Source organism: Bradyrhizobium sp. Kon69 (assembly GCF_055807515.1).
Map to the genome: position 1 here is coordinate 1 of NZ_JBVVOS010000021.1, position 54,079 is coordinate 54,079.

The window sequence follows — 54,079 nt, forward strand, 5'->3', positions numbered from 1 at the left end:
CGTTATCGGGGTCGCCGCCAAAGCCGGCGATGTTGGCCTTGACCCAGCGCAGCGCCATCAGTTGATCCTGCAGGCCGTAATTGCCTGAGGGCGCCTCCATGTCGAGGTCGGGATGGGCGAAAAAGCCGAGGATGCCGAGGCGATAGTTGAAGTTGACGACGACGACACCTTTCGCTGCTAGCGCGTTGCCATCGGTTGCAGGATTCGCCAAGGAGCCGAACTGAAAGCCGCCGCCGTGAATCCACACCATCACGGGCCGCGTCTCGTCCGCGTGCTTCGCCGCGGTCCAGACGTTAAGATAGAGGCAATCCTCGTCGCGCGGTCCCGGCCGCTGGTCGTTTTCGAGCGCCGACAGACACCCCGCGCCGAACACGAGCGCATCGCGCACGCCATCCCAGGGCGCCGGCGGCTGCGGTGCGCACCAACGCAGAGGCCCGACCGGCGATGCTGCGTAGGGAATGCCTTTGAACGCGATCACGCCGCTTGCATCGCGCGGGCCGCCACGCACGAAGCCTGCTTGCGTGCGGACCACGCGTTGCAGCTTGGCTGCTGTCGTACTGGCGAAACCGTGCATGGTCGTTTCTCCTGATCGCAGAGCGTGCCCGGCCGCGGCCGGGCAGGTTCAGACAGCAGCCTATCGACATTCCTCTCCGCTCGATTTAGATATTCTGCCAATCGATTGCTAAAAACCGGCAAGCATGCGGCAGCCGCTCCGTTTTCCATGGCCTGATCTCGATGTGGATGATGTCTCCGCGCCTGTGATCGCGGTGCGCGTCGACGTGATCGGAACCAAGGGCGAAGTGCCCGACCACAGGCACCGCAAGGGGCAACTTGTCTTTGCGCTGGGCGGCGCCGTGACGTGCCGCGTTCCCACCGGTCTGTGGATGGTGCCGCCGCATTGCGCGGTGTGGATTCCCGGGCGCATGCAGCACAGCAACCTCGCGACAGAAAATGCCCGGCTGTTCTTCATCTATATCGAGCCCGACCGCGTGGACCTGCCGGATCGTTGCTGCACGCTCTCGATCTCCCCACTGCTGCGTGAAGTGATCGTCGAGCTAGCCGATCAGATCGCGGATGACGAGGCGCGGGGGGACCTTCTGGCGAGCGTCCTTCTGCGCGAGCTTCCCCGCATGCCGGTTCATCAGCTTCATCTGCCGCTCTCGCCCGAGCCGCGTTTGAAGAAAATTGCTGCAGCGCTGGCAAAAGACCCCTCCGATCGCAGAACGCTGGCCGAATGGGCCGATCGCGTCGCCCTGAGCGAGAGCAGCCTCGCGCGTCTTGTCGTCAGGGAGACGGGCTTGAGCTTCGGGCGCTGGCGCCAGCAATTGCACCTGATCGTCGCCTTGCGGGAGCTGACCTCCGGCGCCAGCGTCCAGCAGGTGTCCGCCGATCTCGGCTACGACTCCGTCGCGGCCTTCATCACCATGTTCAAGAAGGCGCTCGGGAAACCGCCGGGCAAATATCTGAGCGGCATCTCCTCATAATATAAGAGTTGACTTATATTAGCTTCGGCCGATATTCATCCTGGCACGAAACGACAGGGAGCAAGCGCTATGGAGATCGACGTCGTCAGGGTATTGGGGCTGGTTACGCGCTCGGTGAAGAATTTCGAGAAGGACGGGAAAGCGGCCAGTGCGGTGACGCTGACGCGACTATACGAGACCAGCGTCGACGATCTCTGGGACGCCGTGACCAGCCCGCAACGCATTCCGCGCTGGTTTCTGCCGGTCGAGGGAGATCTCCAGCTCGGCGGAAAGTACCAGCTCAAGGGGAATGCCGGCGGGACCATCACGGCGTGTACGCCGCCGACCCATTTCGCGGCGACGTGGGAATTCGGCGGCGCGATGAGCTGGATCGATGTCAAGCTGACGGCAGAACGAAGCCAGGCGCGGCTGACGCTCGAGCACACCGCGATGATCGAGGATCATTGGAATCAGTTCGGTCCAGGGGCAGTCGGGATCGGCTGGGATCTCGCCATTGCGGGGCTGGAGCGATATGTTGCGACCGGGGCATCGGTCGACCATGAGACGGCCGAGGCATGGATGGGCTCTCCCGCGGGTAAGGAATTCATGACGAGCAGCGGCGAGTATTGGCGCGCAGCGCATGTCGCAAGCGGCGTGGATCCTGCCTCCGCGAAGCAGCGCTCCGACCGCACCATCGCCTTCTATCGCGGCGAGACGCCGCCCGACATCGCGCATCCGGGCACAGGAAGTTGATGCAAGTCTTCGATGTCCTTGCCGATCCCGTCCGCCGTCGCATCCTCGAGCTGCTTGCGCCCGGCGAGATGGCGTCCGGCGAGGTCGTCGAAGTGATCGGAGCGGAGTTCGGGATCACGCAGGCCGCCGTGTCGCAGCACCTCAAGGTGCTGCGCGAGAGCGGCTTTGCGACGGTTCGGGCGGAGGCGCAACGACGGCTCTATTCGGTCGATGCTGCGGGGCTCCAAGCGGTGGATGCATGGGTCGGTCAGTTCCGCAATTTCTGGGAGCCGAAGCTGGATGCGCTGGCGACGGAAATCGCGCGCGGCAAACGCGAGCGGCGTAACGCGCCAATGACCAAGCGGAGCGGGAAGCGGGCGTGAAGGCATCGCGGCAAAGGCAAAGTCGCCATCGCGCCGCTTCAGTGAGACACGAAAGCCGCTGCCAAGACTGCAAGCATACCAAAGCTGGCGATATTCCAGAACAGCGAGCGGACGAGCGGTATGCCGGATAGGTAAAGCGCGGTGTAGGCGATGCGTCCGCCAAGATAGGCGATCGATCCCCAATAGGTCAGCTCGTTGTGAGCGCCTGCGGCGTGAGAGATGAGGATCGCGGCGGCAAAGAACGGAAATGTCTCCATGTAGTTGCGGAAATTTCGGTTGAGACGGCCGGGGATGGGCTTGAGCGGCGGCATCTCGGTGTCGCGCGGGCTCGCAGCCCATCTGAGGCCGTACTGCAGGTTCGCGGCTTGCGCGGCGGCGACAAGCTGTACGAAGCCCCAGACGATTGCGGCGGCCAGCATCGACAGCTCGAAGCTCATCGCCATTGGCTGTCCCTCCATCTGCAAGAAATCAGCGCGATCCCGGGTGCCATTCCGGGAGTTTGGGAATCTCGGGATCGAGGTGATCCCAGGCATATCCGCGCGAGCAGAACAGCACGACGGACGGTTTGAACGTGCTGGCATCGTCAAGCGTGCCGACATAGATGCCGATGAACTCCGGCTTCTCGTCCGGCTTGTTGTAGATCGCGAGCCGCAGTTCGGACAGAACCCTTTGCGCTTGACTGCGCCGCTGTCGGCAGTGCGCGCGATTTCGCGCACCTCGCCGGTTACCGAGACTGCGCTGCGCGCGAACACGAAGATTGAGCTGTGGCCGCTGCCGGTGTCGCGCTGACAGTCACTGCACTGGCATTGGAAGCCGCGGATCGGCGCGGACGCGATAGTGTAACGAACCGCGCCGCAGGCGCAGCGACCTGAATGAATCATTCGTGTCCCTCCCGACGGGGCCGACCGTTCCAATCATATCAGGCTGGCTTGATTTCGCCACAAGCGCGATTTCACAAGTCCGATCTTCGCCGGCGCGCTCACTCGCGCGACATCTTCTCGAACTTCTTCACCAGCCGCTCCCGCTTCAGCCGCGACAGCCGCTGGATCCAGAACATGCCGTCGAGCTGGTCGATCTCGTGCTGGTGGCAGACGGCGCGCAAGGCTTCCGACTCCTCGCTGTGCATGTTGCCGTCGATATCCTGATAGCTGATCCGCACGCGGGCGTGGCGTTGCACCTCGTCATTGACGCCGGGCATCGAGACGCTGCCCTCGCGGTGCATGATAATCTCGGGTGAGGCCCACTCGATCTCCGGGTTGACGTAGGTCTGCGGGCCGTCCTTGGCGTCGAGCTCGAGCACGACGACGCGCAAGGGGACGCCGATATGCGGCGCCGTGATGCCGATGCCGGGCGCGGCGCGCATGGTCTCGAGCAGATCGTTCGCGAGCTCGCGCAGCGTTGCATCGAACGCGGTGACGGGGCGGGCCGGCATCGCGAGCCGGCGGTCGGGATAGCGGACGATCGGGCGAATGGTCATGCAGGCTCCTAGCACTCACGGATGGTTGAAGCATCCCGTTCTTCGCCCTACCAACTGGAAGGTAGCTAGAGGCCATGACCAACGTTTCCTCGACTGCCGACGACATCCTGGCCTGCGCGCGCAGCTTGATCATCGCGGGCGGCTATAACGGCTTCAGCTACGCCGACGTGGCCGAGGTTGTCGGCATCCGCAAGCCAAGCATCCACCACCATTTCGCCAGCAAGATCGACCTGGTCCGCACCCTCGTGTCGCGCTACCGCGCCGAAGCCGAGGCGGGACTGTCCGCGCTCGAGCGCAATGTCCCTGATCCGCGCGGCCAGCTCGAAAACTATGTCGCGTACTGGAAGGCGTGCATCAATGATGCGACGGCGCCGTTCTGCGTCTGCGCGCTGCTGGCCAGCGAGCTTCCGATCCTGCCGGAGGAGGTTGCGCTCGAAGTCCGCGCGCACTTCCGCTCCTTGGCTTCCTGGCTGACGGCCGTCATGGAGCGCGGCAAGCGGAAAGGGCAATTCAAACTCTCCGGCACAGCCCGGGTCGAGGCCGAAGGATTCATGGCGACCATTCACGGCGCCATGCTGTCGGCGCGTGCCTATGGCGATCCAAAGATGTTCGGTGTGATCACCACCCCGCTGCTGGACCGGCTGTCCAACAAACACTGAGACACATCAGCGAGACGATCGCGACAGCCCGCAAGCGGGCTGGAGCGAAGTCGGTTTCGCCGCGTGTGAGAAACTACCAACTAGTAGGTATAGGAGAGACTGAGATGGCGCAGTATCAACTGGATCCGGTTCATACCGACCGCGAGCGATGGCTGAAGCAATACTACTTCGTGCGGGCGGCATTCTCGGCTGCCTGGGTCGCTGCTGCGTTTGCCGCCGGGGCTTCTTCTCCAGTGATCGCCGGCGCCTTGCTCGTCCTCTATCCCGCATGGGACGCCGCAGCCAATTTCGCGGACGCGGTTCGCAGCGGTGGGCTTGCTCGAAGCCGCACGCAGGCTCTGAACGTTGTCGTCAGCCTGGCGACCGCCGTCGCGGTGCTTGTGAGCTTGCAGATGAGCATGAACCGGGTGCTCGGAATCTTCGGGGCATGGGCGATAGTGTCTGGACTGCTGCAGTTGGGAACGGCCATCCGCCGCTGGCGGAGTCTTGGCGCGCAATGGGCCATGGTGCTCAGCGGTGGCCAGTCGGCTCTCGCAGGCGGCTTCTTCATCTTTCAGGCGACGATGCCCGCAATTCCCTCGATCGCGAATGTCGCGGGATATGCCGGCGTTGGTGCGCTCTACTTCCTGGTCTCGGCGGTCTGGCTCACGGTCGGCGAGTGGCGGCGTAGCGCGGCTGCTTGAAGCCTGTTCGCGAGGGGACGAGATCAAAAGCGGCGGGATGATGCCATGATGCAGGTGTTTTGCCCGACGAGTCAAACGGCGGGTCTTCCTTCGCACTGCAAAGAGCTGCGCTGTAAGTCCTTGATCCCAAAGCGCCCGGCTACTGTGCATGGGGTTGTTTTCGCGTTTTTTGTTTTGGCAGGTCACAAAAGCGTGCCGCAAAAACTTGTGTCGACCTGTCGGCTCACCATGTTCCCATTCGTCTTCCACCCAGACAGACCTGACGGGAGACTGAAATGAACGCTTCCTCCTATCGCTGGGTGATCGTCGCCGCGGGCGGCTTGCTCGGCTGCGTCGCCATCGGCGGCATGTTTTCGCTGCCGGTGTTCCTGCAGCCGATCGCAAAGGACACCGGCTGGTCCGTGACCGGCATCTCCAGCGCGATGACGATCGGCTTTCTGGCGATGGCCTGCACCAGCATGGCCTGGGGCACGCTGACGGACCGGTTCGGGCCGCGGCTGGTCGTGCTGACGGGATCGACGGTGCTGACCGTGAGCCTGTTCGCGGCGAGCCACGCCACCTCGCTGCTGGCGTTTCAGTTCGTTTTCGGCCTTCTGGTCGGGGCGTCCTGCGCGGCGATCTTCGCGCCGATGATGGCGACCGTGACCGGCTGGTTCGACACCCATCGCAGCCTCGCGGTCTCGCTCGTGTCGGCGGGCATGGGCATGGCGCCGATGACGATGGCGCCACTCGCGGCCTGGCTCGTCTCCGGCCATGACTGGCGCACCTCGATGCAGATCGTGGCGCTGGTGGTCGGCGCCATCATGATCCCGGTCTCGTTCCTGGTGCGCCGCCCGCCGGCGCTCGCGCACGCCATGGCCGCGCCCACGGGTGAGGGCGCCGTGCAAGGTGAGATGTCGATGGGAGAGGCGCTGCGCTCGCCGCAATTCCTGATCCTGCTCGCGACCAATTTCTTCTGTTGCGCCACCCATTCCGGCCCGATCATTCACACCGTCTCCTATGCCGTGAGCTGCGGCATCCCGCTGGTCGCGGCGGTGACGATCTACAGCATCGAGGGCTTTGCCGGCCTTGGCGGACGCATCGCCTTCGGCCTGATGGGTGACCGCTTCGGCGCCAAGCGCGTGCTGGTCTCGGGCCTGCTGTTGCAGGCGTTCGGCGCGCTAGGTTATGTCTTCGCGCACCAGCTCACGACGTTCTACGCGGTCGGGGCCGTCTTCGGCTTCATCTATGCCGGCACCATGCCGCTCTACGCGGTGCTGATCCGCGAAAATTTCCCGCTCAAGATGATGGGCACCGTGATCGGCGGCACCGCCATGGCCGGCAGTCTCGGCATGGCCACGGGCCCGCTCGCCGGCGGCCTGATTTACGATGCGTTCTCGAGCTACGCCTGGCTCTATATCGCTTCCTGGGCGATGGGCCTCGGCGCCTTCCTGATGGCGATGAATTTCAAGCCGTTCCCGAAGCCGCGAGCGGAGTTGGCGCCGGCAGCAGCGTAAGCAGGTTCGTCGAGGCGCAGCGCTAGAGCTGCGCCTCGATCGCGAGCTTGTCGATGATGGACCACACGTGCCGTATTTTTCCGTCGCCAAATTGATAGAACACGTTTTCGCAGAATGACACGCGCTTGCCGTTCACATCCAGCCCCAGAAACGTTCCAGCCGGCGTGCAATCGAACTTCAATCGGGAGGCGATCTGAGGCGGATCGCAGACCAGCAGCTCGATCTTGAAATGCAGATCCGGAACTGTGCGAAAATCCTGCTCCAGCATGGCGCGATAGCCGGACAGTCCGAACGGTCGCGCATTGTGGACGACGTCATCGTGGACGAACTGTCCGAGCGCGGGCCAATCCTGCCGGTTCAGGCAGGCGATATAGTCGCGGTAGATGTCGGCGAGGTCGGATCTGGTCATGGCGTGCTCCTGCGGCTCCGGCCATAACGCGGCAACGGGAGCAAAGGCGCCGGCGCTCACAGACGTTTTTCGAAGAACAGGTCCGGGTAGGGGTCGTCATTGAAGCGGGGGATCTCGCTCCAGCCGCTTCGTCGGTAGAGCTGGCCGGCCTCCGCCAGGGCGCTGTTGGTGTCGAGCCGCAGCAGCTTGATGCCGAGCCCGCGCGCGACATCCTCGGTCATGTCCATCAGGCGCCGGCCGAGCCGCAATCCGCGCGCCGCCGGTGCGACCCAGAGACGCTTGATCTCGGCATAGCCGTGATCCGTGCCCTTCAGCCCGACGCAGCCGATCGGCAGCGTGTCCGACATCGCGACGATGAACGTGCCGCGCGGGCGGCGCATATCCTTGGCGTCGGGATCGCGCGACAGCGAGACGTCAAAGCCCTGCTCGAAGCGGCGGCCGAGCTCGCCATAATATTCGCCGAGGCAATAACGGGCCGGTTCGCTCCGCGGATCCATCTCATCCAGCGTGACGCGCTCGCGCGTCAATGCGCAAGCAATCAAATCCATCGCCGCCAGCAGCGCTTCGCGTTGCGAATGCTGGGCGAGGAAGCCCTCGGCCTGCGTGTTCGACAGCGCCTCATAGGCCGCGAACTCGCGCCGGCCCGCACGTGTCAACGTCGCCACGCGGCGGCGCGCATCGTCCTCATGCGCATTGGTCTCGACCAGCCCTTCGTCCTCGAGGCTGCGTAGCAGGCGGCTCATCAGTCCGGAATCGAGGCCGAGATAATCGCGGATCTCAGCCACGTCCGAACGTCCATGCCCAATCGCGTTGAGCACGCGCGCCGCCCCCAGTGGCCGTCCGCGCCCCAGGAATGACGTGTCGAGCGCGCCGACAGCGGACGTAACGGCGCGATTGAAGCGGCGGACGCGGGAAACAGGGTCGAGCATGATGTCTGACTTTAGTCAGGCATATCATCGATGTCAATCAGCGCGGGCTTTCGCTTCACCAGCAGCTGCGCTTCAGTCGAGATCCAGCGCCTTGCGGGATTTCCGCGTGAGTTTCGCCGCGACCATCGCGTGCGCCTGCGCCAGATAGGCCGTGAGCTCGGCGTCCGGCAGCGCATTGTTGCCGACGAGCTGCACCCATTTGGCGCGCGCCAGATACGGAGCCGGCCGCGCAAGGCCGTGCTCGATCAGCATGGCATAGGCCATGTTCGAGACCTTGAACATGTAGCCGCCCGAGCGCGCGGCAAAGCCGCCGCCGAGCGCGAACATCTTGCCGCCGACCTTGAACACCGAGGTGCCCTCCCACTGCACCACCTTGGTGACGGCGGGCAGGCGCAGGCAGCGGGTTTCGAAAGTTTTCGGAGTCATCGCCCGAGCGATAGCACAGCGCCCGCGACTTGCAACGCCGCAACGTCGGAGTGCCACTGCGTGCCGCGCCGCGTCCGGGATACGAGGGGACGACCCCACTTGTATCGTGCCGTTCGATCCCCCACACTCCTCACCACTCAATCAGTCACAGGAATAAGAACATGGCTCGCGTTCGCTGTATCACCGAGATGGGCATGGGCGTCGACGTCCATGGCAGGGACGCCACCAAGGCGGCGAAGCGTGCCGTCTCTGATGCCATCAGGCATTCGAGCCTCGGCTTCTTCCGGATGATCGACAAGACTGCGAACGACATGTTCGTGGACGTCACGATCGCGGTGCCGAATCCGGAAAGCGTCGACAAGGATGCGGTCGCGAAGGAACTGCCTTACGGCACTGTCACCGTCAACGCGGTGAAGGGCGGGCTGGAGATTCCCTCGGCCCCGGAACAGGGCAACGACCCCATCCTCATCGCCAATGCCGCCGTCATCGTCAGCTTCGAGAAGGAGTGATACGGTGTCCGACGGTGACGAGACCCTACTGGATCGCCCGATCTGGAGCGCGCTGACGACCAGCCACAAACATCTGGCCGAAGGCGGTCCGCGCGCGTTGCGCTATCCGGTGGACGTGACGCCTTTTGCCGACATGGTCGACATGTCCGAGGCGAGCTTTGCCGCGCTCCGTGATCTCCTGTCGGGCGCGCAGGTCGCAGCGCTGTTCACCCCGGAGGCCGTCGACGTTCCCGCCGGCTTCAAGGTCGTGCTTGCGGAGACCGGCGAGCAGATGATCGGCTCTCCGGCCGATAGTCCGCTTCGCGATGCCGAGATCGTTCGGCTGGGGGCGGCCGACGTTCCCGCCATGATGGCGCTGACGGAGTTGACCAAGCCCGGTCCCTTCGCGCGGCGCACCCACGAACTCGGGACGTTCCTCGGCATCCGTGCCGGCGGCGAATTGGTCGCGATGGCCGGCGAGCGCATGAAGCCGGGAAATTTCGTCGAGATGACAGCCGTCTGCGTCCACCCCGACCATCGGGGGCGAGGCTACGCGCAGGCGCTGCTGGCGGCGGTCGCGCGCCAGATCGAGGCACGCGGCGAAATTCCGTTCCTGCATGTGTTCTCGAGCAACTCATCGGCCATCGCGCTGTACCAGCGGCAGGGGATGTGGATTCGGCGCCGCCTGCACGTCACCGCGTTCATGAAGCAGGAATAAGCCGCGCCGTCCGATCAGGCTTCTCATCCGGCGAATTCACGCTATATCGATCCCGACCATCATTGGGGAAAGCACATGGACGCCAGAACGCCTGATTTTTCCGCCACGCGGACGGCAATGCAGCGTTACGTCGATCAGGAGATCATTCCGGGTGCTTCCTGGGCGGTGCTGCGGGGCCGCGAAGTCGTCGATCAGCAATGCGTCGGTTTCGCGGATCGCGAGGCGAGCACCGCGCTACGGCCCGATCACATTTTTCGCGCGTTTTCCAACACCAAGATATTCGTCACCTGCGCGATCATGCTGCTGGTCGAGGAAGGCCGCATCGGGCTCGACGACGTTGTCGAGAAATTCCTGCCGCAACTCGGCAATCGCAAGGTTCTGAAGCCCGGCGCTTTGAGCCTTGCCGACGTCGAGCCGGCGAAAAGCCCGATCACGATCCGGCAGCTTCTGACCCACACCTCCGGCCTCAGCTACGGCGTCTTCGATCCCGGTACCGTGTTGTTCAAAGCCTATAACGAGGCGCGCGTTCTCAATCCGATGACGCCGCTGACCGGCATGATCGACCAGCTCGCCGAGCTGCCGCTGTCCTTTCATCCCGGCGCGTCCTGGGAATATTCGGTGGCGACCGACGTGCTTGGGCGTGTCGTGGAGGTCGTCTCGGGCAAGCCGCTCGACGCCGTCCTCAAGGCGCGCATCTTCGAGCCGCTCGGCATGACCGACACCGGCTTCCACGTGCCGGACGCGCAGCAAGGCAGGCTGGTCGCCCTCCACAACGGCGCGGATGTGCTCGATCCCATGAAGCCCGGCCTGACCCGGGCCGACGACCTGCCTTATCCGCAGGCCTATCGGCGTCAATTCCCGCGGCTGTCGGGCGGCGGCGGACTGGTCTCGACCTTGCCCGACATGCTTGCTCTGGTCCGCGCGCTGCTCCCGGGCTCGGATGCGCTGCTGAAGCCGGAGACGCTGCGGCTGATGATGACGAACCAGCTGCCCGCCGGCGAGAACATCCGCTTCGCCAATCTCGGCCCGATCCCCGGCAAGGGTTTTGGCCTCGGCGGCGCCGTCACCTTCGCGCCGATGCCGTTCGATCCTCCGAATTCGACCGGCGAATTCCAATGGGGCGGCCTTGCCGGCACCCATTGGTGGATCTGCCCGCAGGCCAATACTGCCGGTGTGCTGATGGCGCAGCGTTACATGGGCTTCTGGAATCCGTTCTTCTTCGAATTCAAGCGTCTGGCCTATCAGGCCATCGGAGGCTGATCGCGAAAAAATTGCAGGTTGCCGCGAATCCTTTCTGGTCGTCGCGCCCTCTCTTGACGGTCGAGGCATTTTGCTTCGGCTTATGTCGGAGGATGTGATGGCATTTTACAGGAAGAACATCGGGAGCCTGCATCAGGCCGTGCGGATCGCCTTTGGCGTCGCGGTGGCCGTCGCGGCATTCGTGTACCTTACCGGCGCCGCGGCGTGGCTCGTTGCGCTCGGCGGCGGCAGCTTCGCACTGACCGGCCTCGTCGGCTATTGTCCGATGTGCGCGATGGCCGGCATCGGAAGAGGAGGCGTGTCGTGAGCGCCACTGTGATCTCGCCGGACCTGTTCGAGGCCGCGCGCCTCGGCGATCCCCAGGCGATCGCGTCTCTGCTCGAGACGGCGCAGCCGAATATCCGCCGCTATGCCCGCGCCACCTGTCGCAGCTCGGCGGATGCCGAGGATGCGACGCAGGAGGCGCTATGGATCCTGTTTCGCCACGTCGGCGCGATCCGTTCGTGGCTGGCGTTTTCGGCCTGGCTGTTCAGTGTGGTCCGCCGCGAATGCCTGCGGCTCGCCCGCAAGGCAGGACTCGCGCCGGCGATCGACGGCGGAGAGGCGGAGGCGCTGCTGCTGTCGCGTCCTGAAGCCGATTTGCGGATCGACGTCGCGGCGGCCTTCGAGGCACTACCGCCGCACTACCGCGATGTCGCGCTGATGCGCGACGTCAAGGAAATGACCATCGACGAAATCGCCGTCGCACTCGGTGCGACCCGGCAGACCGTAAAGGCACGCCTGCATCGCGCCCGCGCCCTGATGCGCGAATATCTGACGAGGTGAGCCATGACCTGTTATCAAAGCCCTGACGATCTGAAATCCATCCCGGCCTTCGTGGCGCTCGCGCCGGTCGAGGCCAACGCGTTCCTTGCGTTCAACCACGCGGTCGAGCGCAAGGACGGATTGATTCCGCCAAAATATCGCGAGCTGATCTCGCTCGCGGTCGCGCTCACCACGCAATGCGCCTATTGCCTCGATGTGCACACGGCGCAGGCGGCGAAGGCCGGTGTAACGCGCGAAGAAATCGCGGAAGCCGCGCTGATTGCGGCGGCGGTTCGCGCCGGCGGCACGCTCGGCCACGCCTTGCTGGCGCAACGCCTGTTCGAGCGGCATCGGGGCGAGGAACCGGGATAGAGGGGCGGGCGGGAGTCTGAGCCTCCCGCCCACTGTTCGCATTAGTCCTTCCACGGATCGAATTCGCCTTCGCCGGCCATGGCGACGGCGAACGGCCGCAGCGTGTGCAACACCCGGACGGTGCCGGCGTGCTGCGCGAGCACGTCGGGCAGGCGGCGATAGGCCATCGGGCTCTCGTCGAGGTCGGCACCGATCAAGGTGACTCCACGCTCGGTGAGCCAGCGGTCCATCTCCGCGCGCGAGAAGCGCCGCTTCGCTTCCCTTCGTCCGAACAGGCGGCCGGCGCCGTGCACGGTCGAGTAGAGTGAGGCCTTGGCTTCGGGGCTGTCGATGCCTTCGAGGATGACTGCGTCGTCGCCCATCGAGCCACCGACGAATCCCTTCTGGCCGGGAAACGCCGGCGTAGCGCCCTTGCGCACCACCCACAGATCCTTGCCGTCGTGGGTCTCACGCCAAGCATAGTTGTGATGGTTGTGCACGCTCTCGGTCACGCTGCCGCCGATGATCTGGCGGACGCGCTCGACGACCCACTCGCGGCCCGCATAGGCATAACGCCCGGCGAGCTGCATCGCCGCTATGTAGCGGCGGCCGAGCTCGGACTCCTCGTCGACCACGGCGGGCGGGACGTTCATGCCGTCCTTGCCGCCGGCAGCTTTGAGGTAGCGCGTCGCAGAGGTATGCCCGAAACCGCGGCTTCCGAAGTGGACGCCGATCCAGACAAAGCCTTCCTCGTCCCGCATGAGGTCGACATAGTGGTTGCCCGACCCGACCGTGCCGAGCTGCGCCACCGCTTTTTGTCGGTAGGCCTCCATGTCACTCTCGCGCCAGGCATCGCCGTCGTCGAACAGCGTGTGCTCGGCCCGTTCGGCGTTGGCGCGGCCAACTCCGAACGAGATTACCTTGGCGACATCGCGGATGATGGTAGGCACGCGGCCTGCAATGTCGTCGAAGCGCGTGTCGAGCCGTGCGGCCATGTTGCCGCAGCCAATGTCGAAGCCGACGCCGGAGATGCTGATCTGCTTCTCGTAGGCGATGACCCCGCCGACCGGCTGGGCGTAGCCAAGATGGCCGTCCGCGCAGATCACGCCGGACACGACGTTGCCGACCGCCATGCAGTTGCGCATCTGCGCGACGGTTGCTTCCTCGTGCGGGCCAAAAATCTTCAGCGGCGCATTCTGGAAACGGGCGTCCTGCGCACGGAGTTGGCCGATCGCGCTCGCGGTCGCATCGGCCTCTCGTGCCAGATGCTCCCTGCGCGCGGCGTCCTTGTACAGGCACCAGGCTGGTTGTCCTCGTCCTTCACCGACGCGCGAGTCCGGATCGACGCCGGCGGCGAGGCAGAGTTCTCGGGCGCGTTCCATGTAGGGATCAGATCGTCGCATGGTCGTGTGTCCTGCTTAACATATTGCTTTGGGCAACAAAAAACCCTCCGGAGCGTTGCTCGGGAGGGTCCGTGAGACGTGAACTTTTTGATCTCGCTGTCAGGCAAGACCTCTCCTATGAGCCGAGCGTGCGCGATCGATTGACCGAAGGTCATTCGACGGGCGGATCAGGATTGCGTAGCGGTGCGGCATTGCTCGGTTCATGATGCTTGTGACGAACGGAAATGTTCGTGAGGGCGCGGGAAATACCTCTGCAACTTGCGGCTGTCAAGTGACCCGCGCGTGGAAATTGAAAATGACGGACATATGAAGTGCCAAACTATCTCGGCCTTGACGGATTTCGCTTCGGCTGGGTCGCCGCCTGGATCGACGAGCGCGGCGATCACGGGTTCGACTATTCGCCGGGTCTCGTGCGGCTGCTTGCGCTGCCGCATGCCCGGGCGATGATCGACATGCCGATCGGCTTGAAGCCGAGCGGGTATCGCATCTGCGATTTGCGCGCGCGCGAGCTGGTCGGTCCTGCCGTGTTTCTCGGTGCGCGCCGCGACCTCTGGAAATTTTCCGACATGGCCGCAGCTAACCGTCACTACTGGGAGTGCGAGGGCAAGGGCAGGGGCGTGTCAGCGCAGCTCTGGAACATCAGGGACAAGATCAGGGACGCCGACGAGATCATGACGCCGACGCGGCAGACGACGATCGGCGAAGCGCATCCGGAATTGATTTTCTGGAAGCTCGCTGGGCGGGTCCGTCTTGCACGGAAGACATCGCCGGAGGGCCGCGAGCAGCGCATTGCACTCCTGGAGCAGCACGGCTTCGCGCGTTTGCCGAAATGGCTGAAGCAACGACACGGCACCGGCATCGGCCGCGACGACCTCATCGACGCCTGTGCCTGCGCGGTCGCGGCGCGCGACAGCACGCAGCGGTGCGGCGGGGAGGAGACCGACCCGCGGGGCTTGCGGATGGAGATCAATTATTGAGGTCGTCGGAGTGCGAGGGACCGGGAAAAAGCGGCAATTTATTTGAAGCTTGCAGGAACTGACGATGGCCGGCCCGCGTTCCTCGTGCGAACCGAACACGGAGAAGCTCGTCCGATGAGGGATGCCAGTCAGTTCGCGACCGCGATGCTTGCGCTCGTCTTCACCGGAGCACTGCTGGTCACCGGCCAGCTCTTCATCGAGCAACGCGCGCAGCGCGATGTGATGCACGCCACCAACCATTTGCTGCGGCCGTTGTGACCTGTGCGGGAAAATGATCTGACCACTCGACCTTGCGTCGTTCGTCCGCTGGCCTAGACTAGGCGGTATCTCATGAACGAAGCCGGGGTCCTGATGTCCGATCTGTCCGCCTTTCCCGTCACCAAGCGCTGGCCGGCCAAGCACCCGGAGCTGCTCCAGCTCTATTCGCTGCCGACGCCGAACGGCGTCAAGGTCTCGATCATGCTGGAAGAGATCGGGCTTCCCTACGAAGTCCATCTCGTCGATTTCGGCAAGGACGACCAGAAGACGCCGGAGTTCCTCGCGCTCAATCCGAACGGCAAGATCCCGGCGATCCTCGATCCCAATGGTCCCGGCGGCAGGCCGCTGCCGCTATTCGAATCCGGAGCGATCCTGCAATACCTCGCGGAGAAGACCGGCAAGCTGCTGCCGCAGGATGCCGCGCGCCGTTACCAGGCCATCCAGTGGCTGCATTTCCAGATGGGCGGCATCGGGCCGATGTTCGGCCAAGTCGGCTTTTTCCACAAATTCGCCGGCAAGGATTTCGAGGACAAGCGGCCGCTCGAGCGCTATGTGAGCGAGGCCAAGCGGCTGCTCGGGGTGATGGAGATGCATCTTGCCGGCCGGCAATGGTTCATGGACGACGACTACACCATCGCCGACATCTCCATGCTCGGCTGGGTGCGCAATCTCATCGGTTTCTACGGCGCCGGCGATCTCGTCGAGTTCAGCCAGTTCAAATCCGTCGCCGCCTGGCTCGAACGCGGGCTGGCGCGTCCGGCGGTCGAGCGCGGGCTCAACATTCCCAAGCGGCCGTAAGATCAGGTTAGCGCCTTGTGGGTCATGTAGAGGGCCATCAGCAGGATGACGGCGATCATGACCCGGCGCAGCACCGATTTGCTGACGCGATTGGCTGCGCGCGCACCGAGATCAGTGCCGACCCAGAGGCCGGCGAGAATGCCGATGATGGCGGGCCAGCCGACCATGAGTCCCTTGCTCCAGTAGATCCCGGCGGCCGGAATATTGGTTGGGATGACGGAGAAGACGAGGCTGACGAGCTGCGCCTGGTGCTGCGGTACCCGCAGGCCCGCCGCGAGCCCGACGGTGATCGCCAGCCCGCCGCCGATGCCCATGAAGCCGGAGGAAAATCCGGCAAGCATGCCGATGAGGAGCAGCGGCAGCCAGGGTAGCTCGTCTCGGTCGCCGGTCTTATTGTTTTCCTCCTCGCGGTCGCGGCGCAGGATCAAGAGAGCGATCAGCGCGACGAGATAAACGACGTAGGTCCATTGCAACACCGAGTCGGAGACTGCGGCCGCAGCGTAGCCGCCGCCGGCGCCGCCGAACAGAAACCCGATGCCGATCCAGACGATCCATAGCAACGGGCTGCGATTGCCGCTCTGCCAATAGCGGCGAACGCCCGCGAGTCCGGTCGGCGGAACCTGCGTGATCAGCGACGTCCCCTGGGCGACGTGTTGCTCGGCGCCGAGCAGCAGCACGCTGAAGATCACGAGACCGCCTCCGGGACTCGTGCCCATGAAGCCCGATGTCAGCCCGCCGATGAGGCCGACCCCAATGCCAGCGAGCAGGTCATGAATCCATGACATCGCTCAGTTCCTGGTCCGTCGCTTGACGTCGGCCTTCGTGGTGCGAAATCCATCGATCACGCCGGTCACGGCCGCCATGCAGGCCTCGATGTCAAAATCCTGGCCCCAGCATTTTTGCAGCACAAAACCCTGGAAGATCGCGATCAGCACGCGCGCGATCGCTTCCGCACCGAGATCGCGCTTGATGAGGCCGTCATGCTGGCCGCGCTCGACCAGCGCGACAATCAGGGCGCGCGGCATGTCGATGCCTTCTACGATGCTGGTGCGGACGCGGCGGTTGCGCAGGGCCTCGGCCCAACCGTGAATGCCGACACGGCGGCGCGCTTCGCCGGCGGGGTCGGTGAGCCATTGCGCGTACACGCCGACCAGCGCGTGAAGTCCTTCGATCGGATCGCCCGATCCTTGCGCGACCGAGTTGAGCACGGCCTCGCGCCGGTGTCGGTCGTCGGCGAGTGCCTCGATCAGATCGTCCTTGCTCTGGAAGTAGAGATAGACCGCACCGTGGCTCAGCCCCGACCGTTTGACGATGTCGGCCATCCCGGTCTGGTGAAAACCGTCCTCGGCGAAGCAGGCGAGGGCGGCTTCGAGAATCTGCTGCCGCCGGCCTTCACGTTGCTTGTCGCTGATCTTGGGTATCCGGCCATCCATAAATAACTGACAGATTAATCGTTTTAGTCGCTCTGCGGGTGAACACCTGAGAGCGCCGATCAATATAAAAAACGATCAGTCAGTCATTTTTATTACCGAAGCGGATCCCGGTCAAGCCCGACAACCCGGACCGGGAAACAGGCGGAGCGAATCGTTAAGGAGGGCCGCCGGCGGCCAGGAACCGTCCCTTGAGCGCGCGGTGCTAGAACAGCCGTCCGCCGTTCGGCACGGGCTTGCTCGGCTGCACCAGCACGACCTTGCCGCTGGCATCGGGGAAACCGAGGGTCAGCACCTCCGAGACAACAGGGCCGATCTGGCGCGGCGGGAAATTCACGACCGCAGCCACCTGTTGGCCCACCAGCCTTTCAAGCGGATGGTTTTCGGTGATCTGCGCAGAGCTCTTGCGCACGCCGATCGCGGGACCGAAGTCGATCCACAGCCGCCAGGCCGGCTTGCGCGCTTCCGGGAACGGCTTCGCATCGACGATGGTGCCGACGCGGATATCGACCGCGAGAAAAGTGTCGAAGTCGATGGTCGGCGATGCGGTCGCGGCTGGATCGTGGGTGACGTGCATGGAGTGTCCGTCCGAAGAGCTGGCATCATTCGCAATATTGTCGTGCGAACTGGAGTTGCGTACAACGCCGGAGCATTACGCTGCGACGCATGCGCGAGGACTGTCTTGCCCAACATCATCTACGGCATCAAGAACTGCGACACCATGAAGAAGGCGCGCGCCTGGCTCGACACCCACGGTGTCGCCTACGCGTTCCACGACTACAAGGCGACGGGGGTGGAGAAGGACAAGCTCAAGCAGTGGAGCGACAAGGTCGGTTGGGAGACGCTGCTCAATCGCGCCGGAACGACCTTCAAGAAGCTGCCCGATGCCGACAAGGAAGGCCTCTCCGAGAAAAAGGCGCTGGCGTTGATGCTAGCGCAACCATCAATGATCAAGCGACCGGTGTTGGAAGTCGGCGGCAAGCTGCTGGTCGGCTTCAAGCCGGACGTCTATGCCAAGGAAGTCACGACCAAGTAAGTCACGACCAAGGAAGCCGCCGCCAAATCGCGCTGACCGCTAGTTCAGCTCGATGATCTCGGTGGGAACACCGGAGCCCTGTTGGTCCGCGAACTCGACCAGCTCGGCGGGGGCGATGCGGCCGGGGGTGCGATGGAACAGGTCGCGGTCGATCACCGCGCGCAATCTCGTGCGCGGCAGCGCGTCATTTCCGCGCATCAGATTCTTGATCTCGAAGCCGCCGTCCTCGCAGAAGGTCTTGAGCGAAGCGATGATGTGACAGACCTTGCCGTCGGTCCGGAACGGCAGCAGCAGGCGCTCATAGGCGACGATACGGCCGTAGATGTCATCGACGTCGGCAACGCTGTAGACAGGCAGCCCGCGCGCCACGCATTCATGATAGACCGGCATCACCAGGGGCGCGAGACGCGGTCCGATATAGTCGTCGAGCAGAGCGCCCTTGCCAGTGTGTCCATAGGCGCGCGAGATGCGCGTACCTTCGCTCTGAATGGTCAGACGCGGCGTCGGCGTCGACATGTCCACCGTATAATAGATCAGATCGGAGAGCTCTTCCTCGAGCCGCGCAGGCTGGTACTCCCAGATCGCCGGGGCCGTCTGCTGGCGCGCATAGAGCCGCAGCCACGTGTTCAGGAGATCACGCTGCCTGATCGATTTCACCACGGAAGGAGCGGCGCTTGCAAAATCCAAGACAATATTCCCGGCGAATAGAAATTCCGGACGCATGAAACCCGCGCATTATCCTCGCTGCGGGAAAATTTTCCATGAAGGCTGGCGCATGGAACGAAAGACCGTTAACGACGGCTTGATGACCGGCGCTTTGCGAACCGGGAAGCCGGGCAGGCGCGACATCAAAACACGTCCGACTAAGGGAGCATAAGTCTCCCGGCCGGAGGCCTGACCTGCTCAGCTTTCCGCCTTGCCTAACGCCCGTCACCTCCGGCATATTCCGCGCCCGGAGGCGGCGTTCCGGATGGGCTCCAGGGAGTGGCTCCGAGGCCTCCGGAAAGCCGAAGCAACAAGGATAGCCACGCGCGTTGTGCGGGCAGGGGGAAAACTGTTTGGCCGATGAGTTCATTCTCGAAACGGAAGGCTTGACCAAGGAGTTCGCGGGCTTCTTCGCCGTCCGCGACGTTGCGCTCAAGGTTCGCCGTGGGAGCATTCACGCGTTGATCGGCCCGAACGGCGCCGGCAAGACGACGTGCTTCAATCTTTTGACCAAGTTCCTCAAACCGTCTGCCGGAAAAATCCTGTACAAGGGGCAGGACATCACCGCGATGGCGCCCGCCGACGTGGCCCGCCTGGGACTGGTTCGCTCGTTCCAGATCTCGGCGGTATTTCCCCATCTGACCGCGCTGGAAAACGTTCGCGTCGCGCTTCAGCGCCAGCACGGAAGCTCTTTCGATTTCTGGCGCTCAAAGTCCGTGCTCAACCAGTTCAACGATCGCGCGCGCGAGCTGTTGAACGATGTCGGCCTCAGCGAGTTTTCCAATACGCCCGCGGTCGAGATGCCCTATGGGCGCAAGCGTGCACTGGAGATCGCAACCACGCTCGCGCTCGACCCTGAGATGATGCTGCTGGACGAGCCGATGGCCGGCATGGGCCACGAGGACATCGACAAGATCGCGGCGCTGATCAAGCGCATCTCCGCGAAATACACCATCCTGATGGTCGAGCATAATCTGAGCGTCGTGGCCAATCTCTCCGACATCATCACCGTGCTGACGCGCGGGCAGGTGCTGGCGCAAGGCCATTACAGCGAGCTCACCAAGGACGAACGCGTCAAGGAAGCCTATCTGGGAGCCGGTCATGGCTGAGACTGCAACGGCGGAAGCTCCCGCAAAGGCTGCGAGCGGCGGCAACCTCCTCCAGGTCCGCAACCTGGAAGCCTGGTATGGTGAGTCCCACATCCTGCACGGGATCAACTTCGACGTGAACGCAGGCGAGGTCGTCACCCTGCTCGGGCGCAACGGCGCCGGCAAGACCACCACGCTGAAGTCGATCATGGGCATCATCGGCAAGCGCACCGGCTCGGTGAAGTTCAACAACCAGGACATCATCCGCACGACCTCGGACAAGATCGCGCGGATGGGAATCGCGTTCTGCCCGGAGGAGCGGGGAATTTTCGCCAGCCTCGATGTCCGGGAGAACTTGCTGCTGCCGCCGGTGGTGCGTCCGGGCGGATTGCCGCTCGAGCAGATCTTCGATCTGTTTCCAAACCTCAAGGAACGGCTCAACAGCCAGGGGACCAAACTCTCCGGTGGCGAGCAGCAGATGCTCGCGATCGCGCGCATTCTGCGAACCGGCGCGAACTTCCTGATGCTTGACGAACCGACCGAGGGTCTCGCGCCCGTCATCATCCAGCAAATCGGCCACACCATTGCGCGGCTCAAGAACGAGGGTTTTACGATCCTCCTGGTCGAGCAGAACTTCCGGTTCGCATCCACCGTCGCCGACCGCTATTACGTGGTCGAGCACGGCAAGATCATTGACGGATTTTCCAATGCGGAGCTTGCCGCCAACATGGACAAGCTCCACACCTATCTCGGCGTCTAGAACTGCCAACAAGAAGATTCATAGGGAAGTAGCATGATGACAAAGTCGATTGCGTCGTTTCTGCTCGGCACGGCGCTGGCCGTGACCGCCACCGGTGCAGCCTTCGCGCAGGACAAGACCGTCAAGATCGGCGCGCTGTCCGATCAGTCCGGGCTCTATGCCGACCTCGGCGGACCGGGCTCGACGCTCGCCGCGCAGATGGCCATTGAAGATTCCGGCCTGGCTGCGAAGGGCTGGAAGATCGACATCATCTCGGGCGATCACCAGAACAAGCCCGACATCGGCACCGCGATCGCGCGGCAATGGTTCGACGTCGACAAGGTCGACGTCATCGTCGACGTGCCGAATTCCGGCGTGGCGCTCGCGGTCAACAACGTCATCAAGGAAAAGAACGGCGTCTATATCAACTCGGGCGCGGCGACCTCCGACCTCACCAATGCGCAGTGCTCGCCCAACACGGTGCACTGGACCTACGACACCTACATGCTGGCTCACACCACCGGCCAGGCGCTGGTGAAGGCCGGCGGCGACACCTGGTTCTTCCTGACCGCGGACTACGCCTTCGGCGCGGCGCTGGAGCGCGACACCACCGCTGTGGTTACCGCCAATGGCGGCAAGGTGGTCGGCGGCGTCAAGCACCCGCTGAACACGCCGGACTTCTCGTCTTTCCTGCTCCAGGCGCAGGCCTCCAAGGCCAAGATCATCGGCCTTGCCAATGCCGGCGGCGACACCACCAACACGATCAAGCAGGCGGCCGAGTTCGGCATCGTCAAGGGCGGCCAGAAGCTCGCGGCGCTGCTGCTGTTCCTCACCGACGTCAAGGCGATCGGGCTCGAGACCGCACAGGGCCTCAACTTCACCGAGACCTTCTACTGGGACATGAACGACCAGACCCGGGCGTTCTCGAAGCGCTTCGCCGAGAAGATGAAGAACAACGCGCCGCCCACCATGGTGCAGGCCGGCGTCTATGCGGGCGTGCGTCACTATTTCAAGGCACTGGAAGCGCTCGGCGGCAACCCGCATGACGGCGCCAAGGTCGTCGAGAAGATGAAGTCGATGCCGACGGAAGACGATCTGTTCGGCAAGGGCGAGATCCAGCCCAACGGCCGCACCATCCACAATGCCTATCTGTTCGAGGTGAAGAAGCCCTCCGAGTCCAAGGGACCGTGGGACTTCTACAAGCTGGTCGGCACGGTGCCGGGCGACCAGGCCTTCACGCCGCTGTCCGAGAGCAAGTGCGCGCTGTTGAAGAAGTAAGATAACCGCCCGCAGGCCATCAGGCTTGCGGGCGACTTTCAGGGAACGCCGAAGGGACCGGGTGCGGGATCGATGCAGGCTCTTTACGCTCAGCTACTGGTGGGACTGATCAACGGCTCGTTCTACGCGCTGCTCAGTCTCGGGCTTGCCGTGATCTTCGGCATGCTCAACATCATCAATTTCGCCCATGGCGCGCTCTACATGATGGGCGCGTTCGTCGCCTACTTCCTGCTGAACATCGGCGGCATCAACTATTGGTGGGCGTTGCTGCTTGCCCCAATCATCGTCGGCATTTTCGGCATGATCCTGGAACGGACCATGCTGCAATGGCTGACGGGGCTCGATCATCTCTACGGCCTGCTCCTGACCTTCGGCATTGCGCTGATCGTGCAGGGCGTGTTCCAGAACTATTTCGGCTCCTCTGGCATGCCTTACGCCATTCCGGACCAGCTCAAGGGCGGCATGAATCTCGGCTTCATGTTCCTGCCCATCTATCGCGGCTGGGTCGTCATCTTCTCGCTGGTGGTCTGCATCGCGACCTGGTTCCTGATCGAGAAGACGCGTCTCGGCGCCTATTTGCGTGCCGCGACCGAAAACCCGACGCTGGTGCGCGCCTTCGGCGTCAACGTGCCGCGCATGATCACGCTGACCTATGGTTTGGGTGTCGGCCTGGCCGCGCTCGCCGGCGTGCTCTCGGCGCCGATCAACCAGGTGCGGCCGCTGATGGGCGCCGACCTCATCATCGTGGTGTTCGCGGTGGTGGTGATCGGCGGCATGGGATCGATCATGGGCTCCATCATCACCGGCTTTGCGCTGGGTGTGATCGAGGGCATGACCAAATATTTCTACCCCGAGGCCTCCAACACCGTCGTGTTCGTGCTGATGGTGCTGGTGCTCTTGGTGAAGCCAACGGGATTGACGGGAAGGGCGGCCTGATATGACAGCCTTGACGGACGACACGCTGCCGGTAACCCCGCGCGCGATCCGCGACGAGATGATCGTGTTCGTGGTGATGGCGCTGCTGCTGGCTTCGGTGCCATTCACGGGAGTCTACCCGTTCTTCGTGATGCAGGCGCTGTGCTTCGCGCTGCTCGCCTGCGCCTTCAACCTGCTGATCGGCTATGGCGGTTTGCTGTCCTTCGGTCATGCGATGTTCTTGGGCACGGCCGGCTATTGCAGCGCGCATGCGCTGAAGGTCTGGGCGCTGCCGCCGGAGCTCGGCATCCTCGTCGGTGTCGCCGGTGCCTTCGTGCTCTCGCTCATCACGGGCTATATCTCGATCCGCCGCCAGGGCATCTATTTCTCGATGATCACGCTGGCGCTGTCGCAGCTTCTGTACTTCATCTACCTCCAGGCCCCGTTCACCCATGGTGAAGATGGCATCCAGGGCATTCCGCAGGGACGCATGTTCGGCGTCTTCGATCTGACCAAGCCGACCGTGCTCTACTACGTCGTGCTGGTCGGTTTCCTTGCCGGCTTCCTGCTGATCTTCCGCATCATCAATTCGCCGTTCGGCGAGGTCCTCAAGGCGATCCGCGAGAACGAGCCGCGCGCGATCTCGCTGGGTTACCGCACTGATCAGTACAAGTTCCTGGCTTTCGTCCTGTCGGGCACGCTGGCCGGCTTTGCCGGTGCGCTGAAAGTCTTCGTGGCGCAGAATGCCTCGCTCACCGACGTGCACTGGTCGATGTCGGGCGAAGTCGTGCTGATGACGCTGGTCGGCGGACTCGGAACCGTGTTCGGTCCCGTGGTCGGTGCCTTCGTGATCATCGCCATGCAGCAATATCTGGCGGGGTTCGGCCAGTGGGTGACCGTGATCCAGGGCTCGATCTTCGTGATCTGCGTGCTCACCTTCCGCCGTGGCGTCATCGGCGAAATCGCGCATTACTTCCGACGGTCGCTGTAAGTCATTGATCTAATGGAAGATGTGTTGACGCGCGAAAGCGGTGGATGATCCGGCTCCACGGGCGTGAGGTGGCACGCGCGTGGATCGAAAATGGTCTATGACAGTTTCATGACGGCCCGCTTGGGCCGGGCCATCATCCAACCGGTAGTCTCTCTCCCATGATGCGATTGTTTCGCGCTTTCCTGCCCAAGGAAGAACGGTTCTTCGACCTGTTCGACCGCCACGCCCAGACCGTGATCCAGGGCTCGATCGCGCTCCAGAGCATGCTCAACGGGGGCGAGGAGACGCCGGTCTATTGCCAGCGCGTCAACCAATTCGAGAACGATGCCGACAACATCACCCGTGAGGTGCTGACGGCGGTGCGCCGTACCTTCATCACCCCGTTCGACCGCGGCGACATCAAGAACCTGATCACCTCGATGGACGACGCCATCGACCAGATGCAGCAGACCGCCAAGGCCGTGATGCTGTTTGAGGTCCGCAGCTTCGAGCCGCCGATGCGGGAGATCGGCGGGCTTCTGATCGAATGCGCCAATCTGGTCGGCCGTGCGCTGCCGCTGATGCAGAAGATCGGCCAGAACGTGGCCATGCTGACCGCGATCACGGAAGAGCTGGGCAAGCTGGAAGGCCGCGTCGACGATCTCCATGATATCGGGCTGAAGGAACTGTTCCTCAAGCATCGCAACGGCAACGCGATGGATTTCATCGTCGGCGCAGAGATCTACGACCATCTCGAGAAGGTCGCCGACCGCTTCGACGACGTCGCGAACGAGATCAACAGCATCGTCATCGAGCAAGTTTAGGGCAGGGGGCCACGCCGTGGATGTTGCGTTGGGTCTTCCCGTCCTGGTCGGACTGATCGCCGTCGCGCTGCTGTTCGACTTCCTGAACGGCCTGCACGATGCCGCCAATTCGATTGCGACCATCGTCTCGACCCGCGTGCTGCGGCCGCAATACGCGGTGTTCTGGGCCGCGTTCTTCAATTTCGTCGCCTTCATGGTGTTCGGGCTGCACGTCGCCCAGACCATCGGCACCGGTATCATCGATCCCGCGATCGTGGATGCCCAGGTGATCTTCGCTGCGCTGGTCGGCGCCATCGTCTGGAACCTGGTGACATGGGCGCTCGGCATCCCATCGTCCTCGTCTCACGCATTGATCGGCGGCTTGTTTGGTGCCGGTGTTGCCAAAGCCGGCCTTTCGGCGGCGGTCTGGAGCGGATTGTCCAAGACGGTGATCGCCATCGTGCTGTCTCCGCTGGTCGGCTTCCTGCTCGCGATGGTGCTGGTTGCGATCGTCTCCTGGGCGTCGGTACGCTCCACGCCCTTTGCCGTGGATCGCGCCTTCCGCATCCTGCAATTCGCCTCCGCCTCGCTCTATTCGCTCGGCCATGGCGGCAACGACGCGCAGAAGACCATGGGCATCATCGCGGTGCTGCTCTATTCGCAGGGCCAGCTCGGCGGCGAATTCTTCGTCCCCTTCTGGGTGGTGCTCTCGTGCCAGGCCGCGATGGCCATGGGGACGCTGATGGGCGGCTGGCGCATCGTTCGCACCATGGGCCTGCGCATCACCAAGCTGACCCCGATGCAGGGCTTTTGCGCCGAGACCGGCGGTGCCGCGACCCTGTTCATGGCGACCTTCCTCGGCGTTCCCGTCTCGACCACCCACACCATCACCGGCGCCATCGTCGGTGTTGGCGCCGCTCGCCGCCTCTCGGCGGTGCGCTGGAACGTCGCCAGCTCGATCGTCTATGCCTGGGTGATCACGATGCCGGCCTCGGCCATCGTCGCCGCGCTGAGCTGGTGGGCGGTCAAGATCTTCCTCAGGTAACCAGCTTCAGTCCGACAATCCCGGCGACGATCAGCCCGATGCTGGCGAGGCGGAATGCGGTGGCCGGCTCGCCGAACAGGACGATGCCGAGCGTCGCGGTACCGACCGCGCCGATGCCGGTCCAGACTGCATAAGCGGTTCCAATCGGCAGCGATTTGAGGGCGAGCCCGAGCAGGAGGATGCTGCCGGCCATGGCCCCAAGCGTGAGGACTGACGGAACGAGCTTGGTGAACCCCTCGGTATATTTGAGGCCGATCGCCCAGGAGACCTCCAGCAGACCGGCGACGAACAGGATGCTCCAGGCCATGACGATCCTCCATTCAAGGCAGGGTCGTCCCCGCGACTGGTGTGCTGACAGGAACGGAAGGCCGTCCCTCCCAACCTGATCCCAAGCCGGATATGGGGCTGGCCGTCAGGCACCGCAATCACCAGATGAGGCTTGATCAGGCTCATTTTCCCTGCCAAACGCTGCCGCAATGTCCGACATCGCCACCACAGCCGAATCGACGGCCCGTTCCTCGCTTGCCGCTGAAGTGTCGCGGCGGCGTACCTTTGCGATCATCTCGCATCCGGACGCCGGCAAGACCACGCTGACCGAAAAGCTGCTGCTGTTCGGCGGCGCCATCAATCTGGCCGGCCAGGTCAAGGCCAAGGGCGAGCGGCGCAACACGCGTTCGGACTGGATGAAGATCGAGCGCGAGCGCGGCATCTCGGTCGTGACCTCGGTCATGACCTTCGAGTTCGAGGGCCTCGTGTTCAACCTGCTGGACACGCCAGGCCACGAGGACTTTTCGGAAGACACCTATCGCACGCTCACGGCGGTCGATTCCGCCGTCATGGTGATCGACGCCGCCAAGGGCATCGAGGCGCGTACCCGAAAGCTGTTCGAGGTGTGTCGTCTTCGCGACATCCCGATCATCACCTTCATCAACAAGATGGACCGCGAGAGCCGCGACGTCTTCGAGCTCCTGGACGAGATCGAGAAGACGCTGGCGCTCGATACCACGCCGATGACCTGGCCTGTCGGCCGCGGCCGTGAGTTCCTCGGCACCTACGACGTCGTCAATGGCGGTGTGCGCCTGCTCGAAGGCGGCGGTGCCAAGACCGGCGCGGCGCAGCAGATCGAGATCGCCGAGCTCGCCAAGCTCAACGCCAATCTCGACGTGTCGGCGGTCAAGGACGAGCTCGAGCTCGTCACCGCGGCTTCAAAACCGTTCGAGCTCGAAGCGTTTCGCGAGGGCCATCTGACGCCGGTTTATTTCGGCAGCGCGCTGCGCAATTTCGGCGTCGGCGACCTGCTGCAAGGGCTCGGCAAGTTCGCGCCCGAGCCGCGCGCGCAGGAGAGCGACCAGCGCAAGGTCGAAGCCACCGACCCGCGCATGAGCGCCTTCGTGTTCAAGATCCAGGCCAACATGGATCCCAACCACCGCGACCGCATCGCCTTCGCCCGCCTTTGCTCCGGCAAGCTGAGCCGCGGCATGAAAGCGAAGCTCGTGCGCACCGGCAAGAGCATGCCGCTGTCGAGCCCGCAATTCTTCTTCGCGCAGGACCGTTCGGTTGCGGACGAAGCTTATGCCGGCGACGTCGTCGGCATTCCCAATCACGGCACGCTGCGCATCGGCGATACGCTGACCGACGGCGAGGATTTCAACTTCGTCGGCGTGCCGAGCTTCGCGCCGGAAATCGTCCGCCGCGTGCGTCTCACCGATGCGATGAAGGCGAAGAAGCTGAAGGAAGCGCTTCAGCAGATGTCGGAAGAGGGTGTTGTGCAGGTGTTCCGTCCGCGCGATGGCGCACCCGCGTTGGTTGGCGTCGTCGGCGCGCTGCAGCTCGACGTGCTCAAGGCGCGGCTGGATGCGGAATATTCCCTGCCGGTCGAATTCGAGGTCAGCGAGTTCCAGCTTGCGCGCTGGGTCTCGTCGGACGACCGCAAGAAGCTCGATACCTTCATCGCTGCCAACACCTCCAGCATTGCCGACGATGTCGACGGCGATCCCGTCTATCTGGCGCGGAACGAGTTCTACCTCGGCTACACCAGGGAACGTGCCGAGGGCATCGAGTTCACCAACGTCAAGGACGTCAAGAAGAAGGGATAGGGGCGTAGCTCAGTCCGCTCCTCACCCTCCGCTGTCATGCCCCGCGAAGGCGGGGCATCCAGTACGCCGCAGCCTCTCGGCTCAATCACAAACGTCTCGGAGTACTGGGTCGCCCGGTCAAGCCGGACGACGACACCGTGAGTAAACGCGAGCACGTGAACGCGAATTGGGCTTGAAGCCGCTGCAAGGCCCACCAATTTGATTGTGGTCGCTTGTTTGGTGCTCCGGATGTTGCGTGCAATGCTCGTGCTGTTGCTGACCTTCTCGGCCGTTGGTGCCGCCGACGCGCGGCCCCGGCAAATCAACCCAATTCCGTTTTCGCACGAGCCGTGCAGCGTCCTCGATGGCAGGCCCTGCACGCCGTCCTATTGCAGCCCGCTCGAGCCTGGCCCCTGCATTCCCGAGATCGACTATCCCTACGGCCAGAACCTCCAGCTCACGATCCAAAGCGTGCCGGCGGAGGCCGATCGCGCCAAATACCAAAAGCCGGATCACGATCTCGATACAATCGGCGATCTCTTCGCCGAGCTGCGCAGCTGCTGGTCGCCGCCATCGGACAATGCGCGCGCGGGCATGCAGATCGCCGTGCGTTTCAGCTTCAACAAATCGGGCGGCCTGATCGGCCCGCCGCGCCTGACCTTTGCGACCGCGGGCGTCCCCGCCGAGACAAGAACCACCTACCTCAATGCGATCAATTCATCGTTGAAAGCCTGCCTGCCGCTGAAATTCACCGGCGGGCTTGGCGGTGCCCTCGCCGGGCGACCGATCGCGATCCGGTATGTCGACAATCGCGAGATCCGTAACTAGCGCATCAGTTGCGACCCGCGGCCAATCGATGATACGCCATGGGTTGGGGCGCTGGTTGAGGGGAGAATCTCGTGGGTCTGCTGGTTATGATCCTGGGGCTTGCGCTGTTTTTTGCGGCGCATGTGTTCACGACGAAACGCGAGGCGCGCGCGCAGGCCATCGCGAGACTGGGCGAGGGGACCTACAAGATCCTCTATTCGCTTGCCTCGATCGCAGGGCTCGCGTTGATCATCTGGGGCTTCGCGCATTATCGTGCGACGGGCTGGATCGACGTCTGGTATCCGCCGAAGGCGCTGAAGCACATCACGCTCGCGCTGATGCTGCCCGCGGTCATCCTGGTGGTTGCGTCCTATCTGCGCGGCCGCATCTATGCGACGCTGAAGCACCCGATGCTGGCCGGCATCAAGCTGTGGGCAGCGGCGCATCTTCTGGCCAATGGCGATCTCGGCTCCATCATCCTGTTCGGCTCCTTCCTGGGCTGGGCGGTGTATGATCGCATCACGCTGAAGCGTCGGACCGATGGTGGCGGTCCGCCGATTCCGGTGGGCGGCGTCACCAACGATCTGATCGCGATCGCGGTCGGGACCGTCGCATATCTGGCGCTGGCGTTTGCGTTCCATCCGGTCGTGATCGGCGTTCCCGTGATGGGCTAGCTGATCAGCACAAGACTGCACCGCATGCCCATGCGCGGAAGGTAACGAGAGCAACAAAGCCAAGGGCATCCCGATGGACTGGTCGCATTCTCAGATCCCGCCAATGCGGTTCGAGGCGCGCTTCGGCGATCGGGTCGTGCCGGCATTTTGCGATCGGCCGTCGAGCCTGTGGGCGATGATCGCGGACGCCTGCGCCCGCAATCCCGACGGCGAAGCACTGATCGCAGGCCATGTCCGTCTCAGCTGGCGGCAGGCCGCGGAGCAGGCTGCGCGGATCGCGGCGGGATTTCGCAAGCTCGGATTGCAGCGCGGCGATCGTGTCGCGATCCTGCTCGGCAACCGCGTCGAATTCCCGCTGCTGCTGTTTGCTGCCGCGCACGAGGGGCTTGTCACGGTGCTGCTCAGCACGCGCCAGCAGAAGCCGGAAATCGCCTATGTCCTCAGCGATTGCGGTGCAAAGCTATTGATCCACGAGGCGGCGCTCGCGGCGCGTCTGCCGGATGCGCGGGATGTGCCCGACGTGATCCACCGCATCGCGGTCGACGACGATCCGGCTCCGTCGCATTTCGCTGTGCTGGCAGACAACGCGCCGGCCCCGGCACCGGTCGAGACGAGCGAGGAGGACACCGCGATGATCCTCTACACCTCCGGCACGACAGGCAAGCCGAAGGGCGCGATGCTGGCCCATTGCAACATCGTCCATTCCTCGATGATCTTCGTGTCCTGCCTGCAATTGACGGCGGCCGACCGCTCGATCGCGGCGGTGCCGCTCGGCCACGTCACCGGCGTCGTCGCCAACATTACGACGATGATCTGCTGCGGTGGCGCGCTGATCATCATGCCGGAGTTCAAAGCCGGCGAATATCTCAAGCTCGCCGCGCGCGAGCGCGTCACCTACACGGTGATGGTGCCGGCGATGTACAATCTCTGCCTGCTCCAGCCCGATTTCGAGAGCTACGATCTGTCGAGCTGGCGCATCGGCGGCTTTGGTGGCGCACCGATGCCGGTCGCCACCATCGAGAAGCTCAGGGCGATCATTCCCGGCCTCGAGCTGGCGAACTGCTACGGCGCGACCGAGACCACGTCGCCGTCCACGATCATGCCGGGCAAATTGACGGCAAGCCATATCGACAGCGTCGGGCTGGCGTGTCCCGGTGCGCGCATCCTGGCGATGGGGGCGGACAGGCGTGAGCTGCCGCCTGGGGAAATCGGCGAGCTCTGGATCCAGAGTGCCTCAGTCATCAAGGGCTACTGGAATAATCCCAAAGCCACGGCCGAAAGCTTCACCAGCGGGTTCTGGCATTCCGGCGATCTCGGCTCAGTCGACGCGGAGGGATTTGTCCGGGTGTTCGATCGGCAGAAGGACATGATCAACCGGGGCGGCCTCAAGATCTATTCGGCCGAGGTCGAATCCGTGCTGGCCGGCCACCCGGCCGTGGTCGAGAGCGCGATCGTCGCCAAGACGTGCCCGGTGCTGGGCGAACGCGTCCATGCTGTGGTGGTGGCGCGTGCGCCGGTGGACAGTGGGGCCTTGCGCGCCTGGTGCGCGGAGCGGCTGTCCGACTACAAGGTCCCGGAGACCATGGTGATCACCGCGGAGCCGTTGCCGCGCAATGCCAATGGCAAGGTGCTGAAGCGGCAGCTGCGGGAGCTGTTGGGAAATTGACCCGGGGAGGCGGTCTCTCCGGGCTGTGCCGGGTGGTTAACGCCTTGATCGGGCTCGCTTTGCCTTGCCACCGCCATATCGTTAGGGTACCCCGCCGCCACGTGGGGGACGGGATTCCTGACGCGAACGCTTTGGCGCGCGCACCCGGACGGGCATGGGATTAGCATAAGTGTCTGAATTATTTGACGAAGTCGACGAGGAAGTACGTCGCGAACAGCTCAAGAAGCTGTGGGACAAGTATTCGATCGTTTTCATCGCCCTGATGGTGCTGATCGTCGCCGCCGTGGGTGGCTGGCGCGCTTACCAGTATGTGGAGGCCAAGAAGGCTGCCGAGGCCGGTGCGGCCTTCGAGAAGGCCGCCGAGCTGTCCGAGCAGGACAAGCATGCGGAGGCCGAGGCGGCCTTCACCGAGCTCGCAGCCAAGGCTCCATCGGGCTATCGCACCCTGGCGCGGTTGCGTGCTGCGGCCGAGGCGGGGTCCCGCGATCCCAAGGCGGGCGCCAAGCTGTATGACGACATCGCCGCCGACCGAAGCGTGGGCGGCGAGTGGCAGGATCTGGCAAAGATCCGCGCCGCCGGTCTCCTGCTCGACAGCGCCGGCTATGCGGACATGCAGCAGCGGCTGGACGCCTCCACCGCGTCCAAATCGACCTTCCGTCATACGGCCCGCGAGATGCTGGCGCTGTCGGCCTGGCGCAACAACGACATGACTGCGGCCCGCAAATGGCTCGATGCGATTGCCGAGGACGGCGAAACGCCGCCCGGCTTGCGCTCACGCGCCGAGGCGCTGCAGGCGCTGCTGCCGCCGGTAGCGAAAAGCTGACGGTCCAGAGCTGAGACGAGATACCGATATGCGCCGCACGCCACGCTTGATCGCAGCCGCCGTCCTGATCGCCTTCACGGGCGTGCTGGGCGGTTGCTCCAGCTTCGATCCGAGCGACATGCTCGACTTCCTCGATACCAAGAAGAAGCTGCCGGGCGACCGCAAGCCGGTGTTCCCGGAAGGCGTGCCGGGCCTCGAGCAGGGCGTTCCGAAGGACATGTACAAGGGCGCGCAGCAACAGCCCGATGCGAACGGACCCGCCGTCGCGGCTCTGCCCACCGAGCCTGCGCCCGAGCCGAAGCCGGCGAAGGGTGCCAAGGCGAAAAAGACCAGGCAGCCGGCCAGTGCGGCCGTCGCGCCGGCTGGGGCGCCCGCCGGCGAAGTCGATGGCGAGGCCCAGCCCGAGGCCGCGCCGCCCGCGGCCACTCCGCCGCCCGGGCAGAAGATCGTGCGCAAGCGCACCACCCCGCCGCCGCCCGATCAGCCAGCCCAGCAGGCGCAACCGACCCAGACCACCCAGCAGCAAACGCAGGGCGCCTTCCCGGCGCCGATGCCGAGCGGCAGCTTCTCGCGCTAGAGCATGATCCGGAAAAGTGTGAAGCGGTTTTCCGAAAAGATCATGCTCAAACAATTGTCTTCATTTCATTGACAGGCGCGGCTCCGGCAGCGCACGAATGACCCATGTCCTTTAAAATTGCCATTATCGGCCGACCCAATGTCGGCAAGTCGACGCTGTTCAACCGCCTGGTCGGGCAGAAGCTCGCGCTTGTCGATGACCTGCCCGGCGTCACCCGCGACCGCCGCGAGGGCGAGGCCAGGCTCGGCGATCTCGACTTCACGATCATCGACACTGCCGGCCTCGATGAAGGTGCCAAGGGCTCGCTGACCGCCCGCATGCAGGAGCAGACGGAGGCCGCGATCGCACAGGCCGACGCGCTGTTCTTCGTGATCGATGCCCGCATGGGCCTCACGCCCAACGATCGCGCCTTCGCCGATTTCGCCCGCAAGGCCAACAAGCCGGTGCTGCTCGTCGCCAACAAGAGCGAAGGCAAGCATGGCGATGCCGGCGCGATGGAGGCTTTCGCGCTCGGCCTCGGCGATCCCATCCAGATCTCGGCCGAGCACGGCGAGGGCATGGGTGAGCTCTACGACGCGCTGCGACCGCTGATGCCGGAGCCGGTGGAGGAGGATGAGTTCGAAGAAGACGAGCCGCTGACCGAGGAAGAGGCCGCCACGCGCCCGATCCGGGTCGCGATCGTCGGCCGGCCCAACGCCGGCAAGTCGACGATGATCAATCATCTGCTCGGCGAGGAGCGCCTGCTGACGAGCCCGGAGGCCGGCACCACGCGCGATTCAATCGCGGTCGAGATCAACTGGAAGGGCCGCGAGTTTCGCGTGTTCGACACCGCAGGTCTGCGCCGGCGCTCCCGGATCGAGGAGAAGCTCGAGAAGCTCTCGGTCGCCGACGCATTGCGCGCGGTGCGCTTTGCCGAAGTCGTCGTGATGATGATGGATGCGCAGAACCGTTTCGAGGAGCAGGATCTTCGCATCGCCGACCTGATCGAGCGCGAGGGTCGCGCCGTCGTGCTCGCCGTCAACAAATGGGACCTGATGGAGAGCAAGGGTGGCGGCGCGATCTCGAATCTGCGCCGCGACGCCGATCACTTGCTGCCGCAGATCAAGGGCGTGCCGATCGTCGCTGTCTCCGGCTTGATGGGCGAAGGCATCGATCGATTGATGCAGGCGATCCAGGATGCCTATGCGCTTTGGAACAGGCGTGTGTCGACCGCGGCGCTGAACCGCTGGTTCGAGGAGGCGGTGCAGGCCAATCCGCCGCCGGCCGTGTCCGGACGACGACTCAAGCTGAACTACATCACGCAGACCAAGGCGCGCCCGCCGAGCTTCGTGCTGTTCTGCTCGCGTGCGGACGCGGTGCCGCAGTCCTATCTGCGCTATCTCACCAATTCGCTGCGTGAGGCCTTCGAGCTGCCGGGCACACCGGTGCGTATCACCCTGCGTGAGAAGGCCAACCCGTTCGCCCACAAGCGCAAGCGGCCGTCGTGAGCAACGAGGCCGGCGAGGCGATGGCGCAGGGCGCAGCGCCAGTCCGGCGCGGTGCGGTCGCCTTCATCTTCGTCACCATCCTGCTCGACATGCTCGCGCTCGGCGTGATCATGCCGATCCTGCCAAAACTGATCGAGAGCTTCGTCGACAACGACACGGCGCATGCGGCCCGCATCTTCGGCCTGTTCGGCACCGCCTGGGCGCTGATGCAGTTCGTGTTCTCGCCGGTGCTCGGCGCGTTGTCGGATCGCTTCGGGCGGCGGCCGGTGGTGCTGCTGTCGAATTTCGGGCTCGCGGCCGATTATGTGCTGATGGCGCTGGCGCCGTCGCTGGTCTGGCTGTTCGTCGGCCGCGTCATCTCGGGCATCACCTCGGCCAGCATCTCGACCGCCTTTGCCTATATCGCAGACATCACGCCGCCGGAGCGGCGCGCGGCGGTGTTCGGCCGGATCGGGGCTGCCTTCGGCGCCGGCTTCGTGCTGGGCCCGGCACTGGGCGGCCTGCTCGGCGATATCGATCCGCGCCTGCCGTTCTGGGCCTCGGCGGCCTTGAGCTTTGCCAATGCGCTCTACGGGCTCTTCGTCCTGCCGGAATCGCTGGCGGCGGACAAGCGCGCGCCGTTCCGCTGGAGGAGCGCCAATCCGCTCGGCGCGCTCCGCCTGCTGCGTTCCAACGCGGTGCTCGCTGCGTTGTCCGTCGTCAACTTCATCGCGCAGGTCGCGCATGTCGTGCTGCCCTCGACCTTCGTGCTCTACGCGACCTATCGCTACGGCTGGGATTCGAAGACCGTGGGATTGACGCTGGCGATGGTCGGCATCTGCGCCATGGTGGTGCAGGGCTTCGCGATCGGCCCGATCGTGCGCGTGCTCGGCGAGCGCAACGCGTTGTTGATGGGCCTGTGCTGTGGCGCGATCGGCTTCGTAATCTTCGGCGCGGCGCCGACCGGGCCGCTGTTCTGGATCGGCATTCCCGTGATGTCGCTGTGGGGCATTTCGGGCGCCGCCATGCAATCGCTGATGACGCGGCTGGTCGCGCCCGATCAGCAGGGCCAGTTGCAGGGCGCGACCGCGAGCGTGCAGAGCGTGTCGCAGCTCGTCGGTCCGTTCCTGTTCACGCTGACGTTTTCATATTTCATCGGCGCCAGCGCGCCGTGGCAGCTGCCCGGCGCGCCGTTCCTGCTCGCGGCGGTGCTGATGGTGGCGTGCGTGGCGATCGCGGTGCGGGCGCTGGGAACGGCGAGATCAGAACCGTAGGGCGGATTAGCGAAGCGTAATCCGCCACCTTGTCCGACGCGCGAGAAGAGGTGGGTTACGCCCTGCGGACTGCGCTTTGCGCAGCCGCAGAGCTAACCCACCCTACGACTTCTTACTTCTTCACCAGCGGGCACTCGCTGTCCTTGAGCGGCTTGGCCGCATCTTCCGCCGGGATGGTTGCGACCAGCTTGTAGTAATCCCACGGTCCCTTGGATTCTTCCGGCTTCTTCACCTCGAACAGGAAGGCGGGAATGATGCGGCGGCCGTCCTCGCGGAGCGGGCCCTTGCCAAACAGCGGATCGTCGGTCGGCAGCTCCTTCATCTTGGCGACGACCTTGGCGCCGTCATGCGGATTGCCGCCGAGGGCGTCCATCGCCTTCAGAAGATGCAGCACGGCAGCATAATTGCCGGCCTGCGTCATCGAGGGCATCGCCTTGTTGGCGACCTTGTCCTGGAAGCGCTTCGAGAAGGCGCGCGTGCCTTCGTTGAGATCCCAGTAGAAGGATTCTGTGAAGGTCAGGCCGTGCGCGGTCTTCAGACCGAGCGAGTGGACGTCGTTGATGAACAGCAACAGCGCGGCGAGCTTCTGGCCGCCTTCGACGATACCGAACTCGGCCGCCTGCTTGATCGAGTTGGTGGTGTCACCACCGGCATTGGCGAGACCGACGATCTTCGCCTTCGAGTTCTGCGCCTGCAGCAGGAAGGAGGAGAAGTCCGACGTGTTGAGCGGATGCTTGACGCCGCCGAGCACCTTGCCGCCGTTCGCGGTGACGACCGCGCTGGTGTCACGCTCGAGCGCGGCACCGAAGGCGTAGTCGGCGGTCAGGAAGAACCAGCTGTCGCCGCCGGCCTTGGTCAGCGCCTTGCCGGTGCCGTTGGCGAGCATGTAGGTGTCGTAAGTATAGGAAATGGTGTTGGCGTTGCAGGCCTTGCCGGTGAGGTCGGCACTGGCGCCGCCATTGTTGAGCAGGACCGCATTCTTTTCCTTGACGACGTTGCTGACGGCCAGCGCCACGCCGGAGTTCGGGGTGTCGGCGATCACATCGACCTTCTGGGTGTCGATCCACTGCCGCGCGATGTTGACGCCAACGTCCGGCTTGTTCTGGTGGTCGCCGCTGATCACATCGATCTTCCAGCCCTTGGCGCGAAGACCGGAATCTTCCACCGCCATGTTGACCGCCGCCACGGCGCCGGGGCCGCCGATGTCGGCATAGAGGCTGGACATGTCGTTGAGCACGCCGATCGTGACCGACTTGTCCTGGGCGAAGGCGGATGTGGCAAAACCGAAGGCGGCACAGGCCAGAAGGGCCGCAGAGCGGCGCGCGAACGTCGTCGTCATAAAAGGTTTCCTCCATTGTCAAACATGCGGACGGCTCTCTTGAACGGAGCCCTGTTCCGGCTGATGGCTCTACCGTGTCCCACGGCCGGCGGCAATGCGCCTAAAGCCGGATGACGCTGCGTCGCAGCGTCATCCCTCCGTTAACTTTTGGGCAAAATGCGTCGAGACGCTATTTCAGCGCGTCCGATGTCAGCTTGAATTTCTGGATGCGCTTTCCGGTGTCGACCTCGGCGGTATAGACGTTACCCTTGGCGTCGATCGCCATGGCATGCACCCAGTGGAATTGTCCGGCATTGCGGCCGTTGTGCCCGAAGCTGCCGACCACGCCGCCGTCGTCTCGCCTGATCACCCTGATCTCGTTGTTCTCGCCGTCTGCGCTGAGCAGCCAGGTCTGCTTCGGATCGGGCCAGATCGCGATGTCCCACACCGCGCCGTTGCCGAGCGTGTTCTTCTCGAAGAAGAACTCCTTCACGAAGGTGCCGTCCGTCTTGAACACCTGGATGCGGTTGTTGATGCGGTCGCAGACGTAGACGAGCCCGTCATTGGCGAGCTTCACGCAATGGACGGGATTGCCGAATTGCTGGGACACCGGCGCCTTGGGATCGTACGCCGCCTGCTTGGTGTCGTCGGGCTTGTTGCCGTAGGCGCCCCAGTGCCGCTTGTAGGCGAGGGTGGTCGCGTCGAACACGATGATGCGGCGGTTGCCATAGCCGTCGGCGACGTAGATTTCGTTGGCGGCCTTGTCGATCGCGGTCTCGGCGGGCTTGCCGAGCTGCGTCTTGTCGTTGCTGCCGAGGCTCGGCGCGATCTTGCCGATCTGGGCGACGAACTTGCCGTCGAGCGTGAACTTCAGGATCGCGTTGTCGTTGTCGGCATTGCCGCCGACCCAGACGAAGCCGCGCTCGTCGACCTCGATGCCGTGCTCGCGGCCGACCCATTCATAGCCTTCGCCCGCGCCGCCCCACGATCGCAGCAGATTGCCGTCGCTGTCGAATTCGAGCACGGGCGGCGCCGACACGCAGCATTTCGAGCGCGGCGGAGTGAGGCTCGCGCCTTTCTCGTCGTCGGTGAGCGAGCGCGGCCGATGGATCACCCAGATGTGGCCTTGCCAGTCGACGGTGATGCCGCCGACCTGGCCGAGGATCCAGTTGTTCGGCAACGGCTTTGGCCAGGACGCATCGACCGCGAAGGTCGGGACATCGCCGGCGGTCGCCGCGCCCGGAAGCGCGAACGCGACGGCGGCGATCAGGACGGAGAGGACGCGAGAGACATTTGCGAGCGCACGCTTAAAGCCTGCGCGATTCCGCCATGGCGCCATGGCAACCTCCCTTTTTTGGCCTGCAGCTTGCTGCCGCTTGAGCGCGGGCAGTCAATCGCGGGGAGGCCGTCAAGTCAATCAGGCCGGCGAGCGGAAGCTCATCAGGCTGCGGGTCTTGTAGTCGTAGAACCTGCCGGTCTGGGTCCAATCAGGCGCGCACATCGGCACGATCAATTCGGCGACCTGCTCGGCCGTATCGAGCGTCGCCGGGTCTTCGCCCGGCATCAGCGTGGCGCGCATCCGGGTGCGGACGGGACCTGGATTGAACAGATTGACGCGCAGCTTGGTATTCGCAGTCTCCTGCGCCCAGGCGCGCGCCAGCGTTTCCAGCGCCGCCTTGGACGCCGCGTAGGGACTGACATAGGCGGTCGCCTTGTTGGCGGCGCCCGAGGTGATGAACACCGCGCGGCCGGCGTCGGATTGCTTGAGCAGCGGCTCCATGCAGCGGATCAGCTGGAAGTTCGCGGCGACGTTGACCGCCATCACGTCGGTGAAGGCCTTCAACTCGATATGGCCGATCGGCGAGGAGGGGCCGAGCACGCCGGCATTGCCGACGAGGATGTCGAGCTTACCGTAGCGTTCGTGCAGGCCGGCGCCGAGCCGCGCGATGCCGTCGGAATCGGTGAGGTTGAGCGGCACCAGTGTTGCGGTGCCGCCGTCCTTGCGGATCTCGTCATCGAGCTCTTCCAGCCCGCCCTGCGTGCGCGCCACGGCGACGATATGCGCGCCGGCCTTGGCCAGCGCCTTGGCCGTGGCGAAGCCGATGCCGCGCGAGGCGCCGGTGACGAGAGCGATGCGGTTGGCGAGTGGATTTGTCATGGCGGGGTTTTACAGGCGTAGATGGCCGGGACAAGCCCGGCCATGACGGAATTTTCGCTTGGGCTTAGTTGCCGCCGCCCGACTGCATGTTGTCGCTATTGCTTCCGTTTCCCGATCCGTCGGGTGTCACCTTCATGCCCTGCCTGAATGCGAAGATGATGAAGCCAACCAACAGCCCTCCGCAGAGAATGGCGATGGCCAGCTGCATCGTCGCGGCCTCGCCTTAGCTCGCCTCCGCCAGCAACGACAATTGCCGCGGCTGCTGCTCGGTCTGGGTCTGGTCGGTGAGGTGGGTCGGATAGGCCCCGGTGAAGCAATGATCCGAGAATTTCGGATTGGCGGGGTCGCGGCCGGGCTCGCCCATGGCGCGGTACATGCCGTCGATCGACAGGAACGCGAGCGAGTCGGCGCCGATGATCTCGCGCATCTCTTCCAGCGAATGCGTCGCCGCAAGAAGACCACCGCGGTCCGGCAGATCGATGCCGTAATAATCGGGATAGAGGATCGGCGGCGAGGCGAGGCGGAAGTGCACTTCCTTGGCGCCGGCATCGCGCATCATGCGCACGATCTTCTTGGAGGTGGTGCCGCGCACCAGTGAATCGTCGATCAGGATGATGCGCTTGCCTTCGATGGCGGCGCGGTTGGCCGAATGCTTCATGCGCACGCCGGATTCCCGGATCGCCTGCGTCGGCTGGATGAAGGTGCGGCCGACATAGTGGTTGCGGATGATGCCGAGTTCGAACGGGATGCCGGAATGCTGGCTATAGCCGACCGCGGCGGGCACGCCGGAATCCGGCACCGGCACCACGACGTCGACCGGCACGTGGCTCTCGCGCGCGAGCTGTGCACCGAACGCCTTGCGCACCTCATAGACCGAGCGGCCGTGAACGATGGAATCCGGACGGGAGAAGTAGATGTATTCGAAGATGCAGGGACGCGGCGCGATCGGCGGGAACGGCTTGTGAATGTCCTGCCCGCTCTCGTCGAACACGATGACCTCGCCGGGCTCGATGTCGCGGACGAAGCGCGCGCCGATGATGTCGAGTGCGCAGGTCTCGGAGGTCAGGATCGGGCAACCATCGAGCTCGCCGAGCACCAGCGGACGGATGCCGCGCGGATCGCGCGCGCCGACCAGCTTCTTGTTGGTCAGCGACACCAGCGCATAGGCGCCCTCGATCTCGCGCAGCGCGTCGATATAGCGCTCGATGAAGCGGCTGCGCCTGGAGCGCGCGACCAAATGCAGGATCACCTCGGTGTCGGTGGTCGACTGCATCATCGCGCCGTTCTTCACGAGCTCGCGGCGCAGCGTCAGGCCGTTGGTGAGGTTGCCGTTGTGGGCGACCGCGAGGCCGCCGGCATTCAGTTCGGCGAACAGCGGCTGCACGTTGCGCAGGATGGTCGCGCCGGTGGTGGAATAGCGGACATGGCCGACCGCCATCGTGCCGGGCAGGCGGTCGATCACCTCGCGGCGGGAGAAGGTGTCGCCGACGAGGCCGAGGCGGCGTTCGGAATGAAAGCGGCCGCCGTCATAGGAGACGATGCCGGCGGCTTCCTGGCCGCGGTGCTGAAGGGCGTGAAGGCCGAGCGCCGTGATGGCGGCGGCATCGGGGTGGCCGTAGATGCCGAAGACGCCGCATTCCTCCCGCAGCGTATCCCCCTCCAGATCGTCTTGAAGTTCCAGCGCGGCCGGGCCGAGATCAAGTAGGGCGTCCTGGTCAGGATTTCGCATCTCGTCCGAGCCTCTCGTTAGGGCCTAATCAACGCGCCGCGGGTTTCTCGATCAGCTTTTTAAGACTGTCACGAGCCGGTTTGCTGTATCCGTCGCCACTGCCCGAAGGCTGCTGCTCGGAATCAGTTTGCTCTTCATCTGGTTTGTTTTTCTTGAATCTCTTCAAGATGGTGTTCTCGGGGTCGTCAGGCAAGAGGGCCATCAGCCAATCCCCGGTTCCCTGCAACACCACGCGGGATTTGGCCCCTGTGACCCAGTCCGGGCGCTGCTTGTCCGGTACCAGCCAGGTGAAGAACAGGAAGGCGACCACGACGATCAGAAGCCCGCGCGCCAGCCCGAACAGAAAGCCGAGCGTGCGGTCTAGTGCGCCGATGCGCGAATCCAGGATCATGTCGGAGATCCGGACCGTGATCACGGAGACCACGACCAAAGTGCCCACGAACACGCCGGCGACCACGACCACGCTCGCGACGGTATCGTTGTTGAAATAGGTCTTTGCGGTCGGCAGCAGCTTCGAGAACGAATAAAGGGTGACGATCGCCGCCGTGCCCCAGGCCGCGATCGACAGGATTTCGCGCATGAAGCCGCGAACCATGGCGAGCAGGCCCGAAATCAGCATCACACCGAGCAGGATCAGGTCGAGGATGGTTACTGGCATCGGCTGGTCTGGTCCGCTCGTACTTCAAGGTGCTCAGCGAATCGGTGTTTGGCCGCCGCCCCTAAGTGAGGGCCAGACGACGTTCCCGGCAAGGCCGCAACCACGCAATCCCATGCTGCTTTTGTGACGGCTGTATAGCGGCGAGGGCGGGGGACGTCACCACCGGCTAACCCTCTCCACGGCGGAATCTTGCCGGTGTGGCATTTTTCTCTGCCGGCGCGCTCGAGTCGCCCCGCCGGGAGCCGCGCGCGGCGATCTCGGCGACCAGCGTTGTCAGGCTGTTGATCGCGTTCAGCGACAGGCCGGCATCGCCGGCGGCTTCGCCCCGGGCCGATTCGGGCAGGACGGCACGCTGGAAGCCGAGTTTTGCCGCTTCTTTCAGCCGGGCCGGGGTCTGCGCCACCGGGCGCACCACGCCGGAGAGCGAGATCTCGCCGAAATAGACCGCATCGGTGGGTAACTGCGCATTAACCAGCGAGGACACCAGCGCCGCCGCGGCGGCCAGATCGGCCGCCGGCTCGTGGATGCGCAGGCCGCCCGCGACGTTCAGATAGACGTCGTGGCCGGACAGCTTGACCCCGCAATGGGCTTCCAGCACCGCCAGCACCATCGACAGCCGGCTCGGATCCCAGCCGACCACGGCCCGGCGCGGGGTGCCGAGCGAGGTCGGCGCCACCAGCGCCTGCAATTCGACCAGAACGGGCCTTGTGCCCTCGATGCCCGCGAAGACTGCGGTGCCGGGCGTGCCGAGATCGCGCTCGGACAAAAACAGCTCGGAGGGGTTGGTGACTTCGCGCAGGCCAAGCCCGGTCATCTCGAACACGCCGATCTCGTCGGTCGGCCCGAAGCGGTTCTTCACGGCGCGCAGGATGCGGAATTGCTGCGAGCCTTCGCCCTCGAACGACAGCACCGCATCGACCATGTGCTCGACCACGCGAGGGCCTGCGATCTGGCCGTCCTTGGTGACGTGGCCGACCAGGATGATGGCCGCGCCGGTCCTTTTGGCAAAACGAATCAGGGCCTGTGCCGAGGCGCGCACCTGCGTCACCGTGCCGGGTGCCGATTCCACCGTGTCGGTCCACATGGTCTGGATCGAATCGATCACGATCAGCCGGGGCACCGCGCCCTCGGACAGCGTCGAGACGATGTCTTCGACCGACGTCTCGGCGGCGAGCTGCACCGGCGCATCCGACAGCCCGAGCCGCTCGGCGCGCAACCGCACCTGTGCGACCGCTTCTTCGCCGGAGATGTAGACGACGCGGTGCCCGGCGCGCGCGAGCAGGCTTGTGGCCTGCGTCAGCAGCGTCGACTTGCCGATGCCGGGATCGCCGCCGACCAGAAGCACCGAGCCGCGCACGAAGCCGCCGCCGGTGACGCGATCGAGCTCCGTCATGCCCGAGGACAGACGCGGGGCGTCCTGGGTTTTTCCGGACAGGCTCTCCAGCGCGAACGTCCGCCCCTTGCGCTTGGAGCGGATCGACACCGGCACGCTGCCGGTCGTGTCCTCCTCCGCGAGCGTATTCCACTCGCCGCAGGACTCGCACTTGCCCTGCCAGCGGTTGTAGGCCGCGCCGCAGTTCTGGCAGACGAAGGAAAGTGTGTTCTTGGCCATGGGGACAGCGAGTCCGGGGACAGCGAGTCGGGGTTTCAGGTGTGCTGATAGCACGGAATGACGGGTCGAGAGCGTGAGTCCGCGCGGACCGCATATCGCAGTTCGCCACGCCTGATACACCCTTTGTTAGCTCTATGCCGCCGCAACAGACCGGACTTTGCCAAATGTTAGCGGACGGGGTCCAGTTTCGGAACCGATACGGGATCGCGAAACGAATGACGGGATTTTTACGGATATTGCTCGCTGTGGGCATCACCTGCGGCGTTCTGATGCCGCCTGGCGGCGCTGTTGCGGCCGATGCGAAGCGTCTCAACGTCGTCTTCGTCAACCCGGGCAAGACCGGCGAGGTCTATTGGGACATGGTTTCGCTGACCATGCAGGCCGCCGGCCGCAAGCTCGGCGCGCATGTCGAGGTGCTGACCAGCGAGCGCAATTACCGCACCATGCAGGAGCTCGGGTTCGGCGTGGTGGCACGCAGCGACAAGCCCGACTTTCTCATTCTCTCGAACGAGGAATCGGCCGCCGTCCCGATCATGGAGGCAGCCGAGGCCGCCGGGATCAGGACGCTGCTGCTCTCGAACACGCTGATCGGTGACGATGCGGCGCGTCTTGGACCGCCGCGTCAAAAGCTCAAGACCTGGCTCGGGGACATCACGACGGATCTTCAGACCGCGGGCGCGCGGATGGCCAATGCCCTGATCGACGCGGCGCGTGCCGAGAAATGGCAGAGCCCGGACGGCAAGATCCACATTCTCGGCATCGGTGGCGACGAGATCACGCCGGCCTCGATCGCCCGCAACGCGGGTCTCAAGCTCGCGGTGGACGCCGCGCCCGACGTCGTGGTGGATCGGATGCTGTTCGCCAACTGGACCCAGTCGGAAGCCGAGCATGTCACCACGAATTATCTGAGCTGGGCCACGCGCAAAGAGATCCGGCCCGCAGGCATATGGGCCGGAAACGATCCGATGGCGCTGGGAGCGCTTCGCGCGGTGATCGCTGGCGGCCTCACGCCCGGGCGGAACATCCAATTGGTCGGCCTCAACTGGTCGGAGGATGCGCTGCGCGAGATCAAGGCGGGCCGCTTGCTCCTGACCGACGGCGGGCACTTCCTGCTCGGCGGCTGGTCGATCGTTCTGTTGCGCGACTACGCCGATGGCTGCGATTTTGCGGACGTATCACCCCGTGTCGAGGTCAAGACGTCCGCGATCACGCGCGACAACCTCGCTGCGGTTGGCGACCTCATCACCACGCGCGCCTTCGACCGGATCGATTTCGCGCGTTTCAGGGCCAGGGCAGGGCGCTGCGGCCAGTACGACTTCTCCGTCGATGCGCTGATCTCGTCGCTGACTCCTGTGGAAGGTGCTGCCGACTGATGCGAAACGGCGACGACATGACCGATCCGGACCGCAAGCAGCAGGCGGCGCCGCCGCGCTTGCGCTCGGTCGTCCGTGCGATGATCTGGGCGACAGTGCCTGTTCTGTTGCTGGTGCAACTGCTCGCCTCCGCCGGCGTGGAGGCGTCGAGCTTCTGGTCGCAGATCAGGCAGCTCGACGCGCGCATCGCCCGCCTCGCGGAGAGCCGCGCCGAGCTGATTGCCGAACCGCTCTGGAAGATGCGCTACGACCAGGTCACGAGCGTGCTCAACGAGATCATGCACGACGAGAGCATCGCCGCGGCGGCCGTTTACGACGATACCGGAATCGCGATCGCCCACGTGGTGGCGCGCCCGACGGGGCAGGCGGTCGCGGAGATCTCGCGCCCGATCAACTACAGCAACGGCAACATGGCGGTGCAGGCCGGCCGCATCGCGATCGTATATTCGCGTGCGGCGCTCTACGCAGACGCGGGCAGCCGGCTGGTGCTGCTGCTGGTCGTCGGCCTGTTGGCAACGTTTGCGACCCTGATCGCCATGCGGATCTCCGCCAACCTCTTCATCGGCAGACCGCTGGCGGCGATGATGTCCGCGATCCAGCGCAGCAAGCAGGACGGCCGCGCCTATCCGGCGGAGGTCAAATCCTCGAACGAGTTCGGTCAGCTCGCGCATGCCTTCAACGCCATGCAGCACACGACGTCGGGTGCGCTCGACCGGCTCGGCCACATGGCCGCGCACGATCCGCTCACGGGGCTGCCCAATCGCCGTTCGCTTTCCGAGCACCTCGCGACCCTGAGTCACGATGCCGGCTCACCGGACGCGCTGATCGCGCTCTGCTTCATCGATCTCGACGACTTCAAAGGCATCAACGACACCTTTGGCCATGATTCCGGCGACAAGTTCCTGGTGCACATTTCCGAGCGCCTTCGTGGTGCGGTCGAACCGCAAGATTGGGTGGCTCGGCTCGGCGGCGATGAATTCGTCGTCATCCGACCCGAGGTCAGCAACGAGGAGACCGCGCAGAGGTTTTCGCGCCACTTGCTGGATGCGATTTCGGAGCCGATCCGGCTTCACGACAAGCAAGTCGTGCCGCGTGCCAGCATCGGCCTTGCCGTGCGCCGTGCCGGAGATCCAGAGCTTTCGCACCTGCCGGCGCTCGCCGACATCGCGCTCTACCATGCCAAGAGCAAGGCGCCCGGCACGGTTGCGGTGCTCGACGAAGCGCTTCAGCGCGACTATCGGCGCCGCCGGGAGCTCGAACTTGCCATTCCCACAGGCTTCGACGAGAGGCAGTTCGAGGTCTGGTATCAAAGCCAGGTCGATCTCGAAAGCCACGACATCGTCGGCCTGGAAGCGCTGATCCGCTGGCGCCATCCGGAGCATGGCGTGATCGGTCCGGGCGAATTCTTGCCGTTGATCGAGCGCAGCGGCAACAATGCGCGGCTGACGCGCTACGTGCTCACCGACGCCTGCCGCGCCCTGCAACATCTGGCTGCGGCCGGCAGGTCGCATATTCGGATCGCGATCAATCTGCCGCCGTCTGAGCTCGCCGACCATTCGTTCGCCGCCGAGCTGCGCGCGACCTGCGCGCGCTTCGACGTGGCGGCATCATTGCTGGAGCTCGAGATCACCGAGGGATCGCTGATCAACAACATGGCCAGCGCATCCGAGACACTGCACCGCCTGCGGCGCCTGGGTGCCACCATCGCGCTCGACGATTTCGGCACGGGCTACAGCTCGCTCGCCCATCTCAGGCGGTTTCCGCTGGACAAGGTCAAGATCGACAAGGCCTTCATCAGCGAGATCCCCGATAGTGCGGAAGACAAGGCGATTGTTGGCGTCATCGCATCGCTCGCCGGCACGCTGGGCCTCACTTTGGTGGCCGAAGGCATCGAGCGTGCCGAGCAGGCCCAGGCCATGCGCGAGATGGGCGTGAGGTTCGGGCAGGGCTTTCTCTATCATCGGCCGCAGCCACTCGAGGCCGTGTTGCTATGGCTCGAGGGACGGCCGGCCCACCAGAACCGCGTCATCGAGGATAGCCCGTCGATCGCACCCGAATTTGCGGTCTGAGCGCAACGCGGCTACGGCTGCGCCGCATTCCACAGCATGGAGAGGCCGGCGGCGATCATGATGGCGTCCATCACGACGCGGAACATCTCCGGCTTCAGGCGCAGCACGAAGCGTTTGGCGATGAAGGCGCCCGCCATCAACGACGATCCTGCGACCAGGCCTTTGACGAACACATCGCCGGTCAGCGCGCCGAACCGTTCGAAGGTCACGGATTTCGCGGCATAGAGCCCGAGCGAAGAAGCCGCTTCGGTCGCGAGGAAGGCACCCCGGGACAAGCCGTAGAACAGGAACAGTGGGACGCTGAGCGGGCCGGTGGAGACGACGATGCCGGTGAGGTAACCAATGACGGCCCCGCCGATCGCCAGATGCCAGAGATTGGCCTTGAGGTCGTGCCGCGCCAGCCAGTGCCGCACCGGCACCATCGCGATCAGGAAGACCCCGATGGCGAGATCGACGGCGTGCGAGGGCAGGGCCAGCAGCGTCCGCGCGCCGAGCACGGCGGCCGGAATGCCTGTCACCGAATAGGCCGCGCAGGCCCGCCAATCGACCTCGCGCCACCAGGCCAGGATTCGCGAGAAGTTGGCCATGACGGCGGCCACCGCCATGATCGGCACCGCCTCCTTTGGCCCATAGGCATAGACAAGCACCGGCATCAGCATGATCGACGAGCCCGTGCCGACGATGCCGGAAATGGTGCCTGCGATGAGGCCGACGATGAGGACGAAGAGAAAAGCCAAAACGGTCTCCACGAATCGGGAGTTTAGCCGCGGCCAGGGGCGCAGGCGATCTGCGAGGCGAGGGAACCCGGTCTTGCCGAGAGTTCGGCGTTAACCATCGCCGACGGTTCCAGTCTGAGCGAAATCGCTTCGAAGTTTCTTAAATCTTACTGAGTACCTCTCGTGAGCATAGTGACCTGGGGGAAGAGTATGGCTAAGCGGTCCAAGCGCGGAAAGGCGGAGACGTTCGCAATCCCGATGGCCGCGAGAGTTGCAATTGGCGCCGTGGCCGTCGCCGCGCTGGGGTACGGTTTGCTGTCCCGACCGACGAACCTGCAACCGGCACGAAAGCCGTCCGCGCACGAAGCCCAAGCGTCGTCCACTCCGGTTTACGTCTCAACGCCGGTTCGTGCATCACCGTCAGCACCGGCTCCGACGCCGGCTTCGGCTCCGCTTCCGGCCCCGGCGCCTCTGGTCGAACCGCCCAAAGCGGCCGACGTTCCCGGAGCATTGGTGCGGCAGGTGGTCGACTACGCCAGCCGCCAGACGCCGGGCACCGTGATCATCGATACCAAGAACACATTCCTCTATCTCGTTCTGAACGACGCGCAGGCACTGCGCTACGGCATCGGTGTTGGCCGCGAAGGTTTCACATGGTCCGGTGAGCAGACTGTGGCCCGTAAAGCAGAGTGGCCGGATTGGCATCCGCCCGCGGAGATGGTCTCGCGTCAGCCTTATCTGCCGCGGTTCATGGCAGGAGGTCCCGGCAACCCTCTTGGCGCTCGGGCGATGTATCTGGGCGACACCGAATATCGAATTCACGGCACCAACAAGCCCGATACGATCGGGAAGCGGGTCTCGTCGGGCTGTATCCGGCTGACCAATGAGGACGTCGTTGACCTCTATGATCGCGTGAAAGTCGGCGCGAAAGTGATCGTGCTTCCGACAACCGTTGCCCGCCGACCACCCCAGGGAGCGCCGGCCGACGCCGCTTTCCGATTGCCGGATCCGGCATCGCCGTCGAACCGGTTCTCGGCAACTCACGCGCAGATGCCGTCATCCGGACCGAAGATCGCCGAGGCCCAGTAACGCGTCCTCGATCTTCATTCTGCAACTGAGGACAAGGCGCCAATGCAAGGCGCCTACGAGGTCAGCTCCTGGCCCATCGCACCGTTTGCGTGTCGGGCGAAGTGTCTCGACCGGTGAAAACCTGTGTTTCGGATATACGTAACCCATTGATTCGTCAGCGGTCGGCTACTGTGCATGGGGTTGTTTTTCATGTTTTTGTTGAGTTGGCGCGGCAAGTCGGGGTTCGCAGCACATGGGTCAAGTCCGGCTGCGCGCTGCTGACAGCATGTTGGCAGCAGGCTCCGGCTACGACCATCTCCTGACAAAACGGAGAGCGGGTCATGCGGGTCGAGGCAAGCTGTCATTGCGGTGAGACGGTGTTCGAGGTGACGGAGGCGCCCTCGAGCGTGACCCGTTGCACCTGCTCGCTCTGCGCCAAGCGCGGCGCGTTGTGGGCCTACTACACGCCGGCGCAGTTTCGGCTGCTGTCGCCCGCGGAGAACGTCGCGACCTATCTCTGGGGCAGCCGCACGGTCAAACACCATTTCTGCGCAAGCTGCGGCTGCGGTACCTATTCGGAGTCGCCGGACTGGTCGACCGGCAAGCTCGATTTCGACAATCCCAGGGTCGGCGTCAACGCGCGCCTGTTCGACGAGTTCGATCTCGAGGCCGTGCCGGTGACCATGATCGACGGCAAGAATCTGTGGTGAGCATGCGCTCTCGCGCATGTCTGCTGCTCGTCAGTCCCCTTGAGGCACTGCTGAAAAGCTGATCTGTTTCCGGCCCGATAGAACAAGGGAGGAAGCCGATGATGCGTCTTTTCGCGCGAGTGATGCTCGCGATGTGTCTGGCCGTTGTAGCCGGCCTCAATGCGCAGGCGCAGACCAAGCCGAAGGTCACCACATCGGGACCGGATTTCCCCAAGGCCGCGCTGTTCGTCGGCAACAGCTTCTTCTACTACAACAACGGCATGCCCGGGCATCTCTCCTTCATGGAGCGGGCTGCGGATCCCGAAAACAAGGCGGCCTATCGCAACACCATGGCGACGATCGGCGGCTCCGGCCTCGATTGGCACGACATGGACAATCTGCTGCGGCCGGGTGGCCTCGGCGCCTATTCGTTCGACGAGCAGAACAACGTCGTCTTCAACAAGCCGGGCAGGCAGTACGACGCCGTCGTGATGATGGATTGCAGCCAGTGCCCGATCCATCCGCAATTGAAGGACGCGTTCGCCACCTTCGCGAAGAAGGACAGCGAGATCGTCCGCGCCCATGGCATGCGGCCGGTCCTGTTCATGTCCTGGGCTTACGCCGACAAGCCTGAGATGACGGAAGCCTTGGCCGAGGCCTACACGATCGCAGGCAATGCCAATGATGCGCTGGTTATTCCCGCAGGCCTTGCCTTCGCACGCGTGCGCAAGCTGCAGCCCGAGCTCAATCTGTATGCGCCGGACAAGCGGCACCCGAGCCCCGCAGGCACGTATCTGGCGACCTGCGTGACGTTCGCCGCGCTGACGGGCCGCTCGCCGGTCGGCAATTCCTACACGATGGGACTGGACGCACCGACGGTGGAGCTGCTGCAAAAAGCAGCGTGGGACACGGTGCAGGAATATTACGGGCGCTGATCTAGCGCAGCACGACCCAGGCCGGTGCGTGATCGCTCGCGCCTTCCTCGCCGCGAACGTCCTTGTCTACGCCGGCTTTTGCCAGGCGTGAGACGAGGGCAGGGCTGAGCAGGAGATGGTCGAGCCGCAGGCCCGCATCGCGCGGCCAGCGGTTTCGCTTGTAATCCCAGAAGGTGTAGATGCGCTTTTCCGGGTGCAGTTCGCGGATCGCGTCACACCAGCCTTGCGCCACCAGCGAGGCAAAGGCCGCACGGCTCTTCGGCTGGATCAGGGCATCCTTGTCCCACGAGCGTGTCGGATAGATGTCGATCTCATCAGGCGCAACGTTGTAGTCGCCGGCAAGCACCACGGGCAGCTCCTGCTTGATCAACGTTTTGGCATGGCGCTTGAGCCGCGTGAACCAGTCGAGCTTGTAGTCGAATTTCGGTCCCGGCTGCGGATTGCCGTTCGGCAGGTAGATGCTGGTGACGATGACACCGCGTACCGCGGCCTCGATGTAGCGGGCTTCGTGATCGGCAGGCTTTCCCGGCAAGCGATCGCGGGTGAGAACGGGCTCGGCATTGCGAGCCAGGATGGCGACGCCGTTCCAGGTCTTCTGTCCACACCACACTGCGCCGTAACCGGCCTTTTCGATCGCGGCCGCCGGAAATTCGCCATCACTTGCCTTCAACTCCTGAAGTGCGACGACGTCGGGCTTCGCCGTTCGCATCCATGCCAACAGATTGGGCAGGCGGCGATTGATGTTGTTGATGTTGAACGTCGCGATCTTCATGTAGAGCTACCGGCTCCTGCCTTCCGTTACCGGAGAAACAATGTCCAAGTTGAGCTTTGCCGTTATCGCCGTCGCCGTTGCGTTCTCCGGGGGCGTCTCGGCACAATCATCCGATCCGCGCGGCGCGTGCAAGGCGGACTATGACAAATTCTGCGCCGGCCTTGCGCCGGGCGGCGGCATCGTCGCCTGCCTCAACGCCAAGCGCGATCAGCTCAGTGCAACCTGCAAGACGGCGCTGGACAGCAGGAAAAAGAAGTAAGCGGCGAGCTGCTCAGCCCGGCAGTGGCGGCGGGCTAGCGGGCGGCTCGACCGGCGGCGGAGCGGCCGTCTGCTGCTCGACCGCCTGCGCGGGAGCCGGCCTGGCCAGCGGCTCCACCACGTTTCCGCCCTTGTAGATGCGGGCGTAGCGGCGGCCGAGGCTGGTCAGCACCTCGTAGCCGATCGTTCCGAAATGATGCGCGAGCTCGTCGACGGTGATGCCCTCGCCGAGCAGCGTCACCATGTGGCCGCGCCGTGCCGCGTTCGGCGGCAGATCGGAGATGTCGATCGCGATCAGGTCCATCGAAACGCGGCCGGCGACCGGACAGCGCTTGCCGGCGACGATGACCTCGGCACCGCGGGTGCCGTCGTTGGAGCTTGCGGCGCGGAAATAGCCGTCGGCATAACCGACCGCGATGATCGCGAGTTTCGTCGGCCGCCGTGCGGTCCAGGTGCCGCCATAGCCGACGCTCTCGCCGCGCTCGACATTGCGGATCTGCACGATGCGGGCCTTGAGATCGACCACCGGCTGCATCGGATTGTCGGCCTCCGGCGTCGGGTTGACGCCGTAGAGCGCGGCGCCAGGCCGCACCATGTCGAACTGGAAGGGCGCGCCGAGGAAGACGCCGGACGAATTGGCGAGCGCCGCCGGCACGCCGGAGAATTCGCTGGCGATGCCGCGGAAGGCCGCGAGTTGCTTGGCATTCACCGGGCTGTTGAGCTGCTCGGCCGACACCAGATGGCTCATCACCAGCGTGATGCCGTGATCACCGGCGTTGATGCGGGGGATGATGGCCTGCGCTTCCGCAAGCGTCAGGCCGAGCCGGTTCATGCCGGTGTCGATGTGGATGGCGGCGCCACCGGTCCAGCCGGTGCGGCGGCAGAACACGTCCCATTCGGCAAGCTCGTTGAGATCGCCGATTACGGGGCGGCAGTTGATCTGGGCGTAGTGCTCGCCGGTGTTCTGGAAATAGCCGCCGAGCACGTAGATCGCAGGCTCCGGCACCGCCGCGCGCACCTTGCGCGCTTCCTCGATGGTGGCGACGAAGAAAGTCTTGCAACCGGCCTTGTTCAGGGCACGCGCGACCTGCTCGGCGCCGCAGCCATAGGCGTCTGCCTTGATCACCGCCGAGCATTCCGCCGGCACCGCCGTCTTCTCGAGCTTGCGCCAATTGGCGATGATGGCGTCGAGATCGACGGTGAGCACGCCGCCGAAGGTCGCGAGCGCGGCAGCTTGATTGGCCTCCGCGGAGAGGAGGCCGGATTGCGGGATGATTTTCGGGTCGGACGCCATTGTCATGACGCCGTTTTACGCAAGAGGCCGGTCGGGTTCAACCCAGGGAACTCAGTAGTCGTTGCCGCTGCGGTCCGGCACCTGGCTGTCCGGCGCAAGATCGCCGAACCGTGTGATCGACGCTTCGAAGGCCACATCGACGGTGCCGGTCGGGCCGTGGCGCTGCTTGCCGATGATGACTTCGGCCTTGCCATGCGCAAGATCCATGTCCAGGCGCCATTTTTCGTGCTCCGGTGTGCCCGGGCGCGGCTCCTTGTTTCCGAGGTAATATTCCTCGCGGTAGACGAACAGCACGACGTCGGCGTCCTGCTCGATCGACCCCGATTCGCGCAAATCCGAGAGCTGCGGCCGCTTGTCGTCGCGCGACTCGACCTGGCGCGAGAGCTGCGAGAGCGCAATCACGGGCACGCTGAGTTCCTTGGCGAGCGCTTTCAGACTGGTCGTGATCTCGGTGATTTCCTGCACGCGGTTTTCGCTGCGCTTGCCCGAACCCGACAAGAGCTGAATGTAGTCGATGACGATGAGGTCGAGGCCCTTCTGCCGCTTCAGCCGGCGGGCGCGCGCCATCAGCTGCGCAATCGAGAGACCGCCGGTCTCGTCGACATAGAAGGGCAGCGACTGCAGCTCGATCGAGACCTCGCGGATCTTCTCGAAATCGGCCTCCGAGATGCCGCCGCGGCGGATCGAGGAGGAAGGGATGCCGGTGCGCTCGGCCACGATACGCGTGGCGAGCTGGTCGGCCGACATTTCGCAGGAGAAGAAGCCGATGACGCCGCCATGGGCGGCCTTCATGGTGCCGTCGGCCTGGAGTTCTGGAACGTAGGCCCGAGCGACATTGTAGGCGATGTTGGTTGCAAGCGAGGTCTTGCCCATGCCGGGTCGGCCGGCGACGATGATGAGGTCGGAGTGCTGCAACCCGCCCATCTTGGTGTCGAGGTCGCGCAGGCCGGTCGAGATGCCCGACAGCTTTCCGTCGCGCTGGAACGCTTTCGCGGCCAGATCGACCGCAAGCGTCAGCGCCTGCGAGAATTTCTGGAAGCCGCCGTCATAGCGGCCGGATTCGGCGAGTTCGTAGAGGCGGCGCTCGGCGTCCTCGATCTGCGCCCGCGGCGCGAAGTCGACCGGGGCGTCATAGGCGACATTGACCATGTCCTCGCCGATGCCGATCAGGTCGCGTCGCAATGCCAGATCGTAGATGGTGCGCCCATAATCCTGCGCATTGATGATCGTGGTCGCTTCGGCGGCGAGGCGCGCCAGATATTGCCCGATGGTCATGCCGCCAATATCGGTGTCGGCGGGCAGGAAAGTCTTCAGCGTGACGGGCGTCGCGATCTTGCCCATCCGGATCAGGCTGCTGGCCGTCTCGAAGATGGTCTGGTGCAACGGCTCGAAATAGTGCTTCGGCTCCAGGAAGTCGGAGACGCGGTAAAACGCGTCGTTGTTGACCAGGATCGCGCCCAGCAGGCTCTGTTCCGCCTCGATATTATGCGGCGCGCTACGATAGGCGGGAGTTCCGGCTTCGGGCGCAAGTTTGAGAACGTTCGAATCAGTCAGGGCCATGGTCGAGCGATAGCAATTTTCTGGGGCGGATGCGGGGCCGGGATAAAGCGCCGCCTCAGACCAAAGCGGAAGCAAAAGCTCGCCGCTATCAACCGATCATTAAAATGGTGGATGATTGGCCGCCGCAGCCCGCGCCGCGCTTGACGGATTTTCCTGGAACCATGTCGGGACCTGAAAGCCGTCGCTACCGCGGCACGGAAAACGCTCGTTGAAGTGAACCTAATGGGTTGGCGGGCCGACGTATCGAGACGCGCGCGAAATGACGCACGCTGGGCGCTTTCGGCTCGGTTCAGACCAGCAGGAGGTAAACCAGTGCAACCAGAGCCGCCCCGACGCCGGTAGCGATCAAGGCGTAATCGGTGCGGAGGTCGTCCTGCACGTCGAATGAGGTTTGGGTCTCTTTGCTCATGGCGACGGTCTATGCCAGGGCCGACGAGACTTATGTGAAGCAGATCACATCTCCCCGGATTCTTTCGGGGGTACAGCCGGAACAGGCAGGCAGGCGGGGGGTTGTCTCCCGATCTGCCACCAGGGAACGAGGCAAGCGATGCGGCCAGAACGGCAGCCCCGGAATTGGCGAAGCGAAGCAGGCAGCCGGCGTTGGCTGTCGGGGCTGATCGCGGCCATGGAGCACGCTGCGAGGCCGGAAGTACGTCGGGAGCCGGTCGCCCCCGAAATCCTGAAGGCACTGCGGATGCAATTGGCCTTAACGGCCTCTTTCCGGTCTGCTCCGATTTCGACCCTGCGCCACTAGGACTTATTCACCAGCCAGCTTCAGCCTCGGC

61 protein-coding genes and 1 pseudogene (1 of these 62 cut by a window edge) are annotated in these 54,079 nt (G+C 64.3%); 37 read left to right on the forward strand and 25 right to left on the reverse strand.

Features of this window, described 5'->3' with window-relative positions:
• Positions 1-574 (reverse strand): carboxylesterase family protein (locus AC0L3U_RS25820; RefSeq protein WP_473363711.1); only part of this gene is annotated, 574 nt, incomplete at its 3' end.
• A gap of 124 nt (positions 575-698) precedes the next feature.
• Here AC0L3U_RS25820 and AC0L3U_RS25825 point away from each other — a divergent pair.
• From AC0L3U_RS25825 to AC0L3U_RS25835, 3 genes are all read left to right on the forward strand, one after another.
• Positions 699-1,484, forward strand: a complete 786-nt coding sequence (locus tag AC0L3U_RS25825) for an AraC family transcriptional regulator (RefSeq protein ID WP_473363712.1) — start codon at positions 699-701, stop codon at positions 1,482-1,484.
• A 69-nt stretch (positions 1,485-1,553) separates the two neighbouring features.
• On the forward strand, positions 1,554-2,216 hold the full coding sequence (locus AC0L3U_RS25830; protein WP_473363713.1) for an SRPBCC family protein: 663 nt from the start codon (positions 1,554-1,556) through the stop codon (positions 2,214-2,216).
• Entirely contained in the window at positions 2,216-2,578 is a 363-nt protein-coding gene (locus AC0L3U_RS25835; protein WP_473287185.1) for an ArsR/SmtB family transcription factor, read from the forward strand. Before AC0L3U_RS25830 ends, AC0L3U_RS25835 begins: the two co-directional genes overlap by 1 nt.
• A gap of 38 nt (positions 2,579-2,616) precedes the next feature.
• Here the strand turns inward: AC0L3U_RS25835 and AC0L3U_RS25840 are convergent, their stop codons facing one another.
• The 3 genes and pseudogenes from AC0L3U_RS25840 to AC0L3U_RS25850 form a co-directional block, all read right to left on the reverse strand.
• Entirely contained in the window at positions 2,617-3,021 is a 405-nt protein-coding gene (locus tag AC0L3U_RS25840) for an MAPEG family protein (RefSeq protein ID WP_473363816.1), read from the reverse strand.
• Between the two features lie 231 nt (positions 3,022-3,252).
• Positions 3,253-3,459 (reverse strand): annotated as a pseudogene (locus AC0L3U_RS25845) (GFA family protein); the annotation flags it as partial.
• 98 nt (positions 3,460-3,557) lie between these two features.
• Positions 3,558-4,055 carry a peptide deformylase gene (locus AC0L3U_RS25850; protein ID WP_473363714.1) on the reverse strand — a complete coding sequence of 166 codons (498 nt, stop codon included), beginning with the start codon at positions 4,053-4,055 and terminating at the stop codon, positions 3,558-3,560.
• A gap of 74 nt (positions 4,056-4,129) precedes the next feature.
• Here AC0L3U_RS25850 and AC0L3U_RS25855 point away from each other — a divergent pair, with 74 nt between their 5' ends.
• From AC0L3U_RS25855 to AC0L3U_RS25865, 3 genes are all read left to right on the forward strand, one after another.
• A complete protein-coding gene (locus AC0L3U_RS25855; protein ID WP_473363715.1) occupies positions 4,130-4,714 on the forward strand; it encodes a TetR/AcrR family transcriptional regulator in 585 nt (194 codons plus the stop codon).
• Positions 4,715-4,818: 104 nt separating this feature from the next.
• Positions 4,819-5,397, forward strand: a complete 579-nt coding sequence (locus AC0L3U_RS25860) for a DUF308 domain-containing protein (protein WP_473363716.1) — start codon at positions 4,819-4,821, stop codon at positions 5,395-5,397.
• 275 nt (positions 5,398-5,672) lie between these two features.
• On the forward strand, positions 5,673-6,893 hold the full coding sequence (locus AC0L3U_RS25865) for an MFS transporter (RefSeq protein WP_473363717.1): 1,221 nt from the start codon (positions 5,673-5,675) through the stop codon (positions 6,891-6,893).
• Positions 6,894-6,915: 22 nt separating this feature from the next.
• On the opposite strand, the gene AC0L3U_RS25870 is transcribed toward AC0L3U_RS25865, so the two are convergent.
• From AC0L3U_RS25870 to AC0L3U_RS25880, 3 genes are all read right to left on the reverse strand, one after another.
• A complete protein-coding gene (locus AC0L3U_RS25870; protein ID WP_473363718.1) occupies positions 6,916-7,302 on the reverse strand; it encodes an ester cyclase in 387 nt (128 codons plus the stop codon).
• A 56-nt stretch (positions 7,303-7,358) separates the two neighbouring features.
• Positions 7,359-8,231 carry a bifunctional helix-turn-helix transcriptional regulator/GNAT family N-acetyltransferase gene (locus AC0L3U_RS25875; RefSeq protein WP_473363719.1) on the reverse strand — a complete coding sequence of 291 codons (873 nt, stop codon included), beginning with the start codon at positions 8,229-8,231 and terminating at the stop codon, positions 7,359-7,361.
• A gap of 72 nt (positions 8,232-8,303) precedes the next feature.
• The gene (locus AC0L3U_RS25880; RefSeq protein WP_456764698.1) at positions 8,304-8,657 is read right to left on the reverse strand and encodes an MmcQ/YjbR family DNA-binding protein; all 354 of its coding nucleotides are present in this window, start codon (positions 8,655-8,657) and stop codon (positions 8,304-8,306) included.
• Positions 8,658-8,818: 161 nt separating this feature from the next.
• Between AC0L3U_RS25880 and AC0L3U_RS25885 the strand changes: the two genes are divergently transcribed.
• From AC0L3U_RS25885 to AC0L3U_RS25910, 6 genes are all read left to right on the forward strand, one after another.
• Positions 8,819-9,166: a Lin0512 family protein gene (locus AC0L3U_RS25885; RefSeq protein WP_473363720.1), complete on the forward strand. Its 348-nt coding sequence runs from the start codon at positions 8,819-8,821 to the stop codon at positions 9,164-9,166.
• A gap of 4 nt (positions 9,167-9,170) precedes the next feature.
• Entirely contained in the window at positions 9,171-9,863 is a 693-nt protein-coding gene (locus AC0L3U_RS25890) for a GNAT family N-acetyltransferase (RefSeq protein ID WP_473363721.1), read from the forward strand.
• A 75-nt stretch (positions 9,864-9,938) separates the two neighbouring features.
• Positions 9,939-11,123, forward strand: a complete 1,185-nt coding sequence (locus AC0L3U_RS25895) for a serine hydrolase domain-containing protein (RefSeq protein ID WP_473363722.1) — start codon at positions 9,939-9,941, stop codon at positions 11,121-11,123.
• Positions 11,124-11,220: 97 nt separating this feature from the next.
• Positions 11,221-11,430 carry a YgaP family membrane protein gene (locus AC0L3U_RS25900; RefSeq protein ID WP_456764695.1) on the forward strand — a complete coding sequence of 70 codons (210 nt, stop codon included), beginning with the start codon at positions 11,221-11,223 and terminating at the stop codon, positions 11,428-11,430.
• On the forward strand, positions 11,427-11,948 hold the full coding sequence (locus AC0L3U_RS25905; RefSeq protein WP_473363723.1) for an RNA polymerase sigma factor: 522 nt from the start codon (positions 11,427-11,429) through the stop codon (positions 11,946-11,948). The genes AC0L3U_RS25900 and AC0L3U_RS25905 overlap by 4 nt, the downstream gene beginning before the upstream one ends.
• Positions 11,949-11,951: 3 nt before the next feature.
• Positions 11,952-12,299: a carboxymuconolactone decarboxylase family protein gene (locus AC0L3U_RS25910; RefSeq protein ID WP_473363724.1), complete on the forward strand. Its 348-nt coding sequence runs from the start codon at positions 11,952-11,954 to the stop codon at positions 12,297-12,299.
• A gap of 41 nt (positions 12,300-12,340) precedes the next feature.
• Here the strand turns inward: AC0L3U_RS25910 and AC0L3U_RS25915 are convergent, their stop codons facing one another.
• Complete coding sequence (locus tag AC0L3U_RS25915) at positions 12,341-13,681, reverse strand: RtcB family protein (protein WP_473363725.1); 1,341 nt, start codon at positions 13,679-13,681, stop codon at positions 12,341-12,343.
• 311 nt (positions 13,682-13,992) lie between these two features.
• Between AC0L3U_RS25915 and AC0L3U_RS25920 the strand changes: the two genes are divergently transcribed.
• From AC0L3U_RS25920 to AC0L3U_RS25930, 3 genes are all read left to right on the forward strand, one after another.
• Positions 13,993-14,658, forward strand: coding sequence for a DUF429 domain-containing protein (locus tag AC0L3U_RS25920; protein WP_473363726.1), 666 nt, complete (start codon positions 13,993-13,995; stop codon positions 14,656-14,658).
• 114 nt (positions 14,659-14,772) lie between these two features.
• Complete coding sequence (locus AC0L3U_RS25925) at positions 14,773-14,916, forward strand: hypothetical protein (protein WP_007609210.1); 144 nt, start codon at positions 14,773-14,775, stop codon at positions 14,914-14,916.
• Positions 14,917-15,009: 93 nt separating this feature from the next.
• Positions 15,010-15,714 (forward strand): glutathione S-transferase family protein, encoded by a 705-nt coding sequence (locus tag AC0L3U_RS25930; RefSeq protein WP_473363817.1) that lies wholly within the window; start codon positions 15,010-15,012, stop codon positions 15,712-15,714.
• A 2-nt stretch (positions 15,715-15,716) separates the two neighbouring features.
• On the opposite strand, the gene AC0L3U_RS25935 is transcribed toward AC0L3U_RS25930, so the two are convergent.
• The 3 genes from AC0L3U_RS25935 to AC0L3U_RS25945 form a co-directional block, all read right to left on the reverse strand.
• Entirely contained in the window at positions 15,717-16,499 is a 783-nt protein-coding gene (locus tag AC0L3U_RS25935) for a sulfite exporter TauE/SafE family protein (protein ID WP_473363727.1), read from the reverse strand.
• 3 nt (positions 16,500-16,502) lie between these two features.
• Positions 16,503-17,135, reverse strand: coding sequence for a TetR/AcrR family transcriptional regulator (locus AC0L3U_RS25940; RefSeq protein WP_473346390.1), 633 nt, complete (start codon positions 17,133-17,135; stop codon positions 16,503-16,505).
• A gap of 214 nt (positions 17,136-17,349) precedes the next feature.
• Positions 17,350-17,721, reverse strand: a complete 372-nt coding sequence (locus tag AC0L3U_RS25945) for a tRNA-binding protein (RefSeq protein ID WP_473363728.1) — start codon at positions 17,719-17,721, stop codon at positions 17,350-17,352.
• A 105-nt stretch (positions 17,722-17,826) separates the two neighbouring features.
• Between AC0L3U_RS25945 and AC0L3U_RS25950 the strand changes: the two genes are divergently transcribed.
• The gene (locus AC0L3U_RS25950; RefSeq protein ID WP_473363729.1) at positions 17,827-18,180 is read left to right on the forward strand and encodes an ArsC family reductase; all 354 of its coding nucleotides are present in this window, start codon (positions 17,827-17,829) and stop codon (positions 18,178-18,180) included.
• A 39-nt stretch (positions 18,181-18,219) separates the two neighbouring features.
• Here the strand turns inward: AC0L3U_RS25950 and AC0L3U_RS25955 are convergent, their stop codons facing one another.
• A complete protein-coding gene (locus AC0L3U_RS25955) occupies positions 18,220-18,903 on the reverse strand; it encodes a PAS domain-containing protein (protein ID WP_473363730.1) in 684 nt (227 codons plus the stop codon).
• Between the two features lie 335 nt (positions 18,904-19,238).
• Here AC0L3U_RS25955 and AC0L3U_RS25960 point away from each other — a divergent pair, with 335 nt between their 5' ends.
• The 7 genes from AC0L3U_RS25960 (at position 19,239) to AC0L3U_RS25990 (ending at position 25,723) form a co-directional block, all read left to right on the forward strand.
• Positions 19,239-19,994, forward strand: coding sequence for an ABC transporter ATP-binding protein (locus AC0L3U_RS25960; RefSeq protein ID WP_018459153.1), 756 nt, complete (start codon positions 19,239-19,241; stop codon positions 19,992-19,994).
• On the forward strand, positions 19,987-20,733 hold the full coding sequence (locus tag AC0L3U_RS25965; RefSeq protein ID WP_473363731.1) for an ABC transporter ATP-binding protein: 747 nt from the start codon (positions 19,987-19,989) through the stop codon (positions 20,731-20,733). The genes AC0L3U_RS25960 and AC0L3U_RS25965 overlap by 8 nt, the downstream gene beginning before the upstream one ends.
• Before the next feature lie 33 nt (positions 20,734-20,766).
• Positions 20,767-21,990 (forward strand): ABC transporter substrate-binding protein, encoded by a 1,224-nt coding sequence (locus AC0L3U_RS25970; RefSeq protein WP_027517482.1) that lies wholly within the window; start codon positions 20,767-20,769, stop codon positions 21,988-21,990.
• A gap of 72 nt (positions 21,991-22,062) precedes the next feature.
• Positions 22,063-22,926 (forward strand): branched-chain amino acid ABC transporter permease, encoded by an 864-nt coding sequence (locus tag AC0L3U_RS25975; RefSeq protein ID WP_007609236.1) that lies wholly within the window; start codon positions 22,063-22,065, stop codon positions 22,924-22,926.
• Between the two features lies 1 nt (position 22,927).
• Entirely contained in the window at positions 22,928-23,896 is a 969-nt protein-coding gene (locus AC0L3U_RS25980) for a branched-chain amino acid ABC transporter permease (protein ID WP_007592084.1), read from the forward strand.
• Between the two features lie 158 nt (positions 23,897-24,054).
• The gene (locus AC0L3U_RS25985) at positions 24,055-24,699 is read left to right on the forward strand and encodes a DUF47 domain-containing protein (protein WP_027517485.1); all 645 of its coding nucleotides are present in this window, start codon (positions 24,055-24,057) and stop codon (positions 24,697-24,699) included.
• Between the two features lie 16 nt (positions 24,700-24,715).
• A complete protein-coding gene (locus tag AC0L3U_RS25990) occupies positions 24,716-25,723 on the forward strand; it encodes an inorganic phosphate transporter (RefSeq protein WP_007609242.1) in 1,008 nt (335 codons plus the stop codon).
• On the opposite strand, the gene sugE is transcribed toward AC0L3U_RS25990, so the two are convergent.
• Positions 25,716-26,030: a quaternary ammonium compound efflux SMR transporter SugE gene (gene sugE / locus AC0L3U_RS25995; RefSeq protein WP_473287162.1), complete on the reverse strand. Its 315-nt coding sequence runs from the start codon at positions 26,028-26,030 to the stop codon at positions 25,716-25,718. The genes AC0L3U_RS25990 and sugE overlap by 8 nt on opposite strands.
• Before the next feature lie 169 nt (positions 26,031-26,199).
• Between sugE and AC0L3U_RS26000 the strand changes: the two genes are divergently transcribed.
• From AC0L3U_RS26000 to AC0L3U_RS26035, 8 genes are all read left to right on the forward strand, one after another.
• Positions 26,200-27,819, forward strand: a complete 1,620-nt coding sequence (locus AC0L3U_RS26000) for a peptide chain release factor 3 (RefSeq protein WP_085352891.1) — start codon at positions 26,200-26,202, stop codon at positions 27,817-27,819.
• 228 nt (positions 27,820-28,047) lie between these two features.
• Positions 28,048-28,626: a hypothetical protein gene (locus tag AC0L3U_RS26005; RefSeq protein WP_473363732.1), complete on the forward strand. Its 579-nt coding sequence runs from the start codon at positions 28,048-28,050 to the stop codon at positions 28,624-28,626.
• A gap of 71 nt (positions 28,627-28,697) precedes the next feature.
• Positions 28,698-29,279, forward strand: coding sequence for an NnrU family protein (locus AC0L3U_RS26010; protein ID WP_473363733.1), 582 nt, complete (start codon positions 28,698-28,700; stop codon positions 29,277-29,279).
• Between the two features lie 73 nt (positions 29,280-29,352).
• Positions 29,353-30,945, forward strand: coding sequence for a class I adenylate-forming enzyme family protein (locus AC0L3U_RS26015; protein WP_473363734.1), 1,593 nt, complete (start codon positions 29,353-29,355; stop codon positions 30,943-30,945).
• A 169-nt stretch (positions 30,946-31,114) separates the two neighbouring features.
• A complete protein-coding gene (locus AC0L3U_RS26020; RefSeq protein ID WP_473363735.1) occupies positions 31,115-31,768 on the forward strand; it encodes a tetratricopeptide repeat protein in 654 nt (217 codons plus the stop codon).
• Positions 31,769-31,796: 28 nt separating this feature from the next.
• Positions 31,797-32,345 (forward strand): hypothetical protein, encoded by a 549-nt coding sequence (locus AC0L3U_RS26025; protein WP_473363736.1) that lies wholly within the window; start codon positions 31,797-31,799, stop codon positions 32,343-32,345.
• 104 nt (positions 32,346-32,449) lie between these two features.
• A complete protein-coding gene (gene der, locus AC0L3U_RS26030; protein ID WP_473363737.1) occupies positions 32,450-33,832 on the forward strand; it encodes a ribosome biogenesis GTPase Der in 1,383 nt (460 codons plus the stop codon).
• Complete coding sequence (locus AC0L3U_RS26035) at positions 33,829-35,085, forward strand: TCR/Tet family MFS transporter (RefSeq protein ID WP_473363738.1); 1,257 nt, start codon at positions 33,829-33,831, stop codon at positions 35,083-35,085. The genes der and AC0L3U_RS26035 overlap by 4 nt, the downstream gene beginning before the upstream one ends.
• A gap of 112 nt (positions 35,086-35,197) precedes the next feature.
• Here the strand turns inward: AC0L3U_RS26035 and AC0L3U_RS26040 are convergent, their stop codons facing one another.
• The 7 genes from AC0L3U_RS26040 to radA form a co-directional block, all read right to left on the reverse strand.
• On the reverse strand, positions 35,198-36,424 hold the full coding sequence (locus AC0L3U_RS26040; RefSeq protein WP_473363739.1) for an ABC transporter substrate-binding protein: 1,227 nt from the start codon (positions 36,422-36,424) through the stop codon (positions 35,198-35,200).
• A gap of 169 nt (positions 36,425-36,593) precedes the next feature.
• Positions 36,594-37,742: an NHL repeat-containing protein gene (locus tag AC0L3U_RS26045; protein ID WP_473363740.1), complete on the reverse strand. Its 1,149-nt coding sequence runs from the start codon at positions 37,740-37,742 to the stop codon at positions 36,594-36,596.
• Positions 37,743-37,820: 78 nt separating this feature from the next.
• Positions 37,821-38,561 (reverse strand): SDR family NAD(P)-dependent oxidoreductase, encoded by a 741-nt coding sequence (locus AC0L3U_RS26050; protein ID WP_473363741.1) that lies wholly within the window; start codon positions 38,559-38,561, stop codon positions 37,821-37,823.
• A gap of 64 nt (positions 38,562-38,625) precedes the next feature.
• The gene (locus AC0L3U_RS26055; RefSeq protein ID WP_473363742.1) at positions 38,626-38,769 is read right to left on the reverse strand and encodes a hypothetical protein; all 144 of its coding nucleotides are present in this window, start codon (positions 38,767-38,769) and stop codon (positions 38,626-38,628) included.
• 15 nt (positions 38,770-38,784) lie between these two features.
• Positions 38,785-40,290: an amidophosphoribosyltransferase gene (purF, locus tag AC0L3U_RS26060; protein WP_085352900.1), complete on the reverse strand. Its 1,506-nt coding sequence runs from the start codon at positions 40,288-40,290 to the stop codon at positions 38,785-38,787.
• A gap of 28 nt (positions 40,291-40,318) precedes the next feature.
• Entirely contained in the window at positions 40,319-40,948 is a 630-nt protein-coding gene (locus AC0L3U_RS26065; protein WP_007592055.1) for a CvpA family protein, read from the reverse strand.
• A gap of 166 nt (positions 40,949-41,114) precedes the next feature.
• A complete protein-coding gene (gene radA / locus AC0L3U_RS26070; RefSeq protein WP_007592053.1) occupies positions 41,115-42,560 on the reverse strand; it encodes a DNA repair protein RadA in 1,446 nt (481 codons plus the stop codon).
• Positions 42,561-42,775: 215 nt separating this feature from the next.
• Between radA and AC0L3U_RS26075 the strand changes: the two genes are divergently transcribed.
• Complete coding sequence (locus tag AC0L3U_RS26075) at positions 42,776-43,933, forward strand: ABC transporter substrate-binding protein (protein WP_473363743.1); 1,158 nt, start codon at positions 42,776-42,778, stop codon at positions 43,931-43,933.
• Entirely contained in the window at positions 43,933-46,002 is a 2,070-nt protein-coding gene (locus AC0L3U_RS26080; protein WP_473363744.1) for a putative bifunctional diguanylate cyclase/phosphodiesterase, read from the forward strand. The genes AC0L3U_RS26075 and AC0L3U_RS26080 overlap by 1 nt, the downstream gene beginning before the upstream one ends.
• A gap of 11 nt (positions 46,003-46,013) precedes the next feature.
• Here AC0L3U_RS26080 and AC0L3U_RS26085 read toward each other — a convergent pair whose 3' ends face one another.
• Positions 46,014-46,739 carry a sulfite exporter TauE/SafE family protein gene (locus AC0L3U_RS26085; RefSeq protein ID WP_473363745.1) on the reverse strand — a complete coding sequence of 242 codons (726 nt, stop codon included), beginning with the start codon at positions 46,737-46,739 and terminating at the stop codon, positions 46,014-46,016.
• Between the two features lie 189 nt (positions 46,740-46,928).
• Between AC0L3U_RS26085 and AC0L3U_RS26090 the strand changes: the two genes are divergently transcribed.
• From AC0L3U_RS26090 to AC0L3U_RS26100, 3 genes are all read left to right on the forward strand, one after another.
• Positions 46,929-47,807 (forward strand): L,D-transpeptidase, encoded by an 879-nt coding sequence (locus tag AC0L3U_RS26090; protein WP_473346370.1) that lies wholly within the window; start codon positions 46,929-46,931, stop codon positions 47,805-47,807.
• 320 nt (positions 47,808-48,127) lie between these two features.
• Positions 48,128-48,496 carry a GFA family protein gene (locus AC0L3U_RS26095; protein WP_473363746.1) on the forward strand — a complete coding sequence of 123 codons (369 nt, stop codon included), beginning with the start codon at positions 48,128-48,130 and terminating at the stop codon, positions 48,494-48,496.
• Positions 48,497-48,594: 98 nt separating this feature from the next.
• Positions 48,595-49,410, forward strand: coding sequence for a hypothetical protein (locus AC0L3U_RS26100; protein WP_473363747.1), 816 nt, complete (start codon positions 48,595-48,597; stop codon positions 49,408-49,410).
• A 1-nt stretch (position 49,411) separates the two neighbouring features.
• Here AC0L3U_RS26100 and AC0L3U_RS26105 read toward each other — a convergent pair whose 3' ends face one another.
• Entirely contained in the window at positions 49,412-50,182 is a 771-nt protein-coding gene (locus AC0L3U_RS26105; RefSeq protein ID WP_473363748.1) for an exodeoxyribonuclease III, read from the reverse strand.
• 40 nt (positions 50,183-50,222) lie between these two features.
• On the opposite strand from AC0L3U_RS26105, the gene AC0L3U_RS26110 reads away from it, so the two are divergent.
• Positions 50,223-50,441 (forward strand): hypothetical protein, encoded by a 219-nt coding sequence (locus AC0L3U_RS26110; protein ID WP_473363749.1) that lies wholly within the window; start codon positions 50,223-50,225, stop codon positions 50,439-50,441.
• A gap of 12 nt (positions 50,442-50,453) precedes the next feature.
• Here AC0L3U_RS26110 and alr read toward each other — a convergent pair whose 3' ends face one another.
• The 3 genes from alr to AC0L3U_RS26125 form a co-directional block, all read right to left on the reverse strand.
• Complete coding sequence (alr, locus tag AC0L3U_RS26115; protein ID WP_473363818.1) at positions 50,454-51,734, reverse strand: alanine racemase; 1,281 nt, start codon at positions 51,732-51,734, stop codon at positions 50,454-50,456.
• A gap of 51 nt (positions 51,735-51,785) precedes the next feature.
• Positions 51,786-53,294, reverse strand: coding sequence for a replicative DNA helicase (locus tag AC0L3U_RS26120; RefSeq protein WP_027569657.1), 1,509 nt, complete (start codon positions 53,292-53,294; stop codon positions 51,786-51,788).
• Between the two features lie 757 nt (positions 53,295-54,051).
• Positions 54,052-54,079 carry the 3' portion of a class I SAM-dependent methyltransferase gene (locus AC0L3U_RS26125; RefSeq protein WP_473363750.1) on the reverse strand. 1,223 nt of this gene lie beyond the right edge of the window, so the window shows 28 of its 1,251 coding nt (coding positions 1,224-1,251); its start codon lies beyond the right edge, outside the window; its stop codon occupies positions 54,052-54,054.

What these genes read in the sequence shown, in the direction of transcription:
- AC0L3U_RS25825 (WP_473363712.1), top strand. Translation starts at nt 699, where the DNA reads ATGCGGCAGCCGCTCCGTTTTCCATGGCCTGATCTCGATGTGGATGAT.
- AC0L3U_RS25830 (WP_473363713.1), top strand. Translation starts at nt 1,554, where the DNA reads ATGGAGATCGACGTCGTCAGGGTATTGGGGCTGGTTACGCGCTCGGTG.
- AC0L3U_RS25835 (WP_473287185.1), top strand. Translation starts at nt 2,216, where the DNA reads ATGCAAGTCTTCGATGTCCTTGCCGATCCCGTCCGCCGTCGCATCCTC.
- AC0L3U_RS25840 (WP_473363816.1), bottom strand. Translation starts at nt 3,021, where the DNA reads ATGGCGATGAGCTTCGAGCTGTCGATGCTGGCCGCCGCAATCGTCTGG.
- AC0L3U_RS25850 (WP_473363714.1), bottom strand. Translation starts at nt 4,055, where the DNA reads ATGACCATTCGCCCGATCGTCCGCTATCCCGACCGCCGGCTCGCGATG.
- AC0L3U_RS25855 (WP_473363715.1), top strand. Translation starts at nt 4,130, where the DNA reads ATGACCAACGTTTCCTCGACTGCCGACGACATCCTGGCCTGCGCGCGC.
- AC0L3U_RS25860 (WP_473363716.1), top strand. Translation starts at nt 4,819, where the DNA reads ATGGCGCAGTATCAACTGGATCCGGTTCATACCGACCGCGAGCGATGG.
- AC0L3U_RS25865 (WP_473363717.1), top strand. Translation starts at nt 5,673, where the DNA reads ATGAACGCTTCCTCCTATCGCTGGGTGATCGTCGCCGCGGGCGGCTTG.
- AC0L3U_RS25870 (WP_473363718.1), bottom strand. Translation starts at nt 7,302, where the DNA reads ATGACCAGATCCGACCTCGCCGACATCTACCGCGACTATATCGCCTGC.
- AC0L3U_RS25875 (WP_473363719.1), bottom strand. Translation starts at nt 8,231, where the DNA reads ATGCTCGACCCTGTTTCCCGCGTCCGCCGCTTCAATCGCGCCGTTACG.
- AC0L3U_RS25880 (WP_456764698.1), bottom strand. Translation starts at nt 8,657, where the DNA reads ATGACTCCGAAAACTTTCGAAACCCGCTGCCTGCGCCTGCCCGCCGTC.
- AC0L3U_RS25885 (WP_473363720.1), top strand. Translation starts at nt 8,819, where the DNA reads ATGGCTCGCGTTCGCTGTATCACCGAGATGGGCATGGGCGTCGACGTC.
- AC0L3U_RS25895 (WP_473363722.1), top strand. Translation starts at nt 9,939, where the DNA reads ATGGACGCCAGAACGCCTGATTTTTCCGCCACGCGGACGGCAATGCAG.
- AC0L3U_RS25900 (WP_456764695.1), top strand. Translation starts at nt 11,221, where the DNA reads ATGGCATTTTACAGGAAGAACATCGGGAGCCTGCATCAGGCCGTGCGG.
- AC0L3U_RS25910 (WP_473363724.1), top strand. Translation starts at nt 11,952, where the DNA reads ATGACCTGTTATCAAAGCCCTGACGATCTGAAATCCATCCCGGCCTTC.
- AC0L3U_RS25915 (WP_473363725.1), bottom strand. Translation starts at nt 13,681, where the DNA reads ATGCGACGATCTGATCCCTACATGGAACGCGCCCGAGAACTCTGCCTC.
- AC0L3U_RS25925 (WP_007609210.1), top strand. Translation starts at nt 14,773, where the DNA reads ATGAGGGATGCCAGTCAGTTCGCGACCGCGATGCTTGCGCTCGTCTTC.
- AC0L3U_RS25930 (WP_473363817.1), top strand. Translation starts at nt 15,010, where the DNA reads ATGTCCGATCTGTCCGCCTTTCCCGTCACCAAGCGCTGGCCGGCCAAG.
- AC0L3U_RS25935 (WP_473363727.1), bottom strand. Translation starts at nt 16,499, where the DNA reads ATGTCATGGATTCATGACCTGCTCGCTGGCATTGGGGTCGGCCTCATC.
- AC0L3U_RS25945 (WP_473363728.1), bottom strand. Translation starts at nt 17,721, where the DNA reads ATGCACGTCACCCACGATCCAGCCGCGACCGCATCGCCGACCATCGAC.
- AC0L3U_RS25955 (WP_473363730.1), bottom strand. Translation starts at nt 18,903, where the DNA reads ATGCGTCCGGAATTTCTATTCGCCGGGAATATTGTCTTGGATTTTGCA.
- AC0L3U_RS25965 (WP_473363731.1), top strand. Translation starts at nt 19,987, where the DNA reads ATGGCTGAGACTGCAACGGCGGAAGCTCCCGCAAAGGCTGCGAGCGGC.
- AC0L3U_RS25970 (WP_027517482.1), top strand. Translation starts at nt 20,767, where the DNA reads ATGATGACAAAGTCGATTGCGTCGTTTCTGCTCGGCACGGCGCTGGCC.
- AC0L3U_RS25975 (WP_007609236.1), top strand. Translation starts at nt 22,063, where the DNA reads ATGCAGGCTCTTTACGCTCAGCTACTGGTGGGACTGATCAACGGCTCG.
- AC0L3U_RS25980 (WP_007592084.1), top strand. Translation starts at nt 22,928, where the DNA reads ATGACAGCCTTGACGGACGACACGCTGCCGGTAACCCCGCGCGCGATC.
- AC0L3U_RS25985 (WP_027517485.1), top strand. Translation starts at nt 24,055, where the DNA reads ATGATGCGATTGTTTCGCGCTTTCCTGCCCAAGGAAGAACGGTTCTTC.
- sugE (WP_473287162.1), bottom strand. Translation starts at nt 26,030, where the DNA reads ATGGCCTGGAGCATCCTGTTCGTCGCCGGTCTGCTGGAGGTCTCCTGG.
- AC0L3U_RS26000 (WP_085352891.1), top strand. Translation starts at nt 26,200, where the DNA reads ATGTCCGACATCGCCACCACAGCCGAATCGACGGCCCGTTCCTCGCTT.
- AC0L3U_RS26005 (WP_473363732.1), top strand. Translation starts at nt 28,048, where the DNA reads ATGTTGCGTGCAATGCTCGTGCTGTTGCTGACCTTCTCGGCCGTTGGT.
- AC0L3U_RS26015 (WP_473363734.1), top strand. Translation starts at nt 29,353, where the DNA reads ATGGACTGGTCGCATTCTCAGATCCCGCCAATGCGGTTCGAGGCGCGC.
- AC0L3U_RS26025 (WP_473363736.1), top strand. Translation starts at nt 31,797, where the DNA reads ATGCGCCGCACGCCACGCTTGATCGCAGCCGCCGTCCTGATCGCCTTC.
- der (WP_473363737.1), top strand. Translation starts at nt 32,450, where the DNA reads ATGTCCTTTAAAATTGCCATTATCGGCCGACCCAATGTCGGCAAGTCG.
- AC0L3U_RS26040 (WP_473363739.1), bottom strand. Translation starts at nt 36,424, where the DNA reads ATGACGACGACGTTCGCGCGCCGCTCTGCGGCCCTTCTGGCCTGTGCC.
- AC0L3U_RS26045 (WP_473363740.1), bottom strand. Translation starts at nt 37,742, where the DNA reads ATGGCGCCATGGCGGAATCGCGCAGGCTTTAAGCGTGCGCTCGCAAAT.
- AC0L3U_RS26050 (WP_473363741.1), bottom strand. Translation starts at nt 38,561, where the DNA reads ATGACAAATCCACTCGCCAACCGCATCGCTCTCGTCACCGGCGCCTCG.
- AC0L3U_RS26055 (WP_473363742.1), bottom strand. Translation starts at nt 38,769, where the DNA reads ATGCAGCTGGCCATCGCCATTCTCTGCGGAGGGCTGTTGGTTGGCTTC.
- purF (WP_085352900.1), bottom strand. Translation starts at nt 40,290, where the DNA reads ATGCGAAATCCTGACCAGGACGCCCTACTTGATCTCGGCCCGGCCGCG.
- AC0L3U_RS26065 (WP_007592055.1), bottom strand. Translation starts at nt 40,948, where the DNA reads ATGCCAGTAACCATCCTCGACCTGATCCTGCTCGGTGTGATGCTGATT.
- radA (WP_007592053.1), bottom strand. Translation starts at nt 42,560, where the DNA reads ATGGCCAAGAACACACTTTCCTTCGTCTGCCAGAACTGCGGCGCGGCC.
- AC0L3U_RS26075 (WP_473363743.1), top strand. Translation starts at nt 42,776, where the DNA reads ATGACGGGATTTTTACGGATATTGCTCGCTGTGGGCATCACCTGCGGC.
- AC0L3U_RS26080 (WP_473363744.1), top strand. Translation starts at nt 43,933, where the DNA reads ATGCGAAACGGCGACGACATGACCGATCCGGACCGCAAGCAGCAGGCG.
- AC0L3U_RS26090 (WP_473346370.1), top strand. Translation starts at nt 46,929, where the DNA reads ATGGCTAAGCGGTCCAAGCGCGGAAAGGCGGAGACGTTCGCAATCCCG.
- AC0L3U_RS26095 (WP_473363746.1), top strand. Translation starts at nt 48,128, where the DNA reads ATGCGGGTCGAGGCAAGCTGTCATTGCGGTGAGACGGTGTTCGAGGTG.
- AC0L3U_RS26100 (WP_473363747.1), top strand. Translation starts at nt 48,595, where the DNA reads ATGATGCGTCTTTTCGCGCGAGTGATGCTCGCGATGTGTCTGGCCGTT.
- AC0L3U_RS26105 (WP_473363748.1), bottom strand. Translation starts at nt 50,182, where the DNA reads ATGAAGATCGCGACGTTCAACATCAACAACATCAATCGCCGCCTGCCC.
- AC0L3U_RS26110 (WP_473363749.1), top strand. Translation starts at nt 50,223, where the DNA reads ATGTCCAAGTTGAGCTTTGCCGTTATCGCCGTCGCCGTTGCGTTCTCC.
- alr (WP_473363818.1), bottom strand. Translation starts at nt 51,734, where the DNA reads ATGGCGTCCGACCCGAAAATCATCCCGCAATCCGGCCTCCTCTCCGCG.
- AC0L3U_RS26120 (WP_027569657.1), bottom strand. Translation starts at nt 53,294, where the DNA reads ATGGCCCTGACTGATTCGAACGTTCTCAAACTTGCGCCCGAAGCCGGA.